Source organism: Priestia sp. 53B2 (assembly GCF_056099005.1).
In genome coordinates this window covers 749729-807399 of the sequence record NZ_JBLZXA010000020.1, presented here as the reverse complement: position 1 = coordinate 807399, position 57671 = coordinate 749729, and the positions used below count along the sequence as shown (strand labels likewise).

The 57671-nt window shown below is 37.9% G+C and carries 60 protein-coding genes, 1 other RNA gene and 2 riboswitches (2 of these 63 running past the window's edge); of the genes, 20 read left to right on the top strand and 41 right to left on the bottom strand.

Annotated elements, in window-relative coordinates; translation table 11 throughout:
• The 5 genes from ACN6NE_RS18240 to ACN6NE_RS18220 form a co-directional block, all read right to left on the bottom strand.
• Positions 1–1910, bottom strand: the 5' portion of a protein-coding gene (locus ACN6NE_RS18240; protein ID WP_129707258.1) for a dynamin family protein. Its footprint begins 1708 nt before the window's first position; the window shows 1910 of its 3618 coding nt (coding positions 1–1910); its start codon is at positions 1908–1910; the stop codon falls past the left edge of the window.
• Positions 1911–2294: 384 nt separating this feature from the next.
• Entirely contained in the window at positions 2295–2852 is a 558-nt protein-coding gene (locus ACN6NE_RS18235; RefSeq protein ID WP_474326356.1) for an isoprenylcysteine carboxyl methyltransferase family protein, read from the bottom strand.
• A 5-nt stretch (positions 2853–2857) separates the two neighbouring features.
• Positions 2858–3943, bottom strand: coding sequence for a type III polyketide synthase (locus ACN6NE_RS18230; protein ID WP_129707254.1), 1086 nt, complete (start codon positions 3941–3943; stop codon positions 2858–2860).
• Positions 3944–4166: 223 nt separating this feature from the next.
• Complete coding sequence (locus tag ACN6NE_RS18225; protein WP_129707252.1) at positions 4167–4709, bottom strand: GNAT family N-acetyltransferase; 543 nt, start codon at positions 4707–4709, stop codon at positions 4167–4169.
• Between the two features lie 398 nt (positions 4710–5107).
• The gene (locus tag ACN6NE_RS18220; protein ID WP_474326651.1) at positions 5108–6532 is read right to left on the bottom strand and encodes an NAD-dependent succinate-semialdehyde dehydrogenase; all 1425 of its coding nucleotides are present in this window, start codon (positions 6530–6532) and stop codon (positions 5108–5110) included.
• A gap of 130 nt (positions 6533–6662) precedes the next feature.
• On the opposite strand from ACN6NE_RS18220, the gene ACN6NE_RS18215 reads away from it, so the two are divergent.
• The gene (locus ACN6NE_RS18215; protein ID WP_129707250.1) at positions 6663–7523 is read left to right on the top strand and encodes a LysR family transcriptional regulator; all 861 of its coding nucleotides are present in this window, start codon (positions 6663–6665) and stop codon (positions 7521–7523) included.
• 107 nt (positions 7524–7630) lie between these two features.
• Here ACN6NE_RS18215 and ACN6NE_RS18210 read toward each other — a convergent pair whose 3' ends face one another.
• From ACN6NE_RS18210 to ACN6NE_RS18190, 5 genes are all read right to left on the bottom strand, one after another.
• On the bottom strand, positions 7631–8941 hold the full coding sequence (locus ACN6NE_RS18210; protein WP_129707248.1) for a nucleobase:cation symporter-2 family protein: 1311 nt from the start codon (positions 8939–8941) through the stop codon (positions 7631–7633).
• A 1-nt stretch (position 8942) separates the two neighbouring features.
• On the bottom strand, positions 8943–9536 hold the full coding sequence (locus ACN6NE_RS18205) for a xanthine phosphoribosyltransferase (RefSeq protein ID WP_129707246.1): 594 nt from the start codon (positions 9534–9536) through the stop codon (positions 8943–8945).
• A gap of 103 nt (positions 9537–9639) precedes the next feature.
• Positions 9640–9741: riboswitch (purine riboswitch) on the bottom strand.
• Positions 9742–9838: 97 nt separating this feature from the next.
• The gene (locus ACN6NE_RS18200; RefSeq protein WP_129707244.1) at positions 9839–11356 is read right to left on the bottom strand and encodes a carboxypeptidase M32; all 1518 of its coding nucleotides are present in this window, start codon (positions 11354–11356) and stop codon (positions 9839–9841) included.
• Positions 11357–11480: 124 nt separating this feature from the next.
• Complete coding sequence (locus tag ACN6NE_RS18195) at positions 11481–13418, bottom strand: ATP-dependent DNA helicase (protein WP_129707242.1); 1938 nt, start codon at positions 13416–13418, stop codon at positions 11481–11483.
• 225 nt (positions 13419–13643) lie between these two features.
• A complete protein-coding gene (locus ACN6NE_RS18190; RefSeq protein WP_013056154.1) occupies positions 13644–13823 on the bottom strand; it encodes a hypothetical protein in 180 nt (59 codons plus the stop codon).
• Between the two features lie 332 nt (positions 13824–14155).
• On the opposite strand from ACN6NE_RS18190, the gene ACN6NE_RS18185 reads away from it, so the two are divergent.
• From ACN6NE_RS18185 to ACN6NE_RS18170, 4 genes are read left to right on the top strand one after another with little or no spacing between them, the layout of a single operon-like run.
• The gene (locus tag ACN6NE_RS18185; protein WP_474326349.1) at positions 14156–15247 is read left to right on the top strand and encodes an ABC transporter ATP-binding protein; all 1092 of its coding nucleotides are present in this window, start codon (positions 14156–14158) and stop codon (positions 15245–15247) included.
• 36 nt (positions 15248–15283) lie between these two features.
• Complete coding sequence (locus ACN6NE_RS18180; protein ID WP_474326346.1) at positions 15284–16531, top strand: ABC transporter substrate-binding protein; 1248 nt, start codon at positions 15284–15286, stop codon at positions 16529–16531.
• Entirely contained in the window at positions 16515–17468 is a 954-nt protein-coding gene (locus tag ACN6NE_RS18175) for a carbohydrate ABC transporter permease (protein WP_474326344.1), read from the top strand. The genes ACN6NE_RS18180 and ACN6NE_RS18175 overlap by 17 nt, the downstream gene beginning before the upstream one ends.
• A 14-nt stretch (positions 17469–17482) precedes the next feature.
• On the top strand, positions 17483–18295 hold the full coding sequence (locus tag ACN6NE_RS18170; RefSeq protein ID WP_013056150.1) for a carbohydrate ABC transporter permease: 813 nt from the start codon (positions 17483–17485) through the stop codon (positions 18293–18295).
• Between the two features lie 34 nt (positions 18296–18329).
• Here the strand turns inward: ACN6NE_RS18170 and ACN6NE_RS18165 are convergent, their stop codons facing one another.
• Positions 18330–18824: a hypothetical protein gene (locus ACN6NE_RS18165; protein ID WP_474326341.1), complete on the bottom strand. Its 495-nt coding sequence runs from the start codon at positions 18822–18824 to the stop codon at positions 18330–18332.
• A 159-nt stretch (positions 18825–18983) separates the two neighbouring features.
• Between ACN6NE_RS18165 and ACN6NE_RS18160 the strand changes: the two genes are divergently transcribed.
• Positions 18984–19112, top strand: coding sequence for a hypothetical protein (locus ACN6NE_RS18160; RefSeq protein ID WP_013056148.1), 129 nt, complete (start codon positions 18984–18986; stop codon positions 19110–19112).
• 44 nt (positions 19113–19156) lie between these two features.
• Here ACN6NE_RS18160 and ACN6NE_RS18155 read toward each other — a convergent pair whose 3' ends face one another.
• From ACN6NE_RS18155 to ACN6NE_RS18095, 13 genes are all read right to left on the bottom strand, one after another.
• The gene (locus ACN6NE_RS18155; RefSeq protein ID WP_013056147.1) at positions 19157–20302 is read right to left on the bottom strand and encodes a THUMP domain-containing class I SAM-dependent RNA methyltransferase; all 1146 of its coding nucleotides are present in this window, start codon (positions 20300–20302) and stop codon (positions 19157–19159) included.
• Positions 20303–20512: 210 nt separating this feature from the next.
• Positions 20513–22180, bottom strand: a complete 1668-nt coding sequence (locus ACN6NE_RS18150) for a glycoside hydrolase family 13 protein (protein WP_474326337.1) — start codon at positions 22178–22180, stop codon at positions 20513–20515.
• 132 nt (positions 22181–22312) lie between these two features.
• Positions 22313–22939 carry a response regulator transcription factor gene (locus ACN6NE_RS18145; RefSeq protein ID WP_129707227.1) on the bottom strand — a complete coding sequence of 209 codons (627 nt, stop codon included), beginning with the start codon at positions 22937–22939 and terminating at the stop codon, positions 22313–22315.
• Positions 22932–23978, bottom strand: a complete 1047-nt coding sequence (locus ACN6NE_RS18140; RefSeq protein WP_013056144.1) for a sensor histidine kinase — start codon at positions 23976–23978, stop codon at positions 22932–22934. The genes ACN6NE_RS18145 and ACN6NE_RS18140 overlap by 8 nt, the downstream gene beginning before the upstream one ends.
• Positions 23975–24703, bottom strand: coding sequence for a cell wall-active antibiotics response protein LiaF (liaF, locus tag ACN6NE_RS18135; RefSeq protein ID WP_013082358.1), 729 nt, complete (start codon positions 24701–24703; stop codon positions 23975–23977). Before liaF ends, ACN6NE_RS18140 begins: the two co-directional genes overlap by 4 nt.
• A gap of 135 nt (positions 24704–24838) precedes the next feature.
• Positions 24839–25465 (bottom strand): PspA/IM30 family protein, encoded by a 627-nt coding sequence (locus ACN6NE_RS18130; RefSeq protein WP_013056142.1) that lies wholly within the window; start codon positions 25463–25465, stop codon positions 24839–24841.
• Positions 25466–25501: 36 nt separating this feature from the next.
• Entirely contained in the window at positions 25502–25846 is a 345-nt protein-coding gene (locus ACN6NE_RS18125; protein ID WP_474326332.1) for a lmo0954 family membrane protein, read from the bottom strand.
• A 247-nt stretch (positions 25847–26093) separates the two neighbouring features.
• Positions 26094–26482: RNase P RNA component class B (gene rnpB / locus ACN6NE_RS18120), an RNA gene on the bottom strand.
• Positions 26483–26545: 63 nt separating this feature from the next.
• Positions 26546–26878: a cell division regulator GpsB gene (gene gpsB / locus ACN6NE_RS18115; protein ID WP_013056140.1), complete on the bottom strand. Its 333-nt coding sequence runs from the start codon at positions 26876–26878 to the stop codon at positions 26546–26548.
• Between the two features lie 104 nt (positions 26879–26982).
• Positions 26983–27534, bottom strand: coding sequence for an SLOG family protein (locus tag ACN6NE_RS18110; RefSeq protein WP_028414057.1), 552 nt, complete (start codon positions 27532–27534; stop codon positions 26983–26985).
• A 63-nt stretch (positions 27535–27597) separates the two neighbouring features.
• Positions 27598–28107 (bottom strand): CotD family spore coat protein, encoded by a 510-nt coding sequence (locus tag ACN6NE_RS18105; RefSeq protein WP_474326328.1) that lies wholly within the window; start codon positions 28105–28107, stop codon positions 27598–27600.
• Between the two features lie 346 nt (positions 28108–28453).
• Positions 28454–29704: a ribonuclease H-like domain-containing protein gene (locus tag ACN6NE_RS18100; RefSeq protein WP_474326326.1), complete on the bottom strand. Its 1251-nt coding sequence runs from the start codon at positions 29702–29704 to the stop codon at positions 28454–28456.
• A 4-nt stretch (positions 29705–29708) separates the two neighbouring features.
• Entirely contained in the window at positions 29709–31979 is a 2271-nt protein-coding gene (locus ACN6NE_RS18095) for a DEAD/DEAH box helicase (protein ID WP_474326323.1), read from the bottom strand.
• Positions 31980–32100: 121 nt separating this feature from the next.
• Between ACN6NE_RS18095 and ACN6NE_RS18090 the strand changes: the two genes are divergently transcribed.
• From ACN6NE_RS18090 to ACN6NE_RS18080, 3 genes are all read left to right on the top strand, one after another.
• The gene (locus ACN6NE_RS18090; protein WP_013056134.1) at positions 32101–32352 is read left to right on the top strand and encodes a hypothetical protein; all 252 of its coding nucleotides are present in this window, start codon (positions 32101–32103) and stop codon (positions 32350–32352) included.
• A 150-nt stretch (positions 32353–32502) separates the two neighbouring features.
• Positions 32503–34014, top strand: a complete 1512-nt coding sequence (locus ACN6NE_RS18085; protein WP_474326319.1) for a sensor domain-containing diguanylate cyclase — start codon at positions 32503–32505, stop codon at positions 34012–34014.
• Positions 34015–34164: 150 nt separating this feature from the next.
• Positions 34165–34476: a DUF6509 family protein gene (locus ACN6NE_RS18080; RefSeq protein ID WP_013056132.1), complete on the top strand. Its 312-nt coding sequence runs from the start codon at positions 34165–34167 to the stop codon at positions 34474–34476.
• A gap of 327 nt (positions 34477–34803) precedes the next feature.
• On the opposite strand, the gene ACN6NE_RS18075 is transcribed toward ACN6NE_RS18080, so the two are convergent.
• The 3 genes from ACN6NE_RS18075 to ACN6NE_RS18065 all read right to left on the bottom strand — a co-directional run bounded on the left by ACN6NE_RS18075 (position 34804) and on the right by ACN6NE_RS18065 (position 35745).
• Positions 34804–34980 carry a hypothetical protein gene (locus ACN6NE_RS18075; RefSeq protein WP_165351701.1) on the bottom strand — a complete coding sequence of 59 codons (177 nt, stop codon included), beginning with the start codon at positions 34978–34980 and terminating at the stop codon, positions 34804–34806.
• A 104-nt stretch (positions 34981–35084) separates the two neighbouring features.
• On the bottom strand, positions 35085–35288 hold the full coding sequence (locus tag ACN6NE_RS18070; protein ID WP_048018485.1) for a cold-shock protein: 204 nt from the start codon (positions 35286–35288) through the stop codon (positions 35085–35087).
• A 289-nt stretch (positions 35289–35577) separates the two neighbouring features.
• The gene (locus tag ACN6NE_RS18065; protein WP_165351700.1) at positions 35578–35745 is read right to left on the bottom strand and encodes a hypothetical protein; all 168 of its coding nucleotides are present in this window, start codon (positions 35743–35745) and stop codon (positions 35578–35580) included.
• 111 nt (positions 35746–35856) lie between these two features.
• Between ACN6NE_RS18065 and ACN6NE_RS18060 the strand changes: the two genes are divergently transcribed.
• From ACN6NE_RS18060 to ACN6NE_RS18045, 4 genes are all read left to right on the top strand, one after another.
• Positions 35857–36402, top strand: a complete 546-nt coding sequence (locus tag ACN6NE_RS18060; RefSeq protein WP_129707212.1) for a YhcN/YlaJ family sporulation lipoprotein — start codon at positions 35857–35859, stop codon at positions 36400–36402.
• A 291-nt stretch (positions 36403–36693) separates the two neighbouring features.
• Complete coding sequence (putP, locus tag ACN6NE_RS18055) at positions 36694–38172, top strand: sodium/proline symporter PutP (RefSeq protein WP_474326314.1); 1479 nt, start codon at positions 36694–36696, stop codon at positions 38170–38172.
• Positions 38173–38278: 106 nt separating this feature from the next.
• The gene (locus ACN6NE_RS18050; RefSeq protein WP_474326311.1) at positions 38279–38938 is read left to right on the top strand and encodes an SIMPL domain-containing protein; all 660 of its coding nucleotides are present in this window, start codon (positions 38279–38281) and stop codon (positions 38936–38938) included.
• Positions 38939–39000: 62 nt separating this feature from the next.
• Positions 39001–39267: a hypothetical protein gene (locus ACN6NE_RS18045; protein ID WP_057238558.1), complete on the top strand. Its 267-nt coding sequence runs from the start codon at positions 39001–39003 to the stop codon at positions 39265–39267.
• Positions 39268–39304: 37 nt separating this feature from the next.
• Here the strand turns inward: ACN6NE_RS18045 and ACN6NE_RS18040 are convergent, their stop codons facing one another.
• From ACN6NE_RS18040 to ACN6NE_RS18020, 5 genes are all read right to left on the bottom strand, one after another.
• Entirely contained in the window at positions 39305–40486 is a 1182-nt protein-coding gene (locus ACN6NE_RS18040) for a trans-sulfuration enzyme family protein (RefSeq protein WP_129707205.1), read from the bottom strand.
• Positions 40470–41615, bottom strand: a complete 1146-nt coding sequence (locus ACN6NE_RS18035) for a trans-sulfuration enzyme family protein (RefSeq protein ID WP_129707203.1) — start codon at positions 41613–41615, stop codon at positions 40470–40472. The genes ACN6NE_RS18040 and ACN6NE_RS18035 overlap by 17 nt, the downstream gene beginning before the upstream one ends.
• A gap of 71 nt (positions 41616–41686) precedes the next feature.
• Positions 41687–41804, bottom strand: a riboswitch (SAM riboswitch).
• 167 nt (positions 41805–41971) lie between these two features.
• Entirely contained in the window at positions 41972–42634 is a 663-nt protein-coding gene (locus tag ACN6NE_RS18030; protein ID WP_014460954.1) for a hypothetical protein, read from the bottom strand.
• A 69-nt stretch (positions 42635–42703) separates the two neighbouring features.
• On the bottom strand, positions 42704–43684 hold the full coding sequence (locus tag ACN6NE_RS18025) for a spore coat protein (protein ID WP_474326648.1): 981 nt from the start codon (positions 43682–43684) through the stop codon (positions 42704–42706).
• Between the two features lie 229 nt (positions 43685–43913).
• Positions 43914–44999 carry a CotH kinase family protein gene (locus ACN6NE_RS18020; RefSeq protein WP_129707199.1) on the bottom strand — a complete coding sequence of 362 codons (1086 nt, stop codon included), beginning with the start codon at positions 44997–44999 and terminating at the stop codon, positions 43914–43916.
• 171 nt (positions 45000–45170) lie between these two features.
• Between ACN6NE_RS18020 and ACN6NE_RS18015 the strand changes: the two genes are divergently transcribed.
• Together ACN6NE_RS18015 and ACN6NE_RS18010 are read left to right on the top strand one after the other, a co-directional pair.
• Positions 45171–45623, top strand: coding sequence for a CotG/ExsB N-terminal domain-containing protein (locus ACN6NE_RS18015; RefSeq protein WP_474326308.1), 453 nt, complete (start codon positions 45171–45173; stop codon positions 45621–45623).
• A gap of 145 nt (positions 45624–45768) precedes the next feature.
• Positions 45769–45915 carry a hypothetical protein gene (locus ACN6NE_RS18010; protein ID WP_165351699.1) on the top strand — a complete coding sequence of 49 codons (147 nt, stop codon included), beginning with the start codon at positions 45769–45771 and terminating at the stop codon, positions 45913–45915.
• Positions 45916–45946: 31 nt separating this feature from the next.
• On the opposite strand, the gene ACN6NE_RS18005 is transcribed toward ACN6NE_RS18010, so the two are convergent.
• Positions 45947–46360: a YppG family protein gene (locus ACN6NE_RS18005; protein WP_129707197.1), complete on the bottom strand. Its 414-nt coding sequence runs from the start codon at positions 46358–46360 to the stop codon at positions 45947–45949.
• A 229-nt stretch (positions 46361–46589) separates the two neighbouring features.
• Between ACN6NE_RS18005 and ACN6NE_RS18000 the strand changes: the two genes are divergently transcribed.
• Both ACN6NE_RS18000 and ACN6NE_RS17995 read left to right on the top strand, forming a co-directional pair.
• On the top strand, positions 46590–46784 hold the full coding sequence (locus ACN6NE_RS18000; RefSeq protein ID WP_013056115.1) for a YppF family protein: 195 nt from the start codon (positions 46590–46592) through the stop codon (positions 46782–46784).
• 125 nt (positions 46785–46909) lie between these two features.
• A complete protein-coding gene (locus tag ACN6NE_RS17995) occupies positions 46910–47080 on the top strand; it encodes a hypothetical protein (RefSeq protein WP_013082336.1) in 171 nt (56 codons plus the stop codon).
• Between the two features lie 93 nt (positions 47081–47173).
• Here ACN6NE_RS17995 and ACN6NE_RS17990 read toward each other — a convergent pair whose 3' ends face one another.
• Positions 47174–47524 (bottom strand): YppE family protein, encoded by a 351-nt coding sequence (locus ACN6NE_RS17990; RefSeq protein WP_013056113.1) that lies wholly within the window; start codon positions 47522–47524, stop codon positions 47174–47176.
• A 45-nt stretch (positions 47525–47569) separates the two neighbouring features.
• Positions 47570–47824: a hypothetical protein gene (locus ACN6NE_RS17985; RefSeq protein WP_129707193.1), complete on the bottom strand. Its 255-nt coding sequence runs from the start codon at positions 47822–47824 to the stop codon at positions 47570–47572.
• 227 nt (positions 47825–48051) lie between these two features.
• Between ACN6NE_RS17985 and ACN6NE_RS17980 the strand changes: the two genes are divergently transcribed.
• A complete protein-coding gene (locus ACN6NE_RS17980; protein ID WP_016763465.1) occupies positions 48052–48153 on the top strand; it encodes a hypothetical protein in 102 nt (33 codons plus the stop codon).
• Positions 48154–48164: 11 nt separating this feature from the next.
• Here ACN6NE_RS17980 and ACN6NE_RS17975 read toward each other — a convergent pair whose 3' ends face one another.
• A complete protein-coding gene (locus ACN6NE_RS17975) occupies positions 48165–49160 on the bottom strand; it encodes a DUF2515 family protein (protein WP_474326302.1) in 996 nt (331 codons plus the stop codon).
• Between the two features lie 73 nt (positions 49161–49233).
• Between ACN6NE_RS17975 and recU the strand changes: the two genes are divergently transcribed.
• Together recU and ACN6NE_RS17965 are read left to right on the top strand one after the other, a co-directional pair.
• Positions 49234–49833 carry a Holliday junction resolvase RecU gene (gene recU / locus ACN6NE_RS17970; protein ID WP_014460963.1) on the top strand — a complete coding sequence of 200 codons (600 nt, stop codon included), beginning with the start codon at positions 49234–49236 and terminating at the stop codon, positions 49831–49833.
• Positions 49834–49896: 63 nt separating this feature from the next.
• Entirely contained in the window at positions 49897–52737 is a 2841-nt protein-coding gene (locus tag ACN6NE_RS17965; protein ID WP_474326299.1) for a transglycosylase domain-containing protein, read from the top strand.
• Positions 52738–52772: 35 nt separating this feature from the next.
• On the opposite strand, the gene ACN6NE_RS17960 is transcribed toward ACN6NE_RS17965, so the two are convergent.
• The 5 genes from ACN6NE_RS17960 to ACN6NE_RS17940 form a co-directional block, all read right to left on the bottom strand.
• Entirely contained in the window at positions 52773–53273 is a 501-nt protein-coding gene (locus ACN6NE_RS17960; protein WP_474326296.1) for a YpoC family protein, read from the bottom strand.
• Positions 53260–53931 carry an endonuclease III gene (gene nth / locus ACN6NE_RS17955; protein ID WP_129707185.1) on the bottom strand — a complete coding sequence of 224 codons (672 nt, stop codon included), beginning with the start codon at positions 53929–53931 and terminating at the stop codon, positions 53260–53262. The genes ACN6NE_RS17960 and nth overlap by 14 nt, the downstream gene beginning before the upstream one ends.
• Before the next feature lie 140 nt (positions 53932–54071).
• Positions 54072–54779, bottom strand: a complete 708-nt coding sequence (locus ACN6NE_RS17950; RefSeq protein WP_474326293.1) for a DnaD domain protein — start codon at positions 54777–54779, stop codon at positions 54072–54074.
• A gap of 336 nt (positions 54780–55115) precedes the next feature.
• Entirely contained in the window at positions 55116–56408 is a 1293-nt protein-coding gene (gene asnS, locus ACN6NE_RS17945) for an asparagine--tRNA ligase (RefSeq protein WP_045293839.1), read from the bottom strand.
• Between the two features lie 155 nt (positions 56409–56563).
• A protein-coding gene (locus tag ACN6NE_RS17940) for a pyridoxal phosphate-dependent aminotransferase (RefSeq protein ID WP_129707183.1) crosses the window boundary here: on the bottom strand, positions 56564–57671 show its 3' portion. The gene runs 77 nt beyond the window's last position; only the last 1108 of its 1185 coding nucleotides appear in the window; the start codon falls outside the window, past its right edge; it ends in the stop codon at positions 56564–56566.

The following is a 57671-nucleotide window of genomic DNA, read 5'->3' as shown; positions in this document are numbered from 1 at the left end:
CTGAATGCTCCGAATAAAGCTACGGTAAACGTTTGATTTGATAGCTTTTTACGCTTTTCTTGAAGCCTGTTAATAAAGCGGTCTAGTTTTCCAAATGAACGGAGCTGTTCGAGAACAGCTGATACATCTTGAAGAACCTTTTCTGTTCCTGTTTCATGCACAGCTTCCTCAGGATGTGAAACTAACTGCTGCTCACTCACAGCTTCTTGCTTTTCTTCAGCTTTCATGATGCCCGTTTCATATTCTTCTTGTAACATATATGACAACTCGTTTGTATCTTCTGCCGTTAGGTCGTCATCAGTTTGCTGTAAAGATTGAAGCAAAGCTTTTGTACGTGCCAATTTTGATTTCATTTCCTGAAGAGATGTATACGCTTCTTCAAATACTTCACATTCCTGCAAGTGTTGATAAATTTTTTCACGCTTTACTTCATCTTGCTCGATTTTGCTCTGTTCGATTTGCGCATAAAGCTCGTATAATAATCGCGTTGCTTTTTTCTTAATATGATCGGCTACATCTTTTGCGTACGTTAAAACATAATCACCATTAATCGTAGCTCCTGCCTTTACCGTTTCAATTAAATCATGCGGCTCTAACAGGATTTCAAACTGCTGAACCTGGCGTATAAGATCCGGGTCGGTAAGATTTTGTTTTTTCACCAGCTCTTGCACATATTGCTGCAAGTGCCACTGCAGCTGAGAAGCTGCTCGTTCTTTCATATCATCAAAAAATAACGTCAGCCGCTCTTTTTTTACTTCCTCGGTCTTTTTCTTAGCAAATAAAAGACCTACTTTAAAATCAGGCTTTGTCGTTTCCAAAAACAGCCTAGCTTTTTCTCTCATTTCATATGGTGTTAAATTGGCGTTGCTTAGTATCTTACCTGTTTCTTGTTGGTACGTTTCTGCTAGCTGCTTTTCAGCACGCCTTATTTCCGCTTCTTTTTCGAGAAGCTGCTCTTTTTGCTGCTTATTCATTTCATGGTTCTCAAGCGTCAGCTTATGGCGCAGCTCGTCATGAATCGTTAACTTTTCTTCTTCTTGGTCTTCAATAAAGGCAAGGTGATCGTCAATTAACATTTGCATCGCATGTTGAATATGCTGATGTCGGTTTTCTTTTTCCGTCATCATAGCAAGTAATAGAGATTTTACGTACGAAAGGTCATTATGACGGTTAGTTGGCTCTTTTAACGACGTATAGAAGATTCCTTCTGGTCTCACATTCCACTTTAAAAATGACGTTTCTACAGATTCTTTAAATGCTTGAAATGTTAGCTGATCTTCTTGGTGTTTATCGATTTGATTTACAATTAAATAAAGCGTTTTATTAGCTTCTTGCAGCTGTTTTGCAAATTGAAGATTTAATTCTGCCTGCACATGATTATAATCCATCACGTAGAAAATAACGTCCGCTAAGTGAAGAGCTGACTCGGTCGATACACGATGCGCATCATCTGTTGAATCAATTCCTGGTGTGTCCATCACCACAACATTTTTAGGAATAGCATCTGTATCTATCGATAAATGAATGGACTCTACTTCATCTCCATCCACAGCAAACTGCTTAATTTGCTCATACTCATAAGGTGCTTTATAACGCACCGGCGGCTGTTTGCGGTAATAAACGGTTGCATGCTCATCCCCAGCTTTTACTGATACTAAGTTTGCGCTTGTTGGAATAGGACTTGCAGGCAAAATTGCTTGCCCCATTAATTCGTTAATCATGCTCGATTTCCCAGCCGAAAAATGTCCGCAAAATGCTACAACAAATTCGCCGTTCACCCACTTTTTTAACAGCTGTATTGCTTTTGCTGCCTGCTGTTCATCTCCAGCTGCTTGAAATTGCTTATGTAAATGAAAAAGAGATGCTTCCAATCGGAGATTTTCTTGATGTTTCACACTCACTTTACCCATTATTACTCTACCCCTTTTGCCTCATTCAAGACTGTATTTAAATGTTCTCTATCCATCTTCATTTCTGCTTATTCTTTCTCTATTTTACTTGATTCGCATGCGTTTTCCCATAAAAAACTGAATTTTTAGTTACAAAAACAATAAAAAAAGCTGTCAATAATTTGACAGCTTTGCATCGTACTTTCTATTCATCGCATGTATGTTACGCCTTTTGGGCTTTTTCAATATTTTTCATTACATACGTTGTGACGCCAACATATGTAGCAAGTGCTCCGATCACAAAAAGACTAACCATTACGTCCACCACCGTTTCTACTTGATGAAATTGATAATCTTTATCATTTGTTTTATCTTATCATGAAAGATAATCATTTTCAATTAGTTTTAAGATTTTTTTACAGGAAAGAAACGTCCCCTGTTTTGCATCACTTCGCCGTAATTTGTTTCATTCGTTAACGCTTGCTCTTCTAAGGGAATTCTGACGGCTAATATACACAAATTGAAAACAGAAAAAATAGCTAACGTCCAGTATGCCTGAAACATAAGCGGAACTAACACCAATTCTGTCGCTACTACTGTATAGTTAGGATGCTTCATAAAACGATAAGGACCTCTTAGCACAACCTTCGCATTAGGCAAAACGATAATTTTCGTATTCCAATACTTTCCTAACGAAGAAATAGCCCATATTCTTGCAAGTTGCACAAGCACGAAAAAGCTAAACAACAAAAAAGAAAAGTGATACATTCCATCGTTTAACACATATACTTCCGTAAAAAGAGCAGCAAAAAAAGCGGCATGCATGCTTACCATCCATTTGTAGTGACTTTGACCAGCTTCGTATGCTCCCTGCTTCTTCATCCAAGCTTCATTTCTTTTGGCAATAACCAATTCACATAGACGCTGTAAGATAATAAATACAAAAAATCTATAAAAAAACAATCGCTTTACCTCCACTCTAATAGAAGCATTTCAGAACTAAATCCAGGGCCAAGAGCTGTTAATAAACCGTATTCTTTACTCGAAATTTCTTTCTTCATAAAGCGGTCTAGCACATATAAAACGGTTGCCGAAGACATGTTTCCATGGTTTTTAAGTACATCTAGGGAATCAGCAATCATATTTTCGTTTAACGACAGCGTTGATACATATGCTTCAAGCACTTTTTTCCCTCCAGGATGAGCAACAAAATGCTTCAAATCGCGACTGGTCAAATGCTGTGTTTGTAAAAATGACTCAACTTCCCCGCCTAACCACGAATCGATAATCGTGGGAATATCTTTTGAAAAGACAACAAATAGTCCATCATTTTTAATTTCCCACCCCATTACATCTTCTGAATTGGGCATGAGCGTCGATTGTGTATGTAAAATGTAAGGATAGCTTTTTGCAAGTGCAAAAGTGGTATCAGCTTCGTCACCTGCGACTAAAGCAGCCGCTACTCCATCTGCAAATAAAGATGTACCGATTAAGTTGCTTTTTGAACGATCATTTCTCTGAAAAGTTAAACTGCAAAGCTCAATGGATAAAACAAGGACTTTAGCACGCGGAAAGGCTTTGCAATACTCATAAGCTCTTGAAAGCCCAGACGCTCCTCCAGCACACCCTAATCCCCAAATAGGAATTCTTTTTGTATGGTCTGAGAACGCAAGCTTATTCATAATTCGCGCTTCAATGCTAGGCGTAGCTAAACCGCTTGTTGAAACATAAAAAATAGCCTCAATTTCTCCACACGGCAAAGGGGTACTTACATGGTTCTTATTTGTTAAGCAGTCTTCAATTGCTTTTGTACCTAATTCAACAGCAGATTCTATAAAAGCATCATTTTTTTCTTCAAATGTGTGGTCTTCTTGAAACCAAGATAAGCCTTTGGCAAAATTACGTTTCTCAATTTGACCATTTTGAAAAACGGTTAGCAGACGATTAATATCTTTAAACGATTCGGAAAAAAGTTCTTTTGCAAATAGCAACGTGTCTTGCTGAGTTAATTCATAAGGGGGAACTCCAAATCCAACTGAGATAATCTTTGGCATACACTTCACCTCTTTGATTGCGTTACATTTAACATTTGTAATAGCTGGGGATTTATTCAATTCTTTTTTAGTGGGATGGAGGCGAAACATAAAAAAACTTTCCTGTAACTCAGGAAAGTCTACGTTTTGAAGAAGTGTATGTTTGTTGTGCACTTTTATTATAGCGCAAATAATCTGAATGTACAGATACAATTTATGGATTGACGAAAATAAGTGCTTATTTTTATGAAAAGAAAATGGACATATAGATTTCATCTACATATTCATTGTTGAAATAAGCTTGTTCTTTCATGACGCCTTCTTGTTCAAATCCTACCTTTTTATACAATTCGTATGCCACTTTATTCGAAGCAAACACAGTTAAAGAAAGTTTGTGAAGATTATTTTCTTTGCACCAGTTTAGCGTATAATTCATAAATTGTTTTCCTATTCCCATTCCCTGTGCTTTTGAAATAAGCCATGTACGGAAGAGCCCCGTGTGGCGCTTCATTTTAATTTCGCCTCTAAGAACACGTGCAATTCCAAGCACTTCACCTTCGACTTCAGCTACAACGTACATGTGATCGTTCTTTTCTACTGATGCAATAAAATCTTGCTCTTCTTGGACTGTGCGCGGCTCATCTTTTTGAATAAATTCCCCCGCCCCAATAATTTCTCTTACCGCTGTTGTAATATGCTCTGCATCGCTTGCCTGTGCAGGACGAATAGTGACTTCACGTCCGTCTTTTGCTTTAAATTTCACTATGTTTTTCTCTGCTGTAATCATCTATATCAACTCCTATATTTTTCACTATTCAGTACTACTATTTTGGTTCTAGCTTGCGTAATTTATCAGTGGTAAAGTTCTGCTTTTCATTTCATCTAACAAGCCATCATGTGCATTTGTTGTATTACCCACGCTTTAAACAAAGCTAAACCATTTTTGAAATATTTATTCTTGCACAGACATCCTAGAAATGCAATTAATTGCGTTAAAGAACTATTATTCCAAATTTTCTTTACAAAAGTTCATAAAAAAGAGGCTGGGACACAACGAAACACATGAAAGCTACGTCCATCTTCACAACAAAAAAATACGAACTAACAACCAATAATTTTGATTATTAGTTGCTAGTTCGTATTTCACTTCGAATAAAATATTTTTGTCCCAGCCTCTACTTTTTATTAAAGTCCCATTGAGATATATTTTACTTCTAAATAATCTTCAATGCCGTAATGACTTCCTTCACGTCCAAGACCACTTTCTTTAAAGCCACCGAATGGAGCTTGAGCTGCAGATGGAGAGCCGTCATTTACTCCTACAATGCCGTATTCTAACTCTTCAGATACAAACGTTGCTTCTTTAATGTTTTCTGTAAATACGTAAGCGGCTAAACCATAAGGGCTATTGTTTGCTCGTTCTACGGCTTCTTCTACTGTTTTGAATGTTGCTACAGGTGCCAATGGTCCAAACGTTTCTTCAAACATGCAATTCATGTCATCAGTTACATTTGTAATAATTGTCGGCTCCATAAAGAAACCGTTTTTAGTTGTTATAGCTTGTCCGCCAACCACAACTTTAGCTCCTTTACTTTTTGCATCCGCAATTTGTGCTTTTACTTTCTCAACCGCTTTGTCGTTAATTAACGGTCCAACTTTTGTACCTTCTTCTAATCCATTTCCTACTGTTAATTCCGCCGCTTTTGCTGCAAATTTTTCAACAAAAGCATCTGCAATGGATTCTTGTACATATACGCGGTTTGTGCAGATGCACGTTTGACCTGCGTTGACAAACTTAGAAGCAATTACGCCGTTTACAGCAGCGTCTAAATCTGCATTTTCTGTTACGATAAACGGTGCATGACCGCCTAATTCCAGCGATAATTTTTTCACAGTATCCGCAGCACCGCGCATTAAATGTTTACCAACCGCTGTTGAACCAGTAAATGTTAATTTGCGAATGCGTCCGTCTTTTTGCCATGTGTCACCAATAGCTGCTGCATCTCCAGTAACAACATTGATCACACCTTTTGGAACTCCCGCTTCTTCTGCGAGCTCTACTAAACGAAATGCTGTAAATGGGGTTTCTTCAGATGGTTTTAGAACAATTGTACATCCTGCTGCAAGAGCTGGGGCCACTTTACGCGTAATCATTGCTGCAGGGAAGTTCCATGGTGTAATAGCTGCTACAACGCCGACAGGCTGTTTTTTAACCGTAATACGTTTATGCGTATGATGAGCTGGAATCGTTTCACCGTATACACGCTTTCCTTCTTCAGCAAACCAAGCAATATAATCATTGCCATACTGCACTTCACCTTTTGCTTCTGCAAATGGTTTGCCTTGTTCCGTTGTCATAATTTCTGCTAGTTCATCTTTATGGTTTTCAATTAGTTGATGCCATCTCATTAAAATAGCACTGCGCTCTTGAGCGGTTCTTTTCGACCATGTTTTAAAAGCTGCAGCCGCTGCATCGGCTGCAGAAGCTGCTTCCTTTGCGCCTGCCTTTGGAATTTGTCCTATAACTTCTTTTGTTGCTGGATTAATCACATCAATTTTCTCTTCTGTTGTTGTCCATTCACCGTTAATATATAGTTTGTTTGGATACATCATTCATCCTCCTAGTTGTGTGAATTTCTTTGTGCTGTGTTAACTACACTATATACACTAGCATCTTCATTGATTTATGAGAACTTCCCTTCTATACTATGGGTATAACAAAAGGTTATAGGTGATAAATATGAAAACAGAATGGCTTGAGTCTTTTATTGAAACAGCCAAAACAAAAAGCTTAAGCAAAGCAAGCGAACAGCTGCATATGACGCAGCCTGCACTTAGTAAGCAAATGAGAAAACTAGAAGAAGATTTAGGAGTAACATTATTTATTCGCTCCGCTACAGGAGTAGAATTAACCTCAGCAGGTGAAATTCTTTTACAAGAAGGTGAATCCATACTATCAAGCGTTCATGCTCTTCAAAAAAAATTAGTGTCTACCCAGGAAGCTTGTGATTTAACTATCGGAACGTGGCAGAGTATGGCTGCTTTTTACTTACCTTATCAACTGGCTTCTGCTAAAGACCACAATCGCCATATTGATATAAAAACCTCGCATCACTATTATGATTTGTTAGAGCAGTTAGAAAGCAATAAAATTGACGGGGCTTTATTTGATGATCGAGAGGTTCAACATACTTACTGGTCAAAACTATTGTTCAAAGAAGACTTTTATTTATTTGTGAATGATCAGCACCCGTTAGCCGAAAAAGAAAACGTATCATTTGAAGATTTCACAGAAGAACCCATTGTAGTTCTCCCCCCAGGGTGCGATGTTCGGACACTAGTAGAAAAAGCGTACAATCGTCATAACTTAAAAATCCCCATTGCCAATGAAATTGAATTTGCTCAAAGTATTATGGGATTTATTTCAGCTAATTTAGGTATTTCAATTCTCCCTGAAATTTTTATGCGCCATTTACAAAGCTCAAACATTAAAGCGTTACCCATTACAGACTTCAAATTCAAAAGAGAAATTTCATTAGTGGCAAAAAACCCTGATGTGGGGAAAATGCTTTATACACTGTTTTTCAAAACACGGTCTTAATAGGAAAGACAAACAAATTGGACCTATGTTCCCCATAACAATGAAAAGATCCGAACGATTAATTGTTCGGATCTTTTCAACTAAAATACTTTTGTCCTAGCCTCTTTTTATTTCGATACTACTTCATTTGTTAACTTTGTTTCTGCAACTTGCGTACGTGATGATTTCATCATATTAAAGACAATATTTAAAAAGATTGCTGTAAAACTCCCCATTACAATACCGCTTCCAGTAAGAACTTGAAGACTCTCTGGTAAGTTTTTGAAGAGCTCAGGTACAACCGTTACCCCTAGACCCATGCCAACCGAACATGCAATCACAAGAAGGTTTTCTTGTTTTGCTAAATCAACTTGACTAAGAATTTTAATACCTGAAGAGATTACCATTCCAAACATAGCTACCATTGCTCCACCAAGTACAGAGCTCGGGATAACTGTCGTCACGGCTGCGATTTTAGGTAGAAAACCCAAAACGATTAAAATTCCACTCGCTGCAAATACAACATTTCTTGTGCGAACACCTGACAACTGTAAAAGCCCTACATTTTGTGAATACGCTGTATAAGGAAATGCGTTAAAAAATCCGCCTAATAAAATCGCCAATCCTTCTGCACGATAGCCTTTAGATAAATCTTTTTCATCCACTTCTTTTTTACAAATATCACTAACGGCAAAATAAACGCCTGTTGACTCGACAATGCCAACAAGTAAAACAAGGAACATTGTCAGAATGGCCATAATATTAAAAGTTGGCATCCCAAAGTACAGCACATGTGGCATATGAACCCACGCTTCTTCTTTTACGCCGGAAAAATCGACTTTTCCCATAAAAGACGCTGCAATTGTTCCAACAACTAATCCTAATAACACAGAGATGGAGCGCATAAATCCTTTTGTAAATCGATACAGAACAATAATTAATAGCAAAACGCCAAAACCTAAACCTAAATTGCTCAAGCTGCCAAAATCTTTACTTCCTTCTCCTCCGGCTAAATCTTTAATCGCTACGGGAATTAACGTAATTCCAATAATCGTTACAACCGAACCTGTAACTAAAGGAGGGAAAAACTTAACCAATTTACCTAAAAAAGCAGAAAGAAGGACGATGAGTAAACCAGCCACGATAATAGAACCATATATGGAGGATACGCCGTAAGAACCTCCAATTGAAATCATAGGTCCTACGGCAGTAAACGTACACCCTAATACAACTGGAAGACCAATTCCAAAAAAACGATTTTTCCATACTTGCAGTAGCGTTGCCACACCGCACATAAATAAGTCAATCGCCACTAAATACGTAAGCTGCTGCTGAGTCAAGCCAATGGCTCCTCCAACAATAAGCGGAACAACAATCGCACCTCCGTACATAGCTAAAACATGCTGTAAACCAAGTGAAAAGACTTTTCCTTTATTCATATTAAACCTCCACTGTTGGTTTATCTTCAGCAAATGTCACTTTACCATTTGATAAAGACTGAATGCGTGCTAATGATTCTACTTTAACGCCTGATTGACGAATTTGTTTTCCTCCATCTTGGAACGCTTTTTCAATAACAATACCAATGCCGCCTACTTTAGCACCTGCTTTTTGCACGATATCCATCAAGCCGAATGCAGCTTGGCCGTTTGCTAAAAAGTCATCAATAATTAAAATCACGTCATCTTCTTGAATAAATTTATCAGCAACTGAAATTTCATTTTCTTCTTTTTTTGTAAATGAATATACTTTTGATGTAATGAGTCCGTCTTGAAGTGTTAAAGATTTTCTTTTTCTAGCAAACACCATCTCAACGTTTAGCTTCAATGCGGTCATAATCGCTGGAGCAATTCCTGATGATTCAATCGTTAAAATCTTCGTAATTCCTGCATCTTCAAAACGCGAAGCGAATTCTTCTCCAATTTCTTTCATTAATACAGGATCCATTTGGTGGTTTAAAAACGTGTCTACTTTTAAAACCGTGTCCGATAATACGATACCATCTGTTAAAATTTTGTTCTGCAAAGCTTTCATAGTTCGTTCCTCCAACGTTTGTATTAAAAAAGCTCAAAAACATAGCTGCACTCGTATATGAGTAGAGCAATGTCTTTGAGCTTTTACGCACAAAAGTGAAAAACAAACTTCATCGCTCACCCATAGTCAAACTATTTACGGTAGTTTGGTAGATACTTACGAGCCTTATTCTCGTCATTATATGAGTGCGTTATTCAGTTAATTGTATTATATCAGCAAATCTTTTATTTGAAAATATCTAAAAACGATATTTTCGAACATTTACTTGTGATACAAAACATAATATTCGGTTATAGCGCTTTTTATACGTGATAAATTTCTCCATATTTCTTTTCTAGATACTGAATTAAATAATCTACATTTAAGCCTTCTCCCGTTACATCGTTTAAAATTTCAAGAGGCTTTTTCATTTTTCCGTACTGATGAATATGTTCAGTTAGCCAATTTGTAATCGGCGAAATTTCTCCTTTTTCGAGGAGTTCATCATAATTAGGCAAGTCTTTTAACATGGTATGCTTAAACTGCGCTGCGTACATATAGCCAAGAGCGTAGGAAGGGAAGTACCCAAAGCTTCCTCCCGCCCAGTGTACATCCTGAAGCACGCCTTCTCCATCGTGACTTGGACGAACCCCTAAATATTCTTCGTATTTCTCATTCCAAATTTCCGGTAAATCTGCAACTTTATATTCTCCGTTTATTAATCCTTTTTCAATCTCATAGCGAATCATAATATGAAGAGGATACGTTAACTCATCTGCTTCAATACGAATAAGCGACGGTTTCGCCTCATTTACTCCTCGGTAAAAATCTTCTAAATCTACATCGTCAAATTGTCCCGGCGCATGCTTTTTTAGTACGTCGTAATGATGCTGCCAAAATGCTTTATTTTTCCCGACAAACTGCTCAAAAAACAGCGACTGTGATTCATGAATTCCCATTGAAGTACCTTCACATAGAACCGTACCGACAAGATCCTTTGAAATATTCTGCTCATATAAAGCATGTCCGCATTCGTGAATCGTTCCAAAAATAGCCGTTCGGAAATCGTTTTCAGCATACTTAGTCGTGATGCGCACATCTCCTGGGTTTAAGCCAGTAGCAAAAGGATGGACTGTTTCATCAAGTCGCCCCGCTTCAAAATCATAGCCAAGCGTTTTTAACACGTCTAGACTAAATTTCTTTTGCGCTTCTTTTGGGAAAGTACGGAATAAAAATTCCGTATTTGGCTTTGTATTCGACCCGGCGATTCGCTGAACAAGAGGCACAATATGCTCCCGTAGCTTTCCAAATACCTCGTCTAAGATTTCGACCGTCATCCCCGGTTCAAAAAGGTCTAATAAACGGTTATATTTGTTTCCTTCATACCCCCAATACTCCACAAACTTCTGATTGAACGCTACAATTTTTTCGAGGTACGGTTGAAATAAAGCAAAATCTGCTTTTTCTTTTGCGTCTTCCCAAACCGACTCAGCTTTTGAAGTTAATGTAACGTATTCTTTATATTCATGCGGAGGAATCTTTTTATTTAAGTCATATTCTTTTTTACATTCTTCCACTGCTTTTTTCGTAATATCGTTTATGTACGGCTGTGACTCAGGGTTCGTTAATTTCTCAATAAAACCTGCCATTTCATCAGAAACAGAAAGATTGAACGCTTCTGATGACATCATGCCAATAACTTCAGAACGCTGATCCGCCCCTTTTTTTGGAGCACCCGTCCTCAAATCCCAGTACATCACTCCGATTGCCTCGTGATAACTTTTGATTTTATTCATGTATTCATAAAACTGTTTCTCAATTTTCTGTATGTCTTCTCTCATTGTTTTTCCTCCTTACTTTCCTTATTTCACCATAAATTATTTTATCATAATAGTAACGGCGTGTATATAACTGAATATTCAATCTATTATTCATATAAAAAAGCGCGGCTACAACCGCGCTTTTTTATACGTTTTCTATTTTCGTTGGGACATTTTGTTCAATGATTGAACGCACTTTTGAATCTGTGCTTTTTGGCATAAAGATCGTGATTAGACCCTTATCGTTATGAGAGCGAATCAGTCTTCCAACTCCTTGCTTTAAGCGAAGAAGCATATACGGCATATCTGCATCCCAAAATGGATCGACTACTTGATTGCGCTTTGCTTCAAAGACCGGATCATTTGGTGGATACGGCAGAGACCAAATAATTACATTAGATAGCGAAGGTCCAGGAATATCCAATCCTTCCCACAAATGAACAGCGCATAAAATCGTTTCTTCTTCCCTTTGGAACTGAGATACTAATTTACTGATTTCTTGATCGCCTTCAAATAAAAATGTGTACTGATTTAACTCTTTGGAAACTTCTTTGAACATCTCTAGTTCTTCTTTGCTGTTAAACAATAAAAGTGCTCGTCCGTTCGTTTTTTCGAGCTGAGCAACAGCAAAGGCGAATTTTTCAGCAAACGCTTCTTCTTGATCATCCGAAACATTTTTTACCGCAATTTTCATTTGCTCATCATAATCAAATGGCGATTCAACAGAAAAAGAAAGCGGCTTTGCAATTCCTAAGCTATATGCTAAATAATCGAACGATTGGTTATCTGAAAGAGTGGCAGAAGTGAAAATATATGGTATTTTCTTCGCAAATACTCGTTCTTTTAAGACGTCTTTTACTGCTTGCGGCATAATAACCAACGTCAGCTGCCAGTTATTTTCTTCTACCCAGTAGATGGCATTTTCGTTGTCCATAAATAAGCGCAGCGAATAATCAATTTGATCTAGGTACTCATCTACAATTCGCAGCGTATATTCGTCTACTGTATAGGTCTCACTCTCAAACACAAGCTCGTTTCCGATATGCTCAAGCAGCGATAAAAGTTCTTTTCCTACACTTTGTAATCCGTTTGTGCGGGCTACTTCTTTACGGCTAGAACCAACGATTTCTGTGCTTGCTTCACTTAAACGGTCAAAGAACATTGCATATACATCGATAGCGTGCTCGATCTTCACAGCAAATTCTTCTCGCACGTCATTTTCTAATAGACGCGTTAACAAGTTTTCTAACGTATCTTCTTGAATGCGATATGTTAAAGCCTTTTGTGCAGCAAATTCCAGCAGGTGACCTTCATCAAATACAACACAGCTGCTTTCAGGAAGAAGGGGAAGCTGTCCTTCACGCTTGCGGGCTTCATATGTCCAAATGTGCTCCATGTAAAAATCGTGAGAGCAAATAATTAAGTCATGTGCTTTTCTATAGTGCTCACGTGAAAGCGTTAAGCCGCATCTATGACGCTGCTCACAGGAAGAGCAGTCTTGAAACGTATCCCAGTTAATTTGATTCCATTCCTCATCCGTTAAATGAGGATATTCTTTACGGTCTCCGTAGTGATAGAACGACTGCATACCGCTATGATCATGAACAAAATCAGGAAGCGTATCGTAAATTTCTTCAATGTTTTCATTATCTGTTCGTGCTGTCACAGCATCTAATTTCTTTAAACACAGATACTGATCTTGAGATTTTGCTAGGCGAACATCCATGTTAACATCTAAAATACCAGAGAGCTTTGCAATGTCTCCTTCGGCTTTTACTAACTGTTCAATTAATGTTTCATCCGCACAGGCAATAATAGCTGGCTTGCCAATATACCTTGCATAACAAATAGCGTATAGTAAATACACAATGGTTTTCCCTGTTCCTACACCTGCTTCTGCAAATATTACATTTTTTTCTTTAAAAGCTCGTTCGATTTGAAAAGCCATAAAAATTTGTTCATCCCGAAGTTCTAATCCAGCGTCTGGAAGATGATCATAAAAAACATCACCTATCCATTCATTTAATTTGTCAAAAAAGTTTTCATCCCGTTCAATTGTAAAAGGCAACCGCTCTCTCATCATCGATACTGACTCCTTTATTTATGTAAATATCTATCAATAAAAATTAGCTTCACTTCTTTTTATCTAGTAAATTTCTCATATAAGCAAAACTTAATTATTGACTACTTTATCTAAAATGTCAATAAAAAGAGCTGAACATAAAAAAGGTTCTGCCTGTAAGGACAGAACCTTTTTGTATAAAAGCTGAGTGTATAGAACGCAAACGGAATAAGTGCTATTAAAAAATTAATTACAGCGGAATTTTGAGTCCGTGGACTGAGACAATAAAAAGGCCGCTTCATACTCGGCTTTTGCTTGTTCCAGCTGAGTAAGCGTCTCTCCGCTTACTTCTATTCCCTGCTGCATTAAATGATAGCTGTTTTCCAACGCTTGACGAATCATAGTGAACTGCGTGTTTCTATCCATTTATAAACATCCTCTCTCTGTAATGCTTACTATAAAAGTGAATACTATCATTCTATACACCAGCTGTTTATTTTATTCTCAAAACCAGCATCTCTGGCTTAATAAATGGCTTCTTTCATTTAAGAAAATAATCGAACTTATTAAAATATTTTAATTCTCACTTGACATATAGGAATAATATATTTTAAAATTACTTACAGATTCAATCACTCAAAACTACATAATACAGGCTTACCGGTCAACCGATAGCCTCTAATTGCCAGATACACGTACCATCCGTCTGTGCAATTAGAGGCTTTTATTTTTTTAAAAGCCTGCTGAAAGGAGAAAAAATGGCAGAACTGCAGTTACAGCATGTGTATAAAAAATACGGAAAAGATAGTCTTGCAGTTGATAATTTCAATCTTCGTATTCAAGACAAAGAATTTATTGTATTTGTAGGACCTTCAGGGTGCGGCAAATCCACTACCCTTCGAATGATCGCCGGCCTTGAATCGATAACAGAAGGAGAATTGCTTATTAATGGAAATCGTGCAAACGATTTACCTTCTAAGGACCGGGATATTGCAATGGTGTTTCAAAACTACGCGCTTTACCCTCATTTAACAGTTTACGACAACATGGCATTTGGCTTGCAGCTCCGCAAAGTCCCAAAACAAGAAATTGATGAGCGCGTTCGTGAAGCGGCTCGTATTTTGGACTTAGAACCCTATTTAAAACGCAAACCAAAAGCGTTATCAGGAGGGCAGCGTCAGCGGGTGGCTTTAGGAAGAGCAATTGTACGGAATGCCCAAATTTTTTTAATGGATGAGCCTTTATCTAATCTTGATGCGAAGCTTCGCGTACAAATGCGTGCTGAAATCAGTAAGCTTCATCAGAGGCTGCAGACGACCATTATTTATGTAACCCACGATCAAACAGAAGCGATGACGATGGCAAGCAGAATCGTAGTTATGAAAGACGGAAAAATTCAGCAAATAGGTTCACCTATGCAAGTGTATAATGCTCCAGAGAATAAGTTTGTAGCCAGTTTTATAGGATCACCGGGAATGAACTTTTTCACAGGAAAAGTAGTGAACAGCAAACTGCACATCAGTGAACATGAGTTTCAACTGACAGAAAATCAAATGCATTCGTTACATAAAAAAGGCTACAACAATCAGTTCATTACTGTAGGGATTCGACCTGAGCATATTACGCGCGCCTCTTCTGATGCTCCTCATATTTCATTTCCGGTAGATGTGTCTGAGTTATTAGGAGCAGAGTACATACTATACAGTAGTTTAGGAGACCAGCTCTTTGTGGCTAAAATCCCTGGGGATGAACATATTCAAGTTCATCAGCACTTTCCATTTCATTTTCAAATGAATCATGCTCATTTCTTTGACCAAGCATCTACCAACCGTATCAAAATAGATAAATAATCATATAGAAAAAACTTTATAAGCGGGGGAACTAAAATGAAAAAATTATTAATTCTGTTAGCAATGCTCACCGTGATCATCGCGGGCTGTGGCAAAAACAGTTCAACAAGCGGCGAAAGCAGCGACTCTTCTAAAAAAGTAACCATTAACTTTACGCATTGGCGAGGAGAAGATTCGAAATCTTTCGATTCTATCATTGAGCAATTTGAAAAGAAAAATCCAAATATTCATGTAGAAATGACCGTCTTTCCTTCTGATTCCTATCAATCACAAATTCAAGGATCTCTACTATCTGGAGAAGGTATCGATGTATTTGCTAGTTTTCCAGGAAGTCAATTTGAAACGATTCGCAAAGCAAACGGTTTTGCAAAGCTGGACGACCAAAACTTACTCAGCAAATTTGACGAAAAGCTAATCCAAGCGGGTAAAGCGGATAATACGCAATATGCTCTTCCTTATCAGCTAGTCTATAACATCCCTGTCTATAACAAAGGCATTTTTGAAAAACTAAATTTGGATGTTCCTAAAGATTGGAATAGCTTTTTAAAAACATCTGAAACATTAAAGAAAAATGGATACACGCCGATTTTATTTTCAGGAGACGTAAGTCCTTCTCAATTTATTAATCCAATGATTATGAATAATGAACCTACAAACAACGCCCTTCACGAAGTAGAAACGGGCAAGCGCAAGCTAACTGATGAATGGTTTATCAAAACGCTATCTCAAATTAAAGAATTAAATGACAAAGGTTACTTCCAAAAAGATGCTCTTGGTACGAAAAAAGAAAGTGCTGCAGCACTTTTTGCTCAGGAAAAAGGCGCAATGCTTGCTCAAGGTTCTTATATGATGGCTACAGTCAAACAGCAAAATCCGAAGATTGATCAAGGTTTGCTTGCACCGATTACAGTGGATCAAGATAAAGCAAAATACGAAGGTGTTCATACCACGACATTCTTATTAGGTATTGCTGAAAAATCAAAACACAAAGAAGCTGCTAAGAAATTTTTAACTTTCCTTGCAGATCCAAAGATTTCTTCTGAGTATGCGAATGCTACTGGCCAGTTATTAACGGTCAAAGACGTGAAATATGATTCACCTGAACTCAAAGAAAGCGCAAAATGGAAAGACAAAAAAACGGTCTTCCAACCTCGATTTACAATTTTAAATGAGCGCGTATCAAAAGCTGTTGAAACATCTGTACAGGACGTACTATCCGGTATGTCAGCGAAAAAAGCTGCTGAAAAAGCACAAGGAGAGGTAGAACGTGTCGCTAAAAACTAATACGTCTATTCAAGAAGAAGAAAAGAGAACCCCTTTGTTCTCTTTTCCTCTCTTTTCATTTAAAAGTATCTCTAAAAGCAGACATCTATGGTTGTTTTTACTTCCCGGTTTTATCATATATACTGTTTTCTTTGCATTGCCAACGCTTTCTGCTTTATTTTTAAGCACAACTGATTGGAATGGATTGTCTTCTCAGTTCTCATTTGTAGGGTTTCAAAACTTCAAAGAAATTTTAACAAACGATGCTATTTTTACACAGTCTCTTACAAACAACTTAAAGTTCACAATTGGCGTGCTGATCTTTCAAACGTTATTGAGCTTAGGCTTTGCACTTTTACTTTATAAAAATTCTGCATGGAATACATTTTATCGCTCACTCTTTTTTGTACCGACGATTATTTCGTCCGTGTCGATTGCCTTCACGTGGAACTTTATGTATGACCCCAACATTGGAGGAGTTAACCTATTTTTAAGTAAAATAGGCCTTGAGCATTGGACCCAGTCTTGGATTGGAAATGGGCATATCGCAATTTACAGCTTGGCTTTTGTACAATTTTGGGCACATACTGGTCAAATGCTTATTATTTTTGTAGCTGGAATTCAAGCTATTCCCAGTGAGTTATATGAAGCTGCTAGTATTGATGGAGCAACAAGATGGCAAAAATTCAAACGCATTACGTGGCCTCTTGTAGCTCCAGCTACGACAATGGTTGTGGCTTATACGACCATACAAAGTTTTAAAGCATTTGATTTAATCATTGCAATGACAAATGGAGGTCCCTCCAACTCAACTGAAATTCTTTCGACACTGCTTTATCACGAAGCTTTTATTAATTTTCGTTTCGGCTATGCCTCTGCCATTTCAGTTGTATTTATGATTGTGATTGCTCTTTTAACGTTTCTTCAATTTCGCGTACTTCGCTTGACCAAAATGTAAAAGGAGATTCTTTTATGAAACAAAACCCATTCAGACAACTGATTTTAGGGATATACGGTTTAATCATTCTGTTGCCCTTAAGCTTGGTTTTATTAACAACCTTTAAAACAACGCCTGAACTTTACAGCAACCCAATCGGATTACCAGCAGGCTGGAATATTGAAAATTATAAACAGCTGCTCGTCAATGAACCCATCTTTGGCTATATTAAAAACAGCGTGATTGTTACCGTCTTTAGCACGTTTTTTATTCTATGGTTTTCAAGCATGATTGCTTATGCTATTATTCAGCTACCTCAAAAGCTTGGATGGATTGTATACGGCTTTTTTGTTTGCGGAATGATTGTCCCTACTCAAGTCAATATGATTCCTGTCTTTTTGCTGATGAATAAGCTTGGGCTCGTCAATACGCTAACAGGCGTCATTATCGTCTCCATAAGTTTTTTGCTTCCCATCGGTGTGTTTATTATCACGGGGTTTATGAAAACTTTGCCAAGGGAACTATTCGAAGCTGCTCGCATGGACGGAGCGTCAGAGTGGAAAATATATTCAAAAATCGCTCTTCGACTCTCAATACCATCAATGGCTACAGTGGGAATTTTTTCGTTTGTGATTGTGTGGAATGATCTGTTATTCCCTTTGCTATTGTTAAAATCTAAAGAAGTAAAAACGCTGCCTATTGCACTATTGGACTTTCAAGGGGAATTTCTGACTAATTACCCTATGCTGTTTTCAGCAGTCGTTCTTTCTTCTATCCCATTATTGATTGCGTACGTGTTTTTGCAAAAACATTTCATTTCAGGAATGACATCTGGGGCATTAAAATAGCAGGCAAGAAAATCACGCTGCCCTGCCTGCCCCTTTATTCTATAGCATTATTTTTTAAAGCACGCTGAGGTTTCGGTTTCTCTACTACTAGATGTTGGTAAACGTACATTAAAGCAGCTTTCAACAGAAAGATACCTAGCAAATGGTACTCTTTAAATGTGCCTACCCTAAAAAGCTTTGCATGGCTCATAGCTCGTTGAAAAGGATAAACAAAAAATGTATCTACGATTGCATTTAATAACATATACCTTCCAAAATGGCCATATGTGAACTTTTTAATCCATAAAGAATCTGCTAAAAATGGACCTAAAAGTAAAGCAGCTTCACCTGTTAGATATGGATGAGGAGGATTAGGGAATATCCACCACTTCTTTTTTTCAGCAATATAGCTTTCAACCATAATTAAAAAGGAAATAAACATAGTAGATGATAAATAGCGCTTAATATGCTGTCGTCTTATAAAAGGGATGGTTAACCATGAAAGAAGCATCATCCCCCAAAAAATCCGTGCTGATCGATTTTTTCTCATTTTATCACTTCTTAGGTTTTAGTATGAGATTTCCCTTTCGTAAATATGTTAGAAATAAGCTAATCATTTCTCGTTTTAAGCCTGCTATTGAAAAGAAATGAATACATATATTGCAGTGCTACTCGCCCATACTATAAAAAAACATAATGGGGTGAGTATATGCATGATTATTATGACGGACTATATAAATACCTGCTTAATGCTACATTTTGGTTTATTTTATTAATTGTCGTGCTCGGTATAGGCATGTTTGGAATGCTAGCTTATCGGGGTTTGAAAAAGAAATAAAGTACAAAAGCCAAGCTGGTTTTTACACCGCTTGGCTTTTGTATTTATTGATCGTTGCGTGGAGGACGAGGTCCCCAGTATTGATAGTAGTCTGTTTTAATAAACCCGTTAAACAATTTGCGTTTTTTCGTTGCTTTTTTACCGTAGTATTGTTCAAATTGTTCATGAGATGTAAGCATATAAATGGACCACGTATCAAGCTTAGAAAACGCTTCGCCCATTTCAGCGTACATTTTTTCGACAGAAGGACGATCGCTTAAACGTTCGCCGTACGGAGGGTTACCAATAATGATTCCATATTCTTTCGGCGTCGTAAAATCGCGCACTTGCATTTGCTTAAATTGAATTAAATCTCCAAGTCCAGCTTCAAATGCATTTTGCTCCGCTACTTTTACCATACGATGGTCAATATCATGACCAGCAATATCTAGCACTTGGTCGTAGTTCGCTAAGTCTTCTGCTTCTTCGCGCGCTTTGTCCCAAATACTTGCTGACATCCATGGCCACTCTTCTGATAAGAAGTCACGGTTAAATCCTGGTGCAATATTTTGACCGATAAGCGCTGCTTCGATAGCAATTGTACCTGAACCACAAAAAACATCGACAAACGGACGGTTCGCATTCCACGGCGTTAGCATAATTAGAGCCGCTGCCAGTGTTTCTTTTAAAGGAGCTTCCCCTTGCCCAACGCGGTAACCGCGCTTATGAAGTCCTGCACCGCTTGCGTCAATTGTTAATGTAGCAACATCTTTTAATAGCGCTACTTCAATTTTAAACGTTGACCCTGTTTCTTCGAGCCAGCCTGTTGTTTTGTTATAATGTTTTTTCATGCTGTCAACAATTGCTTTTTTCACAATGCTTTGACAATCTGATACGCTGAACAATTTAGATTTAACTGATTTTCCCGATACAGGAAACTGTGCATCTACGGGCAAATAATCGCCCCAATTTAATGCTTTTGTTTGTTCAAAAAGCTCATCAAACGTACGAGCTTTGAACTGTCCAACCTGCACTTTAATTCGATCTGCTGTACGAAGCCATAAATTGCAGCGAGCAATTGCGAGCTCGTCTCCTTCAAAGATAACCTTGCCATTATCTACTTCACAGTCATATCCTAAAGCACGCACTTCTTTAGCGACCAGTGCTTCAATTCCCATTGCTGCTGTTGCAATAATTTTATATTTCGCCATTTTTCAACCTCATTTTGTTTCTAATTATCTACACTAAGTGTAAAAGTACCATATACATGCGCCGTAGTCAAAGCTTTCTCCGTCTTTTTATTAAAATGCAAAAACTGCTGGCTCATGATAGAGCCAGCAGTTTCTTCACCTATGTCGCATATAAATGTGTTTTTGAAAGCTTTTCACTTTAAAAATTGCGCAAACGGTTGCTCAATTTGTTTATGAAAGTAAGTATACACGTGTTTCATATGGGTGCAGCGTACATTTTTCAAGCGTTTCGTTTTTATCCAACGGATAATTATGAATCAGCACTTCTCTGTTTGCAAATGAGCTCTCTGAAGGAAACTCGAACGTTTGATTATTCGGTGACATATTACAAATAACAACAGCGGTTTTACCTTCTAATGTTCGCGTATACGCATAAATAGCGGAATCTTCTTCTGCCAACAGCTTATAAGTTCCATACACCAGCACATCATGCTGTTTTCTAATTTTAATGAGCTGTTTGTAAAAATTCAGTACCGAATTTTTATCACTTTTCTGCTCTTCTACGTTAATATCTACGTAATTTGGATTCACCTTCATCCAAGGGTTCCCAGTAGAAAATCCTGCATTTCTTTCTGTATTCCACTGCATTGGCGTTCTTGAATTATCGCGCCCTGTTTCCCAAATCACTTTCATAATCTCGTCATGTGAATCGCCTTTTTCACGCTGAATACGGTAGTAGTTAATCATACCAACATCATCATAATCGTCAATAGAATCGAACTTAACATTGGTCATTCCAAGTTCTTGTCCTTGATAAATAAACGGTGTTCCTTTCATTAAAAAGTATAGTGCAGCTAAGCACTTTGCACTTTCCACTCGGTAAGCTATGCTGCCGAATTTATTTACAGAACGAATTTGATCATGATTTTCTAAATATAAAGCGTTCCAGCCGTTGATTTTTTCTATACCATTTTGCCAATTAGTTAAAATCGTTTTTAACTCGATTAAATCAAGCGGTTTTTCTTCTCCTTTATCCCACAGTCCCATATGCTCGAACTGAAAAATCATATTGAAGTTTCCGCCATCTTCAGCTACCCATTCATCTGCGCTGTCCGATGTTACACCATTTGCCTCTCCAACCGTCATAATATCGTATTTGGCAAACGTATTTTCTTTTAGCTCTTTTAAATGTTCTTGAATTCCCGGTCGATTCATATGCCCTTCAAACGATGGCACATAATCTAGCTTTTCAGGGTTCGGCAGATCTGGGAAGCCGGCCACTTTCTTAATATGTGAAATAGCATCTACACGAAAGCCGTCAATTCCTTTATCTAACCACCAGTTAACCATTTCATAAAGCTCATGACGTACTTTTTCGTTTTCCCAGTTTAAATCGGGCTGTTTTTTAGAAAATACGTGCATGTAATATTCTTTTGTCTTTTCATCGAACTCCCAAGCTGATCCGCTAAAAATAGATTCCCAATTGTTTGGCTCTTTTCCATCTTTACCTTCGTGCCAAATATAATAATCACGATATGGATTCTCTTTAGAAGACCTAGATTCTACAAACCAAGGGTGTTCATCTGAAGTATGATTAATAACTAAATCCATAATCAGCTTCATTCCGCGATGGTGAACTTCATCTAGCAGCTCATCAAAGTCTTCCATTGTTCCGAAATCTTTCATAATATCTTTATAATCACTGATATCGTAGCCATTATCGTCGTTAGGAGACTGATAAATCGGGCAAATCCAAATGACATCAATTCCAAGATCAGATAAATAGTCTAATTTTGAAATAACCCCTTGAATGTCACCAATTCCGTCGCCGTTTGAATCCATGAAGCTTCGCGGGTAGATTTGATACGCAACAGCTTCTTTCCACCATTTCTTTTCCATGTGCTCAACCCCTCAAAATAGTGCTTTTACGTAAGCGTTCGCATTTACGCATATCGCTATTTTATAATGAATACATGCAAAAAAATAGGTTTTTCACAAAAAAAATCGTTATTCTCTTTTGAATAACGATTTTCACTGCGCTAATTTGTGTTTAAAGGCATAGATGACTGCTTGAGTGCGGTCCTGTACATCCAGCTTACTTAATAAATTGCTCACATGTGTTTTTACCGTCTTTAGCGCAATAAATAATTCGTCTGCAATCTCTTGATTTGTTTTGCCTTGTGTCATTAGCAGTAAAACTTCCATTTCACGAGCTGTCAGTTCTTCATGAGGTAAAGACGGTTTTCTCATTTTAGACATCATTTTACCGGTTACTTCGGGCTCTAATATAGATTGCCCCTCATATGTACGGCGAATAGCAGCTGCAATTTCTCCTGCTTTAGACGTTTTTAATAAGTAGCTTGTTGCCCCTGCCTCTAGAGCGGGATATACTTTTTCATCATCTAGAAAGCTAGTGACAATGATCACTTTCGCTTCTGGCCACTGCTTAATCAGTTGTTTTGTTGCTTCAATCCCGTCCATTTCTTCCATGACTAAATCCATTAAAATAATATCCGGGCGTAGCTGAAGCCCTAATTCAACGGCCTGTTGGCCATTTGCTGCTTCAGCTATCACATGAATGTCTGCTTGAGCCGACAGATACGCTCCTACGCCAATACGAACCATTTCATGATCATCCACTAACAGTACATTAATCATTTTGCTTCTCCTCTCTTTCTACTAACGGTACTTTCACTTCTAGCTTTGTTCCTTTGTCGGGCAAACTAATAATTTTTAATAGGCCTCCAATTTCAACTGCGCGTTCGTACATATTTTGCAGGCCGTACGATCCGACTTTTTCCTTTTCTACATCAAAACCAACTCCGTTATCAACAATACGTAAAATAATGGAAAAGTCACGTTTAATCAGTAGCACATCTAAAGCTGTTGCATTGGCATGACGCAGCGTATTTGATACGGATTCTTGCAAAATTCTAAACAAGTGGTCTTCAATGCCTTTATCAAGTTCAAATCCTTCTATTTTCCAATTTAATTCAAGCGGTACTTTTTGAGCAAGCTCATTCATCAGTTCTTTCATTCCAGCCTGTAGCGATTTTCCTTTTAATGCTGCAGGACGAAGATGAAGAAGCAAAGCCCTCATTTCAAGCTGTGATTGATTAATCATTTTTTCAACCATCTTTAATTGCTTAGCTTCAGAGTCTTGTAGCGTAAGATTGGATTCCGTAATAGCAGACATAAGCATCGAAGCGGCAAATAGCTGCTGACTAACGGAGTCATGCAGTTCTCTAGCAAGCCGATTTCTTTCCTGAGAAACAATTTCTTGCACTTGCTTTTGCTGATTTTCCACTTTTTCCGTTGCCATCTTTTGAGATTGCTGTGCTTGAAGAATCATTTTATGATCTACTTTATTTAAACGGCTTATAATTCGAGACGTTTCTTGAATAAGCGGTTCATTTGCCGACATATGCCGGTGGCCATTTTCTATTTCATATAATCGATTTTCAACATATGTCCACTGCTGTCTCCACATAAACCCCATGATTCCTCCAATCACGCTTCCAATCGTAAGGCTTAAACTGAAGGAAAACAGCACAAAAGGCATGCCAAATACGCTTGTTTTCCATAAGTCGCTAAGTTGAAAAACAGGATATGCAAAAAACACGGTAAGGAGCACGGATACAAATACAAAAAAACTTAAGAAAATCCCCCATAATAACTGCCGTTGAAGAATACTCATATCCTTTGCACCTCTAAATCTCCAATCACAACAGTTGTAACAATCTTCACCCTATGAGCAGATTGATCAAATTCCTCTGTTTTGATAGACAAATTTTCATTGAACGAAAAGCCGCGCTGATGTCCAAAAACCGTTACGTTTCCTGCTAGTTTAGAATGATTCACAGATACTTCCGTTTCGTAAGGAATGAGCACTTTAATATTTCCAAACACTTGACGAATAAAAATAACCGCATCGCCTTTTGGCAGAACGGTATTGCTTAAATCAACTACAATGTCTCCCCATACGCTTTGAATATTAATATCATCCCATTCGTATACGGAGTCTTCGGTTCTTTGACTACCAAGAAGTTTATTCGTCAAAACCGGCCGGACCTGCACCAAACTTTGGTTTGGCTGCTGTGTAAATTCGTCAGTTGGTCTGAATTCAACCGGATGCTTTCTTGATTGAATAAATCTAAGTAAAAAATACAGAAAAAGAGCAATAACTAAAAACTTAAAGGCAACCGTATTAAATATATTCAACACAAGCCCAATAACGCCAATCCAAAATAAAATGCGCCCTAGTTTTCTTCTCATTTTTTTTCGCCCAATATACATGAACGCACCGGCAATTAATACAGAAAAGATCAAGCCGCTGTGAAAAAACATAATTTCAATAAACAGGACAAATAAACTGCAAATAAAAATGAACATAAGAGATTCTGTTTTGTTTACGCTTTGCACAGCTCTCTCTCCTTTCTCCTCGTAGATGACATAGCGTTCTTTGGATGCTGCAGGTATCTATTCTCTCACCTTAAAAAGACGCAGAAACCTACGCCTTTTTTAGAATACCATGTTTTATGCAGAAACACTGTTTTTTTACGATGATTTTACTCTTTTTTCTAATTCAGCAATCTTGCTGTCTACCGTTTGTCTATAGTAATTTGTATTAATTTGATTTTCAAGCTGGTCAATATAGGTTTCCATTTCGTCAAACTGGCTGTAGGACGTATAAGATGCTTCTGTTTTCATTACTGAATTCATACGATGATGCGCACGAGCAATATTTTCGCGCCCCATTAGTTCCATACGGCGAATATGCATATCTTTTACCTTATGCTTCATTTCTTCATACTTCTGTTCAAGCTCTTCTAACTGCTTGGATGCATCTTCATAAGATTCTTTTACGCGCTTTGCTCTCTCTTCGTAGTGAGCATGTTCTTTTAAAATAAATTCATGTAATTCCGCTTCTTCAGCTGCTTGTGCTACTTGTGCTTGCTCATGGCGTTTTTTCATCATGTCAAGGGCCAGATGATATTCGCGATTAAACTGTTCTTTTAACGTGTGCTGTCGCTCAACAAGCTGCCTTACCTTTTCGGTCTCCTGCTCGCATTGACGCAAATAGTGGTTTAGTGCAGCAATTGGATTTTTTTGTTCTTTGTGATCAAGCAATTGATGAAGGTCTGCAGAAATCGTTTCTTTCATTCGAGTAAATAAGTTTCTCATTTTGTTCCTCTCCTTAGATAATAAAGTAAACTTTTATTATTTTTGATTTAAGTCAGCCCACTGACGTTCAAAATGCTTAAACGGATCTTCTTTTTCCATTTGTATAGGGGTGCTGCTGTTCCACTTTTTATATACAATGTAAAGTACGCCTGCTGCGATGATACCAGCAAGGGCCGGGAGGTTTGAAACAGTTGTTAAGAGTACGACAACACCAATAAATCCCCAGAGCCATTTTTTAAAGGGGGTCTCTGATTTAACAAACCCTTTAAATGCTACGTATAAAATAACCAAGCCAAGTGCAAGTCCTACCATCGGACCGGCATTTGCAAGAAGAACGATAGCAGCTACCGCTCCAATCAAAAACAAACCAACTTTTTTCATTTTGTCTCCTCCTTTCGCTTATCTATATACTTAGTTTAAGGATTATACCGTTTTTTCAAAACGAGCTAGAGCTTTATTTTCTCCTAAGACCTGAGGCTGACAACAAGCTCAGTCTGATTGTACAAAAAAAATGACAGCTTATGATAAGCTGTCATTTTGACATAAAAAAGCTCTTCCGTTATACGAAGAGCTGTGTTGGATTAAAATATAGTGTATAACAACAAGTGTCGATTGCTTCTCAATAACGTTCTGTAAGCCATGTTTTGTACCATTGTACTGCAAGCGGCTAGCTACCTCGTACTCCGGTGGCAATTATCTATCTACAAAATGTAACCATTTTGTCCTTCCTTCCGTTCAGTTCCTTCCAGAAAGTTCCCCTACCATTATTTGGGTTTCTCGCTCGAGGGGTTTACCTCGTTCCACTCTTACCATTTCTGATAAGACTTCGTCACTGTGGCACTTTCAGAGTAGTCAAGCCATATCTTAAAAAGACTTAGGCTTTTTCCCCGCCGTTAGCTTTTAACAGCTACCCTAGCTTATGACTTCGCTAGGCACGAACACTACAGACATCGCAGTCTGTGCGAGCATGGACTTTCCTCTACACCCTCATATGTGATGCAGCAATTACCCGAACGTTATTGATAACGACTTTCCTTAGTATAATAAAAATAGGAGTTGAATGCAACTCCTATTTTTAGGTTATTCGTATAATTTACTTCCAAACACATGTTTTTCTAAGTTCGACAAACGTTTTAAAATATCAAAGTTTGTCGTACCCGCTTGCTGCTGCTGTTGAGCCGGCGGCGGGGTAAATGAAGGTTGTTGCGGCTTTTTAGATAACTCTTCTACTTGCTTTTTTAAGCGTAAATTTTCAGTTTGTAATGCTTCAATTTCTTCATGAAATGCTTCATAATCTTTAATAACAGAATCTAGATACTTATCTACTTCTTCTTGATTATAGCCTCTCATGCCTGTTTTAAATTCTTTTTCTAAAATTTCTTTGGCCGTTAAACGGATTTTATCAGCTAACATCTCTATCACCTCGAATACGATAAACCTTATCTTTATTATAATTCATTTTTTCAAAAATAGCTTCAAATGTCAATTTATCTTTTAAAATGTTTCGCCAAGTGGCGTTAAAAAGACGAAAATTTTTCTTCATCCACGATATCCTGTAAGTCGTGAGACGTCACCATTATAATAGGGTATTCTTCTCGTTCAGCACGTTTTTTAGCCGTTTCTAACATATACTTAGGACTTCCTTCGTGCTCTTCGTCGTAAACTAAACAAATACCTTCACTTTTTTCTACTAAAAATTGATTTTTCAACCGAAACTGTGCTGGACTTTCATATTTTTTTTTTGTGATGCTATCTACATAATCGGCTTGACTTAAGACGAATTCATACAATTCTTTATTGACGTCATTCCATTTTTCTTCTTGCTCCAAAAACGGTGTTAAAACAGCTAACTGAAGCTCGGGATAATCGAGCTGGAGATCAAATACCACTTCTGCTGCCCAAATCTCTACTCCTAGCTGGCCACTAATCAATACCCATTCTAATCCATCTTCTACTAATTCCTGTAATTTTTTATAGAGCGCTTTTTTTATGTATGTAATGCCTTGATGTTTTTCATTAAAAATCCCAAGTTCGAATGGCTTATAACCAGTAACCGTTAGCACTTTCATTATATAACTCCTTTGTAACAAAATAGAATAGGAACTGATGTAATCAGCTCCTATTAACGTACATTATCTAAAATACCCTGAATTAGGTCCTTGATGCGCGCCTTTTGTATGACAGCTTCCTTGGCCGCAACCTTTGTGTCCCGGATAACTAGCACCTGCTACTTGACCTGGGTAGCCTCCTTGACCTGGATAACCAGCTCCTCCTACTTGACCTGGGTAGCCTCCTTGACCTGGATAACTAGCACCTGCTACTTGACCTGGGTAACCTCCTTGACCTGGGTAACTAGCACCTGCTACTTGACCTGGATAGCCTCCCATTTGACCTGGATAGCCTGCTCCCCCTACTTGAGTTGGATATTGCTGCGCACCCCCAAAAAACTGTTGATTTGAAGTTTCATTTACAACAGATTGCGTTTGCGGGAAGTAATGCACGTGCTTCACATTTGTATGATTCACCAATGTATTATGACTTGGATGAATGTGAGGTACAACTACCTCCTGAGAAGTAAACTGCGTGCAGCATTTTGTTGGGTGCACAATTGGTGGCATACATTTTGTTGGTCTTGGATACATATCCTTTTTCCCCTTTCACTGTTTAGTTATTACACTATTACAATATGTGAAGGGTAGTGTACATGTACTAAGACAAACACCTATTTTTGGCCTACATAAAGGAGTTATACGAATTTTTCAAACTGCTTAAGACAATTACTGTTAAACAAATTAATGCGAAAAATGATACTAAAATCACATTTTTCATGAGGCCTCTCTCCATCTCACCAAAGTTCTGTTTTTAAGCTGTAAGAATAAGTCTTACATTGACTAATTTTATCAATGACTGAAAAATAGAACAATATAAAACATCCACAAAAACAAAAGAATAATAATTCTGAATATTTTAAAATAAATCAGCTGAAGTCTATGCTTTAGCTGATTTATTTTTTAGTCTAAGAAGTCTTTTTTCAAGCGCTTCCTTTGACGTTTTTTTAGTCATTTCTCTGAGTTGATTCCACTTTTCCAAGGCTAGCTCAGTATATAGAAGTGCTTGATGAACATCTTTGAGACGATGCTCATAAATTTTAGCTAGCTCAACCAATGCTTCTATGGCGACGTCACCTTCACATGTTTGAACCAAGGGTTCAAACATGTCCACTGCCTCTTTCCAACTCTTCTCTTTTTTATAATGATAAGCCATCGCTAGCTGAGCTTTTTCATGCTCTTCTTTTTCTTTTTCCGCTACGCCCTGATAAAGAGAGAAAGCGTGCTTATTCTCCCCTAACTGCTCATACCACCTTGCTACTTCATATGTTTCTTTTTCTGTAAACTCCTCACTAGTAAGGAGATGTTTTGATAAATGAATGTATAAGGTGATAAGTGATAAAATATCATGTTCATTATGTTTCATAATGTCGAATAAGCCTCTTGGATTTTTCGTTTCAATAAAATCAAAATAAATCATGGGAGCTAAGAAACCTGGAATATCATCAACTCGTTCAATTCCAAGTATTTCTTTTTCGACATTCGCAAGCTTAACCGAATTCATTTTGTGTTTCCACAGCCTTCTTGATGCATGCAGTAAATCAAAGTGACCGAACTTAGGCAGCTTGGGCAAATGATCTCTCAATAGCGTATGACGAGTCTTCACATGAGGCCAATCGAAAGATTTCCCATTGTAAGTCACAAGCGTCGTATAGTCTACTTCTTTTAAAAAACTTTCGTAAAATGCTACTTCTCCGCTTGGCTCTGTTAATATATGCTGACGAAAAACGACGGAATCTTTTAGCACCCTTGCATATCCTAGCAAAAAGATAGTCGTTCCCGTACCTGTACTAAGCCCCGTCGTTTCCGTATCAAAGAAAAACAAATCTGAATATGTGTGGCCTTTTGATGAAAGCGGATGAGCAACTGTAGACCGATTCCATACTTCCACTACTTTTTTCAGCTCATTAAATTCATAATGTCCATGCTTGTAGTCGAGCGGGTAAACCACTTCTCTGATCATACAGTAGCTGTCTTCGGCAAAGTAAGGTACAGCATGATTTCCCTTCCATTCCTGCTCATAGGGAATAGACGCGCTCTTAGATCGCTGCGGGTTACTTTCAACCGGCGGCTTTGCTTCTGTAACATGAAGATGCTTTTTCATACGGTTTAATTTATTTTTAAAAGACAAGAGTTCACCTACTTTGCAGTTGTTGTAGCAGCACGAGCGCATCGCTTTTTGCGTATTCTCCCTGTGCTTCCATACCGATACAAGACGGACAGCCGCTTTCGCAAGAACAATTTACAATTAATTGATTGGTTTGATTTAGCACATCATTCATTTGTTCGTATACTTTGTCACTTAGCCCAATGCCTCCCGGGTATCGATCATATAAGAAGATAGTCGGCTGTTCGTTGTGCACCGCTTTTATCTGAGGCACTACATGTAAATCAGACGGATCGCACATCACCATAAGCGGTGCAATTGACTGAAGGGCATTTGCCACGGAAATGAGCGCTTGTTCCAATCGTTCTTCAGATTCGTAAAACTGTTCTTTTTCAAAGCTTAGCCACACGGCATTTGTATGAAGCTCTTCTTCCGGAAGTGAAATGGGACCTGACCCTATGTTTTCATGCGTCTCAAACTTTATTTTTTTAAATATCGTAGCCATAGCGCTGACCATTACATCGCCGTAACCGATTGAATATGTTCTCTCCAGTCGTTCTTTATCAGCTTCTAGAACCTTTAAGTTAACCGCTAAGTTTGCATCGGTGAAATAGTCTACATCGACTTCACGAACATACGCTTTTTTCTCATCCCAGTCCAAGTATTCTACTTGATACTGAATGCCTTGATGCAAGTAAATCGCCTCATCATGAAGAAGCGTCATGGCACTAAAGCGATCCATTTCTCCAATTACTTTCACATTTGCAACGTCCGATTGATCAATGATGACAACATTTTCTTGAGATGCAGAGCGCAGACTGATATTATGAGCTGGGAACGAATCATTCATCCAGTACCATTTGTCTCCGCTAAAATGAATCACTCGCTCTTCTTGCAAAAACTCCAGCACGTCTTCAATTTCTACCCCATCAAATGTTTCTCCCTGCTTAAACGGCAGCTCATAGGACGCACATTTTAAATGATCGACTAAAATAACAAGATTATCAGGATTAATTCGAGCTGTTTCTGGATTTCTGCTAAAAAAGTAATCCGGATGCTGAATCATATACTGATCAAGGGGACTTGAACTTGCGACCATCACAATGACGGCTTCTCCGTGACGTCTCCCTGCTCGTCCTGCTTGCTGCCAAGCGCTTGCAACCGTGCCTGGATAACCTGTCATCACACACACCTGCAGCTGCCCGATATCCACTCCTAGCTCTAAAGCATTCGTACTGACTACCCCGTAAACACTTCCCTCTCGAAGTCCTCTTTCTATTTCGCGGCGCTGCTTCGGCAAATATCCTCCGCGGTACCCTTGAATAGACTTATTTTGAAGCTGGTTTTTTACGAGTTGCTGCAGATACGTTAAAATAATTTCCACTCGTACTCGGCTTCGTGCAAATACAATCGTTTGAATTTTATTTTTCAAAAACTCTCCTGCAATATTTCGCACTTCAAGCGTAGCACTTCTTCTAATGTTTAAAGGTTTATTAACAATAGGCGGGTTATAAAAAATAAAATGCTTGCGGCCGCTAGGCGCTCCGTTGTTATCTACTAACATAACATGAGCTCCCGTTAAATGTTCAGCAAGTTCTTTTGGGTTAGCGATGGTCGCTGATGTACAAATAAAGATAGGATTGCTTCCATAGTAGCGGCAAATTCGCTTTAACCGGCGTATAACGTTAGCTACGTGGCTTCCAAAAACACCGCGGTACGTATGAAGTTCATCAATCACAATGTACTTCAGGTTTTCAAACAGTGATACCCATTTAGTATGATGAGGTAAAATAGCTGAATGAAGCATATCTGGATTCGTAATAACAATATGACCTGCTTTTCTCACCTTTTGACGGATATTTGCCGGAGTATCTCCATCATACGTGTAGCTGTTGATTGGTACCTCCATTTCTTCAATGATTTCATTTAATTCACTTTTTTGATCTTGGGCAAGCGCTTTTGTTGGAAACAAATAAAGGGCTCTAGCCTGATCATTCTCCATAATACTTTGTAGTACCGGCAAGTTGTAGCACAATGTTTTCCCCGATGCTGTCGGCGTCACAGCCACAACATTCTTCTTAGCTGTCGCCAAATCAAACGCTGTTTTTTGATGCGTATAAAGCGAACCAATTCCTCGGTTCTCAAGTGCTTGCCGCAGTTTTGTATGCAAAGAAGCTGGAAATGGCGCAGTTTTAGCTTCTTTCTCTTCGATTGTATGCCAATGAACGATATTTTGCTGATACGATGGATTCGTTTGCAAGATATCCATTACTTCTTGTAAGTTTTTTCGTATTCTCATTTTCATCACCTGCTTCTATTTTAACGAATGAACGTTCGATAGAAAACCATAAGTTTTTGTATGTTTTTGGGGGATTCGGACATGGTATTAATACAGTAAATTTTTCAAGGAGATGTTAAAAATGGGAAGCCCTTATCTTTGCCCTAGCTGCAAAACAAATCGAACGCGCTTTAATATCATTGAACAAAATGCAAAACCTGTAAAAATGGATCCAAGAAGCGGAGACGTCGTAGAAGAATACACAAACGATACGCTCGATGCATTTCATGCTGCTTATAACGGGCCGCAAAAACGTATTCAGTGCGGAGCTTGCGGCTTAGTAGAAGATGAAACCATGTTTGTACGACATGCTGAATCGAATAAACTTCAATAAAAAAGGTGAGGCTCTTTGGCCTCACCTTTAATCATATAAATCTTTATGCTTTTTCTTGATCAAAAAGCAGACATTTTCATCTAAAAAATTCATGTCTTTTCTTATACAAACATGCTAAAATACCTAAAAAAAGATATGGAGATGATGGTCATGTCATTTCTTCTTTCGCTTTTACCTTTCTCCTTTTTGAAGAAATTTCGTTTTCCTTCTGGAAGAAAAGTTAATGAAGATAAAATGTTCGATAAAACGAATGTAGAGATGCTTCAACAGAGAGTCAAGCTAGTTTCACTTGCTCTTGTAATTTCCTATCCTATTTATATTTATATAGGTTTTTCTTTGCTTCAACATGCGGGGACATCTCAGTTTAGACATACACTAATTGGTATTCATTTCACTAGTTTTGCTCTCTCCTCTCTTTATTTATTTTTCTATTATGTTAGTAAGAAAAAAGAGCGGTTTGCTAACTACTTAAGCACCATTATATATGGCTATATATTTTATTACGTATTTGCTGCAGCACTTTCTACTATTAACAGTCAGCTTTTCACAGGTCGTGTAGACGTATATATGATGCTTTTGATTTCCACAGCTGTTTTATTTCCTATGAAATTAAAACATCTGTGCATCATTTTTATTCCTAACCATCTTTTTTTACTATACGGCTTATCACGATATGTACCGGATTCTTTTTCTCTTATTTCAAAGCAGATCAATACAACTGCAGCAGTTGCTATCGCTTTACTTATTTCATACATTCTTTATACATACCGTCACAAAGAATATATGAATCATTTACAGCTAAAAGAAAGCGAACGTAATTTTTTTACGCTGTTCAAAATTAATCCCTATCCTTTACTATTAACGAGATTATCCGACCACAAAGTGCTGCTCATTAACAATAAAGCTATTCATTTTTACAATCTTGCTTCTCAAGATCTTAATCAAATAGACGGATTTATAATCTATCCTACCGCTGAAGATCGAGAGGGAATTTTAAAACGTCTTCAACAAGAGAAATATGTAAAAACCTACACCCTAGAAGCACGTAAACATGGAGATTCTAAGTGGGTTATGATCAATTATGAATTACTAGAGTATCAAAGCGAAAGCTGCATACTCGCAGGTATTACCGATATAACCGATTTAAAAGCGGTTGAGCATGAATTGAGCTTGCACGCTTCAACTGATATGCTAACCGGAATTTTAAATCGAAGAAGCGGAATGGAAAAACTGCAGCTGGAACTGCTGAGAGCTAAAACCAATCATACATCTTTTCTATTATGTTTTATCGATATTAATTCTTTAAAACTAGTAAATGATCAATACGGTCATAGAGAAGGCGACTGGCTTATTAAAACAATAGCAGAATCAATTAATGGTTATATTAGCAAAGATGATACGCTCTTTCGCTACGGAGGCGATGAGTTTTTATTAATTGCTCCTGAACAAACGGAAGAATACGTACAAGAGCTGTGGCAAAATATTAATGAACAGCTAGAAAATAAAAAGAAAGAATTTAATAAGCCATATGCACTTTCTGCGAGTTACGGATTTATTATATGGGCGCCTTCAGACGAAACCAACCTAGATACATTAATTCAAAAAGCAGATGCTGCCATGTATAAGCAAAAACATACGCGCGTTTCTTCCGCCTTTAAGTAAATCATCGAAGTCCTTGCGCCATCGATTCGCTAAATAGAATGATCAAGGAATAAATCGGTGCATGAGTTACGCATGCACTTTCTTTCTTTGCAAAGAAAAACTATAATAGATGATGCAAGTATTTTACTGATATATGGAAAGGACGTACATATGTTTACAATTAAAGAATATACAGCTGAACAATTGCAGGATCCATTTGGTCTCCTTCTAGGTGAACGCTATGAATTTCATTTATACATCGAGGTAGAAGAAGATGATGAATTATATACGGGCAACGACCTAGCACTACGCTTAGTATATATTAAAGGCGAAGATAACACTTCTATTGCCCAAACTCATTTCTACGAAGTTTCAACAAATAAAGTATTAGACTTCGACCTTGAAGAAGAAGAAGAAGAAGCTGTAAAAGAGTTTTGCGGGAAACATTTACCTTCAGAGGAAGGTACAAATAACGAGGAATAATTAAAAGAGACTGGGACAAACGTATTTCAGTTGAAGGAAAATCCGAGCGATGAATCGAGATTCTTGGTGGAGAATCAAACTCGTTCGGATTTTTTCATTGGTAGAGTGAACGTAGGTTTTATGTAGGTAGCTGCTTCTAGCAGTTGATTGGAGGGCAAGGCGAAGACTCCTGCGGGAAAAAGCGACGAGGAATCTCACCGGCCGCCCGCGGAAAGCGAAGTCTTGCACGGAAATCAACTGCTGTTGCGTAATAAGCGATTCCCCCTACTAGCTTATTCATCTCATTTGTTCGTCTGTAGATTGAATTGATTTAGTTATGTCCCAGCCTCATTTTTGATTTCGTTTTTCCATTAGCTTTTTAACTACTTCTTTTGGCTCCCAGCATGTAAACCGATAAGAAGGACGGGTTTCATAGCCTAGTCTTTTGCATCGATACTTCATTCCCCTATCCAATTTAATGCTTTGAAAATGTTTACATGTGGCACAGCAATGAAATGAACTCATGCCTTCCCTTCTCCCCTACTTTAATCTATTTTCTTAATCATACAAATAAAACAAATTTGCACAAAAAAAGCTGCCTATCGGCAGCTTTCATATGTAGCGTTGAATTATAATTTTACAACATTCTCCGCTTGAGGTCCACGTTGACCTTCAACGATTTCAAATTCAACTTTTTGGCCTTCTTCTAATGTTTTGAAGCCTTCAGATTGGATAGCTGAAAAATGAACAAATACGTCATTTCCGCCTGGTACTTCGATAAAACCGAAGCCTTTTTCACTGTTAAACCATTTTACTGTACCTGTAGTAGCCATGTAAAAAAACCTCCAAAAAAATGTAAAAATTTCAATATGTTACTCTATATTTACATTTATACCGTAAATAAAAAATTCACATATTATAAAAGAGACCTACGCGAAGTAGATCTCCTTTATAACAAGTGAATTTTCACTAAATCTAATTCGAGTATATGGTCAAAACGTAGTATTCATTACATTTATTAAATTTGGTTGCGTTTACATTATACTATACCTATATGTAGAATGCAAATATTGAGCCATCCTTAACATATGGCTCATCCGTTTTGCAAGATATCTATCTTCCTTACGTTAACATGTTATCAATATGGGCGTCGATAATTTCTTTTCGTTTATTTTGCAGGGTCTCAAATAATAGCTTAGCTTCTTCCGAAGTTAACGCAAACGTTGTTGTTTCTTCATGATTTTCTTCTTTTGTATGAAGAACAAATACGCTTTGTTGGATTTCACTCATACATATCCCTCCTTTTTCGATAGTATAGGCTTTTTTGTATTTTTCATGTATGCTTCACACGATTTTAACAAATTATAAGAAAGGTTAAAACTTATAAGGAGTGATACTATCATGAAGAAATCGTTTTTGTTTGTTATAGGCTGTATGACAACTCTTTCTTTATTCGGCTGCAGTACAGCAGATCAAGGTAAAGATGGCGTCATTGATGATGATACAGTCCGCAACGTCACATATGAAAATGGGAACAATAAAACGAAAATGAATGACGTAAACGATACGCAAGACGTACAGCGTAACGAAAAAGAACAATATAATCAGTCTGGTGGAATGAGAGTAGCCGATGTGGCGGCTGATCGTATCGTAGCGTTAAAAAACGTAAAAGATGCTAATGTAATCGTAACTGATCATACAGCTTATGTGGCAGCTGTATTAGACGATAATAAAGAAGGTAATCTCACAAAAGATATGGAACATAAGATTGCACATGAAGTAAGAAAAGCAGACGGCAGTGTTCATCGAGTTTTTGTATCAACAAACCCTGACTTTGTAAACCGTATGAACGGATATGTAGACAAGCTTCAAACCGGCAAACCCGTTTCTGGACTGTTTGACGAGTTTTCGGAAGTTGTCCGACGCGTGTTTCCAAATTCACGCTAATATACATGAATATCAAAAGAGCATTTTATAAAATGCTCTTTTTATTTTACTTATTGCATAAAATATTGCATAAAAAACCCGCTATAAATTTCTGAATATTTTTATTTTACTTTATTTTGAAAACGGTTTCATTTCTTTTATATAAAGGTTTAGGGGATTTTAGATTTAGAAAATTTACGATTTTGTGGGTTGATAGTATAAGAAAAGTTTGTTAGTTTTAAAAACCATAAGATGTTTTCATGAGATGTATTACTTATCTCATGCATAAAAAATGCATAAAGGGGAGATTTTGTGGATATTGGAGTTTATATTTCACTCGGTATTTATTTTGTGGGAATGCTCGGAATAGGATGGTATGCCTATACAAAAACCACTGAAGATGTAGCTGGCTATATGTTAGGAGGACGCGGACTAGGCCCAGCGGTTACCGCCCTTTCAGCTGGTGCTTCCGATATGAGTGGATGGATGTTAATGGGGCTTCCTGGATCCATGTATGTAACGGGCCTTTCTAGCGTATGGCTAGCGGTGGGATTGTCTATAGGTGCTTATTTAAATTATTTAATCCTCGCTCCGCGTCTTCGCACTTATACGGAAGTAGCGAACGACTCCATTACAATTCCAGACTTTTTTGAAAATCGATTTGGCGACCATGCCAAAATTCTTCGAACAGTATCAGCGATCGTTATCTTTATCTTCTTTACTCTTTACACTTCAGCTGGTATGGTATCAGGCGGACGCTTATTTGAATCAGCATTTGATTTGCATTATCAGATTGGCTTGTTTGTAACAGCATCTGTTGTTATTGCCTACACTCTTTTTGGTGGATTTTTAGCCGTTAGTTTAACAGATTTTGTTCAAGGTGTTATTATGTTTCTTGCTTTAGTTTTGGTACCCATTGTAGCTTTCACCGATGTTGGAGGCGTCAACACAACAATGGATATTGTACAGGAAGTTAATCCAACATACCTTGACATCTTTAAGGGTACAACCGTTTTAGGTATTATATCTTTCTTAGCCTGGGGACTTGGCTATTTTGGACAGCCTCATATTATCGTTCGCTTTATGGCTATCTCTTCTGTTAAGGAATTAAAACTCGCACGCCGTATTGGAATGAGCTGGATGATTATTTCTATTATTGGTGCGTTGCTGACAGGACTTGTTGGAATTGCATATGTAGAAAAAACGGGTATGAAGCTAGCAGATCCTGAAACTATTTTTATTAAATTTGCAGATATACTTTTTAACCCTTTAATTACCGGGTTTTTATATGCTGCTTTATTAGCTGCGATTATGAGTACCATTTCTTCTCAGCTACTTGTAACAGCAAGCTCTGTTACAGAAGACTTTTACAAAACATTTTTTCGTCGTCAAGCCTCTGACAAAGAGCTTGTGACTGTGGGGAGAACTGCGGTTTTAGGCGTTGCAATTATTGGCATTTTGCTTTCTTTAAAACCTAGTGATACGATTTTAGGACTTGTCGGATACGCATGGGCTGGATTTGGTTCTGCATTTGGTCCTGCTATTTTACTAAGTCTTTACTGGAAGCGTATGACTCGATGGGGAGCCCTTGCAGGAATGATTGTAGGTGCAGCTACAGTATTAATTTGGGTAAATACTCCATTGAAAGATGCCCTTTACGAAATGATTCCTGGATTTTTCTTAAGCTTGCTGGCTGTTATTGTAGTAAGTCTGTTAACAAAAAAGCCTTCAAAAGCTGTAGAAGATCAATTTAGAAACATGGAAAGCGTACTGGAACAGCATACAAAATAGTAAAAAAAGTACACAAGTCGTAACTTGTGTACTTTTTGCTTTTAATGCAAGCCATGTTGTCATATATATATATATGTACTAAAGACAGATTAAGGAGGGTTTTTATATGCAACATTCTTATTTCCCTTACGAACCTACACAGCAGCTCCGCGTAGATACACAAAGTAGAGAAATTAAAGTGATTGGTGAAGGGACTGCTTCAGCACTTCCGGACGAAATTTCCATGACAATTGGAACACGCACGGAAAAAAGAGACGTTCAAGAAGCCTTAAAAGAAAATTCAGCTATTTCAAATACTTTGCTTCAAGAGATGAAAAAACTTGGAATCAATGACCAGCAAATTGAAACAGCTTCGTTCACTATAAATCCTAAATATGATTACAGCGATGGAAAATCGACTCTTACAGGATACGAAGTACAGCATTTGTTTAGAGTAAGAGTACAGGATGTAAAACAAGCTGGGGATGTCTATAACGCTACTTTTTCAAGCGGAGCCAACGTAGCGCAAGATCTTCAATTCCACGTTACAAATGATGATAAATATGAACAAGAAGCGATAAGTAAAGCTTTGCTTAACGCTAAAGAAAAGGCCTTTACCATTGCCAACACACTGCAGCTCCCTATTAACCAAATCCCCATTTTAATCGAAGAAGGCCCCGTCTATCAGTCATCTGGCTCCTCGCCTAAGTTATTAGCAGCCTCTCCCCCTATTCAAGCTCAGTCCTTGACTGTATCTGCTTCTGTAAAAGTTACGTACACGTATTAATACTTATGGTAAACTATAGATTATTATAATGAAGAAACTAATCTAAAGGAGCTCTTTGCACAATGACTTCTGAACATTTACTAGCAGCTTATCAAACCCTATGGTTGAACCGTTCGTTCGCTTCTAAACAAGCCATGACAAGTGAAGATCAGCTTCACGAAGCCATTCTGAAAGATTTAAAAGATGAAATGACTCATCCACGCGTCCGGCAAACACCGTATGTAAAATATCATCTTGGCATAAAAAGAATTCTAAACAGCAGTCTTTCCTCTGATGAAAAAGTTGCGCTTACGTCCCTATACACAAACCTTTTAGATAGCTGTATATAACGATAAAAAAGGACTTCCTTGATGGAAGTCCTTTTCTTTATTTAATTAACGCTTTTTCTTCTAAGCTTTGAAAAACAGCCTTAAAGTCTTGCTTTAAATCCTCGAATTCCTCTAACCCTACTGAAAGGCGAAGAAGTGAATCAGTAATTCCTTTTTCTTCACGTACTTCTTTTGGGATACTTGCATGAGACATTGTTGCAGGATGCGTTAGAATGGATTCAACTGCACCTAGACTAACGCCAATTGAAGCCAATTTGACTCCTTGTAAAATATGTCGTGCTACTTTTTCATCCTGTACTTGGAAAGAAATCATAGCTCCGTATCCATTTGCTTGTTCTGAAATCAGTTTGTGGTCTGGATGACTTTTTAAGCCTGGGTAGTATACACGGCTCACTAGAGATTGTTCTTCAAGCCACTTTGCAAACTGCAACGCTGTTTTTAACTGCTGATCTAAACGAACTTTTAATGTCTTAATTCCTCGAAGCAGTAAAAAACAATCCTGTGGTCCTAAGATAGCACCAAAAGCATTTTGTACAAACTTTACTTCTTCTGCTAGCTTTTCATCGCTTACCACAACTAGACCGCCAATGACGTCACTGTGACCGCTGATATATTTTGTAGCACTATGAATTACAATATTTACACCAAGGTCAATCGGCTGCTGTAGATAAGGTGTTAAAAACGTGTTATCCACAATTGTAAGAAGATTGCGCTCCTTCGCCAAACTTGCTACTGCTTTAATATCCGTTACCTGTAAAAATGGATTTGAAGGGCTTTCGATATAAATAGCCTTCGTATCTTTTGTGATAGCTTCTTCTACTTTGTCCACCTTCGTTGTATCAACAAAAGTTGTTTTGATACCAAACTTTGAAAATAACCGTGTTAATACACGATATGTCCCGCCGTACGTATCGTGTGAAACTAAAATTTCATCCCCTGATTCAAAAATAGATAATACCGATGAGATAGCAGCCATACCTGATGAAAAAGCAAAACCAGCGTATCCATTTTCTAGGTGAGCAATGGTGTTTTCTAAAGCCTCACGAGTTGGATTTCCTGAACGAGAATAGTCATAACGGCCGTTGTTCGTCTCATCTTCTTGGTTAAATGTAGATACCTGATAAATAGGTACGTTAACCGCTCCAAAATGACCGTCAATTCCTGTATTTGCATGAATTAAGTTCGTACCAAATCTATGTTTATTATTGTTGGTATGCATCAAATGCCTCCTTCAAATCTTTAATTAAATCATCTGCGTGCTCAATTCCAACTGATAATCGCAGTAAACAATTTGTTACTCCGACACGATTTCGAATTTCCTCCGGAATATCAGCGTGTGTTTGACGAGCTGGGAATGTCATTAAACTTTCCACTCCTCCTAAGCTTTCTGCAAATGTAATAACTTTGACATTTTCTAAAAGTACTGACACGATGTCAGGGTGTGAGACAGCAAAAGAAATCATGCCTCCAAATCCAGTCGCTTGTTTCTTCATGATTTCATAGCCTGGATGTGTTTCAAGGCCAGGGTAATACACTTTTTCTACGAGATCATGAGCAGTAAGCCAATTTGCAATTTTCAGCGCGTTTTCGTTATGCTTTTCCATACGAAGCGCTAGCGTCTTAACACCGCGCAACAATAACCAGCTATCTTGTGGACCTAAGATTGCCCCAGCTGCATTTTGATAAAAACGAATTTTCTCTCCTAAGCTACTACATCGAGCGACTACAAGACCAGCAACTACATCATTATGACCCCCAATGTATTTGCTTGCACTATGTATCACAATATCTGCTCCAAGCTCTAAAGGACGCTGATAATAAGGGGACATGAAGGTATTGTCAACGATAGTAAGCAAATCATGCTGTTTAGCTAACGCAATTGCTTCTGGCAAATCAGTCACGTGCATCATTGGATTCGTAGGTGTTTCAATAAATAAAGCTTTCGTGTTGGGACGAAGCGCATCTTTTACTTGCTCGAGATGGGCTGTGTTGACGTACGAAATAGTAATTCCTTGCTCTGAAAAGATTTCATTTAGTACTCGGTACGTTCCTCCGTATAAATCCTCTGATACAATTAAATGATCTCCGTTTTTAAATAGTGCTAAAACTGCCATTACACCCGCCATTCCTGAAGCGAATGCTACTCCTACTTCTCCTTTTTCTAAAGCAGCAATTGCTTCTTCCAATGCTGTACGAGTAGGGTTTGCCGTACGTGCATAGTCAAATCCTGTACTTTGCCCTAACGCAGGGTGAGCAAATGTTGATGCTTGGTAAATGGGTGTTGTAATAGACCCTGTTGAAGGGTCACGACCTACTCCTGAACGAACTAATAAAGTTTCAATTTTCATCTATTTCTCTCCTTAACTCAAAATAAAAAACACTCTTCACAGATGGAAGAGTGTTCGTTTATACACGATTTCTCTCATCTGTTAGAACAATACTGATGTTCCACAGGAATTAGCACCGTTCAAATGAATGTTTCATTTGATGGTTGCCGGGCATCGCAGGGCCAGTCCCTCCGCCACTCTTGATAAGAGTTCTATATAATTGTTGGTGGTTAACGTTTGTTGTTAATAACTTTAATAAAGATTTTCTTTATTGTCAACATAATTTTCTAAAAAATTCAAATCATCTCATTTGTTTATTCAATATACTTGTCCTGATAAGCACATAAAAAAAAGAGACGAAAGCGAGGTCTCTTTTTCTAAGGCAAGTGCACAGATTTTACGTGAGCTAACTTCCAATACATACTTTCTCCATTTGCCGTAATTAGTTCAACAATATTATTAGAAACTTCTTTAAGTACGCCAATTTTTTCTGATTGATCCCCTAAATCTAATACGACCAGTTGATTTTCATATTTTTTAAGCTGCTCTTCAAAGTTTCTGACAAAAGGTGCAGAGGCAGGTCTTACTGGGAGCTCTTTGTCACTTAAAGAATAAGGGGTTAACTCATTACTGTAAGGGGTAAGCCATTTCAAATGATGCAGAGAAACAAAGACATTTTTATACACTGGAGAATAAAACACAAGATAATCATTCAGCACGCTTGTAATATAGCCATGCAATGACTTCCCTCCCGTTACATAAATTTCAATAAATTTCCCTTTTGCCTGCTGTAAAATATTACGATAAGAAATCCGCTGACTTTCTTCTATTAAGTTCTCTTCTATTTCACGTAAAACCGTATAGTCTTCTTCTGATACTTCCCGCAAACGATGCATGTGTAAAAGAGGAATATACAAATAATCATGTCCATTATACAAAACCATAATATCTAATCCAAGATCAATAAGTCTGCCAACAAATGTCGTTTTACCTGAAATATCTAACTCCACAATTTTATTGATATAATGATTCATACTCATACTGATTCTCCTCCTTTTTCCTATATGATAGAAAAGGTGCTTTATAAGCACCTTTTATGTTCCATTTCATCATGCTTTCCAACGATAATTTTTCGTTTTAATAACTTTCTCGGCCGGTGCTGAAGAGCGTGAACCCGTACGTCCACCCGTGCGACTTCCTGTACGTTCTCCTGTACGTTTTTGTGTAGACTTTGCAGCTTCAGTCTCTCCATTTTCTTCTGTTTCTTCATTATTATTTTGATTGTTATCGTTTTGCTTAAAAGCCCCTTTTGCTCCTACACAAATGGTTTTAACGTGTCTTGGCTGTAAGCGTAATACTTGATTATTCTGCACAAGTGTAAATGTACCATTTCGGCTTTGTACTAACACGCCCTCTACAGCTTCAGGTCCTCCATTATTGATTGATACCCATTTATGAGAAAGGTGGGCAAAAAGATCGTTAAAGCTTTTGGATTTCATATATTCTGGTTCTTGACTCACTAAGAGTTCATTTGCAGATTGATTAGTTTGATCTCCATTGTTGCTTTGATATTCACTCACACTCTTAACGTGTTCAGTATTAATATAGATGACACCGTCGTCTTCTGTGAGTAATACTATATAAGCAGATTCAAATGAACCTAAGACATCAAGAAGCTGACCTGCTTTTTTCTCAGGTCCACCTTGGTTAACCTGCACATATTTAGTTTTCATCAATGATAAAGTTGTAGCAAAAGTTTTTCCTCGATATAATTCTAATTCTGTGCTAATTCCAGTAAACGTTTGTGCCGAATTTGACATAGTATCTTCAGTAATACTTTTTACATGCGCTAAGTGATAATATACAAGTGTATATTCTTGTTGATTATTATTTTGGTTGTTTTGGTTGTTTTGGTTGTTATTTTCACCATTATTGTTATTATTGTTATTGTTGCTTTCCACTGCTAAGATTAAATAATCTGATTGCACGTCAACCAAATAACCTGTTTTAGATTCAGGCCCTCCACGATAAACGGTCACCACTCTTCCTTTTAGGGGTTTGAAGTGAGAAGAATAGCCTTTATCAGGCATTTGTATATTTCGGCTTCGTTTTTGGCTTGATTTTTGGCGTGGATTTTGATTTTGCCCTTGTTCTTGGCCATAGTAATAGTTACTCATTGTTTTTCCTCCTTATTAGTTATCCTTATTGGTCATTCATACTGTATATATACGTATCATGTACAGCTATTGATTTCCTGCATTTGCCTATTATTAGCAAAATCCACTGTTGCCTATAAATTGCCTATAAATCTATCTCTTTTTAAAGAGTCAAAAGGTTATTTTCAATATACGCTGTTCGTTCTTTTATAAAAGACAGCATAAATTCGGGTTCTTTATAAAATTGCTCCAAGTTATCTTTTACGTAAGGATCTTTTAATACGTAAGGAGCAATATACTCATGCAGTTGATAAATGATTGGTTTCATGTATTCTATTGTAAATTGATTATTTAGAACATTGTTCATCTTTTGAATATATCGTTTTTTAATGTTGTTTACCGCCAGTAAGCGAGCTGTAAGCGTATTAAATCCTTGTGCGCGGACATAGTCTCCTTCCATTACTTTTCCATTTACATCTCTTCCCCAAGTTGCATCATAATCCCATGGAATTAGTTCAAAGCGCCCGCTTTCATGATTTAGATAGAGGGCATAGTTATGGACAAAACCGTCGTAATTCTGCATACAAATAATACCGACTAACCAAGATAAGTAGCGGTCGACGTTCAGATACTTCTCAATATTCTGTTCGAATTCCGTATTTGTCCACGTATTAAGATTAAATATAAACTTTTCTAATTTTTCCTCATCCCCTTCTCTCACTGCTTTATCTTCATATCCAGATAACAAAGTTGTTTTCGGCCTTTTATCCAAATCGCTCATCAAAGAAAAATTAGCATCTCCGTCCACTGCATAAAATATGGATCCATCCGCTAAATTTCTTTTTTTCAAAAATAGTTCATCTACCGATTCGAGCTGAAGATATATTCCTTCATTTTTCCCATTAATCTTAAGGGTGACAAACTGAGAATGAGGAGATAAAACGTCCAAAGAGGAGAAAAAATCGAGGGACAATTTGTTGCGCATAAGTGATGGATCTTTGTATTCAGCGTTTAGGTGTATTTCTTTGGCGCGCTGAAATATTTTTGGAGAATAAAATTCAATATAATATGACTTTTTCTTCATCTTCCGAATGTGGGAGCCTCTTAGCAGCAAATCAATATCGTAGCGTTTTTTGTTAAACTTCATCGTTGCCTGAACCGCTTCTTCTGACCAAATATCTCTTTGCATTTCCTTTAAATCTTTTACATTCACAAACAGAGCGTATTGAGGGATTTCTTTTTGCTTCATTATTCGACCACCTTCCTTCAACTATTAAAGTATATGAAGGGTAAATTCTCCATGATACTCCACCGCATCAACTATTTACGCAAACTCCACTTTTGACTCATATCAAGGACAAGCATCAGCGCGTATTCTATTAATGGAAGACCTAGTCCAATTGACAAGGAGGTTTTTGTATTGCATATTACACCTGAAAAAATTAAAGAGGCTGCTGAAGCCCTAGAATGTACAGAACTGAAATCTTTTATGTTTCAAGAGCCAACTGCCGGTCCACTAACAAAGCCGCGTCGCTCTTCTCGTAGCACTGGCCGCTCACGTCGTTCTTCTCACCGCTCTCATCGTTCTACTCGCCGCTCTTGCCGTTCTACTCGCCGCTCTCGCCGTTCTTCTCGCCGTTCTCGCCGTTCTACTCGCCGCTCTCGTCGTTCTTCTCGCCGCTCTCATCGTTCTTCTCGCCGTTCTCGTCGTTCTACTCGCCGCTCTCGCCGTTCTTCTCGCCGTTCTCGCCGTTCTACTCGTCGTTCTACTCGCCGCTCTCATCGTTCTTCTCGCCATTCTCATCGTTCTTCTCGCCGCTCTCGCCGTTCACGTTGTTCTTCTCGCCGCTCTCGTCGTTCACGTCGCTCTTAATTTCTCTAAACACTCAACTTTATTGCAAAAAAACGCCGAAGAACCATGAGTGTCTTCGGCATTTTTTTCCACTTATAGAAGGGGCACATTTGTAAATATACTAAGATGGGATGTTATTCATTTTACATAGAGAAGGAGAGGTTTTATGAAAAAAAGCAAGCATCAAATTTCAACTTCATCAACAACAGATGTCGAAGAAGTCAAACGTTTAAATGCTAAGTCTGGATTAACTTACAATGAAGTATTTACACTTCTTGGAGAAAGCTATTTGAAAAATCAAAAGAAAAAATAATAAGCAGGGACTAGAAAACACCTTCTAGTCCTTATACTTTAAAAATACCGGAAAACCCTTTTACTAGGGATGTTAATTGGTTCATAGCTCCCATCATCTGCCCCGCAGTATTCATCATCTTGTTCATATCGTAATTGCCGTCACTCGATTTAAACTGAGACATTAATGACTGAAATTGAGAAGGCTGAGGCTTTTGTTGCTGAGCTTTAGGGTATGGATTAAAAGGCGGACCTGCATTATTGTACATAGGCTGCTGGTACATTCCGTTCATATAGGGAATTTGCTGAGGACCAAAAGGCATTTGTTGCTGAGCGTACGGATGTTGCGGCATATAAGCTTCCGTCCATGGCTGCTGATGATACTGCGGAAATGGATGTACCTGACTTAAATCAAAACGTTCTGGTTGATGTTGCTCATAATACGGATAATGCTTACTTGTATACATGCAAAATCAATACCTCCTTTTTAATATTACATAATATATAGTATGTATGCAGAAATAAGAGGTGACGTTCGTCTACTTGTACTTTTGGAAAACACATTCAAAAATATGTAGGTTTCTGTCGAAAGTTTAAATTTTTCAAAAAAACGAGATTATTTAAATATATGGTACGATAAGAACAAGTGATACTACGATACGTAGTGGCACAAATGGGGATTAGGAGGGAATTTACATGTATGTGAACGAACTTCAAGAAGCTTTTATTGCGGTGAAACAGTATGAGCCGCAGTCAAGTAATGAATTACTCGATTTTGCTCAGCAGCAGTATTTAAAAGGTTTTTTAACTCCTATGAATTACAAAGCCGCTGTACGTGAACTCGAACAAATTGGAGCTACTAAGCCCGATTTTAGTGCACAAGATGATTAATTTTTTTACTACCACCGAGAAATCGGTGGTTTCTTTGTTTCCTATAAAGTGGACACATACTTCTTTTTTGACTTGTTTATACTATAAAAGCTTTAACGTAGTATTCAATAAAGGAGGTCTATCTCATGAGTCGTGGAAAACATTTTGATCATAAAAAGCAAGGCCAAAGTGCAGCAACTAAAACAAATAACGCCGTTGCTTCTAAACATACTGAAAAAGTTGATTATCATATCGATACAGTCGCTTCACAAGATCACCCAGCTGTTTCTATCCAATCTCAAAAAGATTTTGATTAACTTTTTATTGATAATGATAAAATGCCTAAAGAGTTTTCTCTTTAGGCATACACAGAAAATCCCCACCTTGTAGATCTTAACGGAAGGCCGGGATTAATTATTCAATATCGACTCGAGCACATACTTATTTGAGTGATACATCTTTTTAAATCGCTTTTCTCGCGTCTCGGGATAAAATGACTGTAGTACAACGTTTTGTAAATTTTCTTTTAACGTCTCTACTTGATTAACATGAATATATTTTGGTCGCTCTTTCTTCAGCCATTCCGTTACGAGACTAGCCCATTCATCAAGTTCTTTGAAGAAAATATCTCCATAAGGCTTTACTTCTTCAAAAAATTTCACTTCATAATTTTCTTCCTGTTGAATAGACGCTAATCGTTCTACAGCTACTTCATTATATTGAAACATGATCTCCGTACTTTTTTTCACATCTTCATTCATCGTTATTCGTCACCTCTACGATGACTATTGTAACATAAACAGTCTTTATACTGTATGAAGAACCATTTCTCTTCGGCTTCTATTCCATTCTGTTTCGGAAGGCATGCTTTCATACACAGCTACTTCAATTTCTTGCAGTGATTGGTCAATGCGATGAACTTGTTCCATATATGTTTCTTCACAATGTGTAAATGCTTCATTTATAGATGTAGACATCGTTTTATCCACTAAATCTACTTGATCTAGTAAGCTATCTAATAAAGTCATCATTTCGCTTGTTTTAACCATACTTTGTTTCATCGCCATCCCTCCAAATTTTCCTTTGCATAACGTATTCTCTCTTTTCTTCATTGTCCCTTCACACATGACAAAACTAGTTTCTATTCGTCAAAGAAAGATGTTTTCGACATTTTCATTTATGGTGAATCGAAAGTGAACATATTGAAAACACTAGTATAGACATTTCAGCTAAGCAGATACATTCCGCTGCTGAACGTTTATTACAACATGATAGGAGGTGCCTAGATATGGCCAACAAACAGCAAAAATCACAGCCTAAAAATAAGCCTGAAACAAAAACCTACGGTGATCCTAAAAAGTTAAACGGTCCTAACCAGCCTTCTACTTAAGAACAAAACGGTCACTTGTGACCGTTTTTATTTACATTAAATACTTGCGCTACTTTCATTAATATATACAGCTGCTTTTGCTTTTGAAGATACCACTTTGTAAAATGAACTTTCTTTGGAAAAGACGGCTTTTTCATGAGCTTTTGTTCCTCTTTTTTCGTTAAAAACCACTCTTCTCTCTTCTTTTCATGATGTCTAATAGCCGGATACACCTTTCGAAGAGCAGGTGTACGGCAACTGGTTTCATTCACAAAATACTGCTCATAATCGTATCTCGAACCCGTATGCTTTGTTTTCAAAGAAAATTCATAAAACAAGGGATAATACTTTTCATGAAATAATAAAGCCGCTAATTTCTTCCCCAAATCAATCCGATTATTTACTTTTGTAAAATCATGAACAGAACAACCGTATAATTCCCCTTTTGCAGTAGGAAAAAGGACGGAACTAAAGTGGAATATATCTTGAAAAAAAAACAGCGTACTTTTAAACACTCTATCTTGATAAAAAGGCTGTTCAATAACGGGCTTTTGAATAACATGCTGCTCATTCACAATTAACGCATGAATAAGCTGCAGTTCACAAGGTCTCTGCATAAATTGTCTCCACTTCTCTTCGATAAAAGATGAAACGTTTAAATAGGGAAGTAAATGAACGTAAGAGACATGTTTTTTACGCGAAACAGCATACAATAGTAATTGCGGGAAGGCATCTTTAAAAATAAGCCAATTTGCTCTTTCATACGTCAAAAATAATAAATCCCGCGTTTGCTTTGATAACGCTTTTTTCATGTTTTTCCCTTGCAAATCACACATATTCCATCCTGCGTTTCGTGATACCATACTTGCGAGAAATGCCCACTTTACTTCAGGATATCTATGATAAAAAGTTGCATAAGCCTGGGTTCTTGATATATTATCAATATTCAGCTTGTCTGTGGTTTTTTTAATCGCCGTCAACAGCGCTTGTTCCGACCTATTGAGTGCCATCTCTTCATCTTCTTTCATCTATTTTTATTTGTAGGATTTGGTATAATAGAATTTGTTTGTTTAATAGATTTACACTAAAGGAGTGATGGTTATGATTCGCTATCCTAACGGAAAGGCCTATAAGCCATTGAATACCAGCAGTCCTTCCCCTAAAAAGCTAGAAGCTAGCTATAGCAATCGTGGTATGACGCTGGAGGACGATTTAAACGAAACAAACGAATACTATGTTTCAAAAGGAATAGCCATTGTTCACAAAAAACCAACCCCTGTTCAAATTGTAAAAGTAGACTATCCGAAGAGAAGTGCCGCTGTTATCAAAGAAGCTTATTTTAAACAGGCTTCTACTACAGACTATAATGGAGTCTATAAAGGAAAGCACCTTGACTTTGAAGCAAAAGAAACGAGAAATAAAACCTCATTTCCGCTGCGTAATTTTCATGAACATCAAATTGAACATATGAAGCAAATTGTGAAACAAAACGGGATTTGTTTCGTTATATTAATGTTCTCTACTTTACAAGAAATATACTTGTTCGAAGCACAGTTCCTTTTTCCTTATTGGGATGCCATGAAAAAAGATGGACGAAAATCAATCCCTAAGGCAGATATTGAAAAAAAAGGACATTTCATCGAACTTGGTTACCATCCGAGAATCGATTACATAAAAACTATAGATAAATTATACTTTTAAGAGTATGATATATATGTTTACGGAAATCATTCTCTTACAATGCGTTGAAAGGTAGGAGTTTTTATGTCAGATAATTATCGCTCTCGTGAAGAACGACGAAGAGCTATGAATGACAACAAACCAGAAGGTAAATCTCAAGGAAAACCGAAAAAGGAGAAAAAAGGAGGCCTATTTCGTAAAATTGTTGCCGCAGTTTTACTGATAGGAATCATCGGGCTCATTGCCGGAGTGGGAACTTTTTTTGCTATGATAAGCGATGCTCCAAAAGTTGATGACTCGGTATTAAAAAACTCTTTTTCATCTAAAGTATATGCAAACGATGGAAAGACAGTTGTAAAAGAAATTGGAGCTCAAAAACGTACATATGTGCAATACGATGAAATCCCTCAAGTCGTCAAAAACGCATTTATCGCTACGGAAGACGTTCGTTTTTATAAACATCACGGCGTCGACTTTTACCGAATTGGCGGGGCATTAATGGCGAACTTTAAAAACGGCTTCGGTGCTGAGGGCGGTAGTACGATTACTCAGCAAGTGGTAAAGAATTCGTTCTTATCACCAAAGAAGACGGTTAAACGTAAAGTACAAGAAATGTGGTTAGCTTACCAGCTTGAGCGTAAATATTCGAAGCAACAAATTCTTGAAATGTATTTAAACAAAATATATTTCGCATCAGGTGAAGTATACGGTATTGAACGAGCAGCTGAGAAATTTTACGGAGTTAAAAGCGTAAAAGATTTAACTCTTGATGAAGCTGCTATGTTGGCAGGCTTACCAAAAGCGCCAACTACTTATAACCCAGTTACAAACCCAGAGAATGCTACTAAACGCCGTAACACAGTATTAAACTTAATGGCTAAAAACGGCTTCATTACACAAGCCGAGGCCGACAAAGCAAAACAAGTAGATGTACAGGCTCACTTAGCTAAACAAACTGAATCCACATCTAAGTACGATGTATTTATTGATCAAGTAATCGAGGAAGTAAAAAAGAAAACAGACGCGGATCCATTTTCTGCGGGCTTAGAAATTTATACAACGCTTGACACTAATGCTCAGGACTATGTGGATGATGTGATGAATAACAAAGTAGTCAACTTCCCGAACGATAAATTCCAAGCAGGTCTTGTCGTTGTAGATAACGAAACAGGCGGCATTCAAGCAATTGGAGGCGGACGTAATCGTGTATCAGGCGGCTTAAACTTTGCAACAAATATGAGACGTCAGCCCGGCTCAACAATTAAGCCGATTTTAGATTACGGTCCAGCGATTGAGAACTTAAAGTGGTCTACTGGACAACCGATAAAAGATGAAGAATATCATTATTCAAACGGCACGCCAATCCGAAATTTTGGACGCAACTATAAAGGGTGGGTTTCAGCTCGTGAAGCTTTAGGACGTTCACTGAACATCCCTGCTTTAAAAGCGTTTCAAGCAACCGGAGCAGACAAAGCAAAAGAGTTTGCTACGGGCCTTGGGCTGAAATTAGATGAAGAAGACGGCGAAGCTTATTCTGAATCTTATTCTATCGGAGGCTTCCGTACAGGTGTTACACCTCTACAAATGGCTGGAGCCTATAGTGCTTTTGCAAATGAAGGTATGTACAATGCACCGCATACAGTGACAAAGGTAAAATTCCCTGATGGAACAGAGATTGATTTAACGCCAAAATCAAAACGCGCAATGCAAGATTACACGGCATTTATGATGACGGACATGATGAAATCTGTTGTAAACGAATCATATGGTACAGCTCGTGCTGTTCGTACACCAGGATTAGAAATTGCGGGTAAAACAGGAACTTCGAACTTTAGTGCTGCAGAAAAGCAACGATACAATATTCCAGACGCTGGTGAAAAAGACGTTTGGTTTAATGGGTTTACGCCAAACTATACGATTTCCGTATGGACAGGTTATGAAACTGCTAAAGACGGCTATATTTTAAGTGCTAATGAAACAGGCATGGCAAAAAATATCTTTAAGCATGTTATTACTCATATTTCTGAAGGCAAACCTAAAGGAAGTTTCAAACAGCCTGACAGCGTAGTTGAACGTTCCGTGGAAAAACCAACGGGCAAAGACTTAAAACGCCCAAGCGGCTCTACTCCTTCAAGCTTAATTACTAAAGAATACTTTGTACGCGGTACTGCACCGACAAAAGTATCTCAAACGTTTGTGAAGAAAGAAAAAGAAGAAAAAGAAGAAAAGAAAGAAGATAAAAAAGAGGACAAAAAAGACAATAAAGACAATAAAGACAATAAAGATGTGAAGCCAAAAATTACTGCTTCGTATAGCGGAGGAGCAATTTCAGTTAACTGGTCAGCATCAAACGCAGCCAGTGATACGACCTTTACAGTCACAATGTCATCTCCTAGCGGTTCTGAACAACTCGCATCTGGCGCAGGAGCCGGTGGAAAAACAATTTCCAACCCAGCACCAGGCGCAACGTATAGTTTCACCGTAACAACAAATACGGGCGAAAGCGCTAGTTCTTCTGTAAAAGTCCCTGATTCATCAGATCAAGCTACCGAAGATGATTCTACTAAGCCTGAAGATGACGGAACAACGGACGATAATCAAAATGAAGACAATAGCAACACTGATCAAAACAACGACTCTGATCAAGGTGACGATTCATCTACTCAGCCGGATGATAACCAAAACAGCAATAGTGGCAACAATAGCGGCGGTAACAATAGCGGCAATACCGATGATAACAATAATGATAGCGGCAATGCTAACGAGGGTAATAGCGGCAACAACAATAATAACGGAGGTACAACAACTCCTCCAGCAGACAACGGTGGAAGTGACTCAGGAAGTCAAACACCACAAACCCCTGCTACACCATCGACGCCGTCAACACCTGCTACACCGCAGCAAGAACCAACAACTGAAAATTAACGTAGCAGTAAAAAGCCCCTACACGTGTAGGGGCTTTATTTCTTGTGAAGAATAAGCATTTTTGCATACTGCTTACGCAGCTCATTAAATAATTCTGTCAGCTGAATATACGCTTGATAAGAAGATACTCGCTGCAGCAAAAACATAAGCCTCTCAGCACAGTTAATAGGCTTATAAGTTAGTTCCGCTATGTCTTCTTGCAACCGACTTAAACGCCGAACGGGCTGTCCATTAATCCAAAACAGTAAACTAATATACATAGCAGCAGCTTGTTTCATACAAGGGGCTGCTTCTTTTGCTTTTCGTAGAGAAAAAAGCGTATACAGTTCTTCTCTTTGAGTTTCCCACTTTTCAAAAAATGGCCGTATGTTCTTTTGAACATCCCTCCAAGGTGTTTTCGTCTCTTTATGTACATCGTATAAAATATCATAAACAAAATAATTTTTTCCATTTTTTCCACCTACTTCAAGAACCCGATCTTCTTTTGAATAGAATGGTTCGCATATGAAATGTGACGGCACTTCAATCGGTAACATCTGTCTTCTTCTCTTTTCCTTTCATTCGTTTCTTTCCTTCTCGGCAAAGATCAAGAAGCGGGCAGACATGACATTGAGGAGACTGTGCTTTACAGTGATAGCGTCCAAAAAAGATAAGTCGATGATGCGTAACTGACCATTCATCTTTCGGAACTTTTCTCATTAGCGTTTTTTCTACTTCCAAAACGGAATCTTTCCACCTGCAAATCCCAAGGCGTTTACTTACACGTTCTACATGCGTATCTACTGCTATTGACGGTACTCCAAAAGCTACGGATACAACAACATTAGCCGTCTTACGCCCTACTCCTGGAAGATTGATCAGCTCATCACGATCTGTTGGAACTTCTCCTCCGTATTCATCAATGAGCATACGGCAGAGCTTTTGAATATTTTTAGCTTTATTTCTATATAAGCCGATTGATCTAATATCTTGCTGCAGCTCTTCTAACGAAACGGCTAAATAGTCTTCAGGCGTTTGATATTTCTTGAATAAATCCGCTGTGACGCGGTTGACTAGAGCATCTGTGCACTGAGCAGATAGCGCTACAGCAATGACTAAATCAAAGGGATTCCGATGATTTAACTCACAGTGAGCGTCAGGAAACATTTCCGCCATAGCATCTAGACACTGTCTGATTTGTTTTAACGTTAACATACTAGTTCTCCTTCTTCTTACAGGTAGTTCCCTCCTATTTTACAATAGGGTTCCTGTCAAATGCTACTTTTGTCCGTATTCTTTTAAAAAAGCTGCTTCAAGATTCAATTACTTGGATCTTGAAGCAGCTTTTTATCCTGTCATTGCTCTAGCCAGTTAAAAAAAGGAATGGCTGATGTAGACTGAGAAGGGTTAACAGAAGATAGTTCTTTGGGCTGTTGATTTTGACGAAATTTTTGGCTATGCTTGCGGGCTTGATCAATGGTCCGAATACCATTTTTCTTCCATTCAAATAAAATACGATCAATATACCGGAAGTTTAATTTTCCAGACATCACCGACTCTCTTAGTGCGGCTTTAATAATAATGGGATCATGATGATCTTGATCAATCCACATCGCTAGCGTTTCACATTCAAACGGAGACAATGCTCTGCCGAACTCTTTTTCAAACATTGTATATAAATTAAGCTCTTCTTGTTCTTCTTCGTTTTTTTCTACTTCTCTTGTTTCTTGCATCATATGATGAATAAGCTTTTCCCAAAGCGGTTTTAATGAATAACGTTCACAAATAAGGGCGTTTTGCTGTTGATCTTGCTCGATAGATAAAAAGCCGCGCTGAATTAATGCTCGCAGCGTATCCATGCAGACAGCACTTGAAATACTCATTTTTGCCGCCAATTCGTTAGGTGTCGGGAAACCTTCACCGCCTTCAATGGAAACATAAATATGCATTAACGTCATGAATTCCGTTTCGTTCATTCCCAAATCGCTATAGTGATTAAACAGCAGCTTCGGAATTGAAACTGTGCCTTGTTCAAACCATTCAATTAACGTTTCTTTTTTCATATCCGAACACCTCAGTAGTTAGTATATCATGAAGTTTATAGTCAAAGTAATAATTATTCGAAGCTAAAAAAGCTTCTATGTAAAACTTTCCGCTGAAACCGTACCATTGCTCTGCACATATAAAATATATACGAACGATGACTTCCTTCCAAGAATATTACACTAACTTATTTTTTCGAGAATTGCAACTCCCTTTTAAGTTAGACTCTTTTCTATGTTTGCCTTTGTTTCCTTATGATATAAGTAAAAGCCTCGTTTTTCTTTTCTTTTTATGATTCATAAAAAAAGCTAAAAAAGTATCCTGACTACAAGAGTCAGAATACTTTTTTCACTTCCTTACGGGTATAGACGGTTTAATAAGCGTGGGAATGGAATCGTTTCACGAACGTGTTCTACGCCGCTAATCCATGCTACCGTACGCTCAAGGCCTAAACCAAATCCTGAATGTGGAACTGAGCCATACTTACGAAGCTCTAAATACCACTTATACGTTTCAGTATCTAATTTGTGCTCTTCTACACGCTGAGCTAAAAGCTCTTGATCATGAATACGTTCAGAGCCTCCAATGATTTCTCCGTAGCCTTCTGGTGCGATTAAGTCTGCACATAATACTACGTCTTCATTTGTTGGATCTGGCTGCATATAAAATGGTTTTAATGACGTTGGATAGTGTGTAATGAATACCGGCTTGTCATAGCTTTCTGCGATAGCCGTTTCATGCGGTGCTCCAAAGTCATCTCCCCACTGAATGTCTGTAAATCCTTTTTCATGTAAAAATTTAAGAGCCTCATCGTACGAAATACGAGGGAATGGCGCTTTAATTTGTTCTAACTTAGATGTATCACGGCCTAGTACATTTAACTCTAACTTACAGTTTGTTAAAACAGACTGTACAACATGAGACACATACTCTTCCTGTACTTTCAAGTTATCTTCGAATTGGTAGAAAGCCATCTCTGGTTCAATCATCCAAAACTCAATTAAATGACGGCGTGTTTTAGATTTTTCAGCGCGGAACGTTGGACCGAATGAAAATACTTTTCCAAGCGCCATTGCCGCTGCTTCCATATAAAGCTGTCCACTTTGAGAAAGATATGCATCTTCGTCAAAATATTTCGTATGGAATAATTCTGTTGTTCCTTCAGGAGCACTTCCTGTTAGGATTGGAGGATCTACTTTTGTAAACCCGTTTTCGTTAAAGAATTCGTACGTTGCACGAATAATTTCGTTACGAACCTTCATAACAGCATGTTGACGTTTAGAACGGAGCCATAAATGACGGTTATCCATTAAGAACTCTGTTCCATGTTCTTTTGGCGTAATTGGATAATCAACAGCTTCATGAATAACTTCAAGGCTTGTAACTGTTAACTCATAGCCAAACGGTGAGCGCTCATCTTCACGTACCACACCTGTTACATATAGTGATGATTCTTGCGTCATAGATTTAGCTAATTTAAAAGTTTCTTCTTCTACTTCAGCTTTTACAACTACCCCTTGCATGAATCCTGATCCATCGCGCAGCTGTAAAAAGGCAATTTTACCACTTGAACGTTTATTCGCTAACCAAGCACCAATTGTTACTTCTTTTCCTACATGCTTGCTTGCTTCTGAAATCGTAATTTTCACGATTAATATCCCTCCAAAAAACTTACATTTCGTAATTATGTATGCCATCCTATTATACATTTCGACAAACATAATAACAAGTAACAAACAAAAAGAGCCTTCTAACACGTGTGATTTGTGCTAAAAGGCTCCTTTGTTTTTAAATATAATCTTTTTTATTTCATATGACGAGTCATAAATGAATGGATGCGTTCCACTGCTTTTTCTAGCAGATCTAGTGATGTAGCATAAGAAAGACGTACATTTTCAGGTGAACCGAATCCTGAACCAGGCACTAGCGCTACCTTCTCTTCTTCTAAAATAGCTTCTACCCATACATCAACTGTATCAAAACCAGTTAACTTTGCAGCTTCAATTGCATTAGGGAATAAGTAGAAAGCACCCTGTGGTTTTAAGCATGAGAACCCTGGAATGTTAATCAGCTTTTCATGAATTACGTTTAGACGCTCTTCAAAAGCTTGTCGCATCATTTCCACCGGCTCCTGAGTGCCGTTATAAGCAGCAATTGTTGCATATTGAGCAATAGATGTTGGATTTGACGTGCTGTGACTCGCTAGGTTTGTCATCGCTTTAATAACTGTAGCATCACCAGCTGCATATCCAATGCGCCAGCCCGTCATGGAATGTGACTTAGAAACACCGTTAATGATAATTGTTTTTTCTTTTAACGCTGGTGAAAGCTGTGCAATCGATACATGTTCATTTTGACCATACACAAGTTTTTCATAAATTTCATCTGATACGATAAAAATATCGTGCTTCAAGCAAACTTCTCCTAAAGCTTGAAGCTCTTCTCTTGTGTAAATCATACCTGTTGGGTTGCTTGGTGAATTAATAATAACAGCCTTGGTTTTAGCAGTAATAGCCGCTTCTAATTGTTCAGGTGTGATTTTAAATTCGTTATTTTCAGAACCTTCAACGAATACTGGTGTACCTTCTGCTAACTTTACTTGCTCAGGATAACTTACCCAGTAAGGAGTTGGGATAATCACTTCGTCACCTTCGTCTAACAGAACTTGAAATAACGTATACAGTGCGTGCTTAGCACCTGTACAAACAATAATTTCAGAAGGTGAATACGTCAGGCCTTGGTCGCGTTTGAATTTTTCAATTACCGCTTCTTTTAATGGTGCAAGGCCGCCTGCTGGCGTATATTTTGTCTGACCATCATTCATTGCTGTGACAGCCGCTTCTAAAATGTGCTGCGGCGTATTAAAATCAGGTTCCCCTGCTCCAAGTCCAATCACATCATGACCAGCCGCT

Excerpts from the sequence above, each read along its gene's own strand:
- ACN6NE_RS18230 (WP_129707254.1), bottom strand. The coding sequence starts at position 3,943 with ATGCCAAAGATTATCTCAGTTGGATTTGGAGTTCCCCCTTATGAATTA.
- ACN6NE_RS18225 (WP_129707252.1), bottom strand. The coding sequence starts at position 4,709 with ATGATTACAGCAGAGAAAAACATAGTGAAATTTAAAGCAAAAGACGGA.
- ACN6NE_RS18220 (WP_474326651.1), bottom strand. The coding sequence starts at position 6,532 with ATGTATCCAAACAAACTATATATTAACGGTGAATGGACAACAACAGAA.
- ACN6NE_RS18215 (WP_129707250.1), top strand. The coding sequence starts at position 6,663 with ATGAAAACAGAATGGCTTGAGTCTTTTATTGAAACAGCCAAAACAAAA.
- ACN6NE_RS18210 (WP_129707248.1), bottom strand. The coding sequence starts at position 8,941 with ATGAATAAAGGAAAAGTCTTTTCACTTGGTTTACAGCATGTTTTAGCT.
- ACN6NE_RS18205 (WP_129707246.1), bottom strand. The coding sequence starts at position 9,536 with ATGAAAGCTTTGCAGAACAAAATTTTAACAGATGGTATCGTATTATCG.
- ACN6NE_RS18200 (WP_129707244.1), bottom strand. The coding sequence starts at position 11,356 with ATGAGAGAAGACATACAGAAAATTGAGAAACAGTTTTATGAATACATG.
- ACN6NE_RS18195 (WP_129707242.1), bottom strand. The coding sequence starts at position 13,418 with ATGATGAGAGAGCGGTTGCCTTTTACAATTGAACGGGATGAAAACTTT.
- ACN6NE_RS18190 (WP_013056154.1), bottom strand. The coding sequence starts at position 13,823 with ATGGATAGAAACACGCAGTTCACTATGATTCGTCAAGCGTTGGAAAAC.
- ACN6NE_RS18185 (WP_474326349.1), top strand. The coding sequence starts at position 14,156 with ATGGCAGAACTGCAGTTACAGCATGTGTATAAAAAATACGGAAAAGAT.
- ACN6NE_RS18180 (WP_474326346.1), top strand. The coding sequence starts at position 15,284 with ATGAAAAAATTATTAATTCTGTTAGCAATGCTCACCGTGATCATCGCG.
- ACN6NE_RS18170 (WP_013056150.1), top strand. The coding sequence starts at position 17,483 with ATGAAACAAAACCCATTCAGACAACTGATTTTAGGGATATACGGTTTA.
- ACN6NE_RS18165 (WP_474326341.1), bottom strand. The coding sequence starts at position 18,824 with ATGAGAAAAAATCGATCAGCACGGATTTTTTGGGGGATGATGCTTCTT.
- ACN6NE_RS18160 (WP_013056148.1), top strand. The coding sequence starts at position 18,984 with ATGCATGATTATTATGACGGACTATATAAATACCTGCTTAATGCTACA.
- ACN6NE_RS18155 (WP_013056147.1), bottom strand. The coding sequence starts at position 20,302 with ATGGCGAAATATAAAATTATTGCAACAGCAGCAATGGGAATTGAAGCA.
- ACN6NE_RS18150 (WP_474326337.1), bottom strand. The coding sequence starts at position 22,180 with ATGGAAAAGAAATGGTGGAAAGAAGCTGTTGCGTATCAAATCTACCCG.
- ACN6NE_RS18145 (WP_129707227.1), bottom strand. The coding sequence starts at position 22,939 with ATGATTAATGTACTGTTAGTGGATGATCATGAAATGGTTCGTATTGGC.
- ACN6NE_RS18140 (WP_013056144.1), bottom strand. The coding sequence starts at position 23,978 with ATGAGTATTCTTCAACGGCAGTTATTATGGGGGATTTTCTTAAGTTTT.
- ACN6NE_RS18130 (WP_013056142.1), bottom strand. The coding sequence starts at position 25,465 with ATGAGAAACTTATTTACTCGAATGAAAGAAACGATTTCTGCAGACCTT.
- ACN6NE_RS18125 (WP_474326332.1), bottom strand. The coding sequence starts at position 25,846 with ATGAAAAAAGTTGGTTTGTTTTTGATTGGAGCGGTAGCTGCTATCGTT.
- gpsB (WP_013056140.1), bottom strand. The coding sequence starts at position 26,878 with ATGTTAGCTGATAAAATCCGTTTAACGGCCAAAGAAATTTTAGAAAAA.
- ACN6NE_RS18110 (WP_028414057.1), bottom strand. The coding sequence starts at position 27,534 with ATGAAAGTGCTAACGGTTACTGGTTATAAGCCATTCGAACTTGGGATT.
- ACN6NE_RS18105 (WP_474326328.1), bottom strand. The coding sequence starts at position 28,107 with ATGTATCCAAGACCAACAAAATGTATGCCACCAATTGTGCACCCAACA.
- ACN6NE_RS18095 (WP_474326323.1), bottom strand. The coding sequence starts at position 31,979 with ATGAGAATACGAAAAAACTTACAAGAAGTAATGGATATCTTGCAAACG.
- ACN6NE_RS18090 (WP_013056134.1), top strand. The coding sequence starts at position 32,101 with ATGGGAAGCCCTTATCTTTGCCCTAGCTGCAAAACAAATCGAACGCGC.
- ACN6NE_RS18085 (WP_474326319.1), top strand. The coding sequence starts at position 32,503 with ATGTCATTTCTTCTTTCGCTTTTACCTTTCTCCTTTTTGAAGAAATTT.
- ACN6NE_RS18080 (WP_013056132.1), top strand. The coding sequence starts at position 34,165 with ATGTTTACAATTAAAGAATATACAGCTGAACAATTGCAGGATCCATTT.
- ACN6NE_RS18075 (WP_165351701.1), bottom strand. The coding sequence starts at position 34,980 with ATGAGTTCATTTCATTGCTGTGCCACATGTAAACATTTTCAAAGCATT.
- ACN6NE_RS18070 (WP_048018485.1), bottom strand. The coding sequence starts at position 35,288 with ATGGCTACTACAGGTACAGTAAAATGGTTTAACAGTGAAAAAGGCTTC.
- ACN6NE_RS18065 (WP_165351700.1), bottom strand. The coding sequence starts at position 35,745 with ATGAGTGAAATCCAACAAAGCGTATTTGTTCTTCATACAAAAGAAGAA.
- ACN6NE_RS18060 (WP_129707212.1), top strand. The coding sequence starts at position 35,857 with ATGAAGAAATCGTTTTTGTTTGTTATAGGCTGTATGACAACTCTTTCT.
- ACN6NE_RS18050 (WP_474326311.1), top strand. The coding sequence starts at position 38,279 with ATGCAACATTCTTATTTCCCTTACGAACCTACACAGCAGCTCCGCGTA.
- ACN6NE_RS18045 (WP_057238558.1), top strand. The coding sequence starts at position 39,001 with ATGACTTCTGAACATTTACTAGCAGCTTATCAAACCCTATGGTTGAAC.
- ACN6NE_RS18040 (WP_129707205.1), bottom strand. The coding sequence starts at position 40,486 with ATGCATACCAACAATAATAAACATAGATTTGGTACGAACTTAATTCAT.
- ACN6NE_RS18035 (WP_129707203.1), bottom strand. The coding sequence starts at position 41,615 with ATGAAAATTGAAACTTTATTAGTTCGTTCAGGAGTAGGTCGTGACCCT.
- ACN6NE_RS18030 (WP_014460954.1), bottom strand. The coding sequence starts at position 42,634 with ATGAGTATGAATCATTATATCAATAAAATTGTGGAGTTAGATATTTCA.
- ACN6NE_RS18025 (WP_474326648.1), bottom strand. The coding sequence starts at position 43,684 with ATGCCTGATAAAGGCTATTCTTCTCACTTCAAACCCCTAAAAGGAAGA.
- ACN6NE_RS18020 (WP_129707199.1), bottom strand. The coding sequence starts at position 44,999 with ATGAAGCAAAAAGAAATCCCTCAATACGCTCTGTTTGTGAATGTAAAA.
- ACN6NE_RS18010 (WP_165351699.1), top strand. The coding sequence starts at position 45,769 with ATGAAAAAAAGCAAGCATCAAATTTCAACTTCATCAACAACAGATGTC.
- ACN6NE_RS18005 (WP_129707197.1), bottom strand. The coding sequence starts at position 46,360 with ATGTATACAAGTAAGCATTATCCGTATTATGAGCAACATCAACCAGAA.
- ACN6NE_RS18000 (WP_013056115.1), top strand. The coding sequence starts at position 46,590 with ATGTATGTGAACGAACTTCAAGAAGCTTTTATTGCGGTGAAACAGTAT.
- ACN6NE_RS17995 (WP_013082336.1), top strand. The coding sequence starts at position 46,910 with ATGAGTCGTGGAAAACATTTTGATCATAAAAAGCAAGGCCAAAGTGCA.
- ACN6NE_RS17990 (WP_013056113.1), bottom strand. The coding sequence starts at position 47,524 with ATGAATGAAGATGTGAAAAAAAGTACGGAGATCATGTTTCAATATAAT.
- ACN6NE_RS17985 (WP_129707193.1), bottom strand. The coding sequence starts at position 47,824 with ATGAAACAAAGTATGGTTAAAACAAGCGAAATGATGACTTTATTAGAT.
- ACN6NE_RS17980 (WP_016763465.1), top strand. The coding sequence starts at position 48,052 with ATGGCCAACAAACAGCAAAAATCACAGCCTAAAAATAAGCCTGAAACA.
- ACN6NE_RS17975 (WP_474326302.1), bottom strand. The coding sequence starts at position 49,160 with ATGAAAGAAGATGAAGAGATGGCACTCAATAGGTCGGAACAAGCGCTG.
- recU (WP_014460963.1), top strand. The coding sequence starts at position 49,234 with ATGATTCGCTATCCTAACGGAAAGGCCTATAAGCCATTGAATACCAGC.
- ACN6NE_RS17965 (WP_474326299.1), top strand. The coding sequence starts at position 49,897 with ATGTCAGATAATTATCGCTCTCGTGAAGAACGACGAAGAGCTATGAAT.
- ACN6NE_RS17960 (WP_474326296.1), bottom strand. The coding sequence starts at position 53,273 with ATGTTACCGATTGAAGTGCCGTCACATTTCATATGCGAACCATTCTAT.
- nth (WP_129707185.1), bottom strand. The coding sequence starts at position 53,931 with ATGTTAACGTTAAAACAAATCAGACAGTGTCTAGATGCTATGGCGGAA.
- ACN6NE_RS17950 (WP_474326293.1), bottom strand. The coding sequence starts at position 54,779 with ATGAAAAAAGAAACGTTAATTGAATGGTTTGAACAAGGCACAGTTTCA.